This is a genomic window from Ensifer sp. 4252, from assembly GCF_050434565.1.
Classification (GTDB): domain Bacteria; phylum Pseudomonadota; class Alphaproteobacteria; order Rhizobiales; family Rhizobiaceae; genus Ensifer.
This window is the reverse complement of the sequence record NZ_JBNDIU010000020.1, coordinates 56,941-113,224: the sequence shown is the minus strand read 5'-3', so window position 1 is coordinate 113,224 and position 56,284 is coordinate 56,941. Positions and strand designations below refer to the sequence as shown.

Here is a 56,284-nt window from a genome sequence, read left to right as displayed (position 1 = left end):
CGGTCGCGAGCCGGAAGACACGCATATCGAAAAATCGGTGAGCCGCATCACGCTGCGGCAGATCCTCCTGTCCGGGCTCGAAGGTATTTTCCATACGGGCAAACGCTTCGAGCGCTACGAAGAACTCCCGGACAGAACGGTTGTCGCCCATTTCTCCGCCGGCTCGACTGTCCGCGCCAACCTGCTGGTGGGTGCCGACGGAGCGGGATCCGCAGTCCGTCGGCAGTTGCTGCCGGATCTCAGGAGCATCGATACCGGCGTGCGGCGGCTCGCGGGCAAGATCAGCCTTGACGTGGCTGCGCACCATGGCGTCTCGCCGCTTCTGACCGAGTTCAACACCAATATTCGCCCGCAGGACGGGCGTGGCCTGATGATCACCAGCCACCGGGTCGATCTGTCAACCTATGCCCGGCACGATTTCATCAACGCCGAAGACCCCGGCCATCGCGATATCCCGGGCTTCCATTTCAACAACACCACCAGCTACACCTGGTGGAACACTGCCTATGATACAGATGAGCTCGGCCCGGACGAGCTGCTCGAAACGCTCGACGGCGCAGCCCTGCTGCAAACGCTCCTCCAGCGTATCGGTCATTGGGACGAGCGCATCCTGAAGCTCATTCGCCACAGCGATCCGTCCACGGTCGCCTTCCTCAAGGTCAAAAGCTCCACCCCCGGCGCGAAATGGCAAACCGGCCCGGTCACGCTGCTCGGAGATGCAATCCATGCGATGACCTATTTCCGCGCGCTTGGCGGTAACACCGCCCTCTACGACACCGGCCTCCTGGTTCGCCAGCTCGTCGCCGCGCGACGCCATGGCAAACCGCTTCTGACGGCCGTTCACGACTATGAGAACGCCATGCGCGAGCACGGCTACGAGGCCGTCCGGTCCTCCCTCTCCGCCATGCAACGCAATGTCGGGGCCAACCGTCCGCTCAAATCAGTGCCCGCACTGTAACCCCAGGAAAGATCTGATCATGTCCATCGTCGTCTTCGGCGCCTCCGGAAATATCGGCAGCAATATCCACAAGGAAGCCTTGTCGCGCGGCCGACGCGTAACGGCCGTCACCCGGTCCACCGACATCGAGCCCGAAGAGGGCCTCACCTTGCGCAAGGCCGACATCGCCGACGTGGACCAGGTCGCAAAGATCGTCGCAGGACACGATGCCGTCATCAGCGCCTATAGCCCAGGTCTCCGCCGTCATTCCGCAGACGAAGCCGCGGAGTTGATCCGAGAGGCGCACGCGGCGCTGTTGGCAGGCGTCAAGCAGGCGGGCGTCCGCCGCATCATCATCGTCGGCGGGGTGGGCAGCCTGGAGGCAAGCCCCGGCGTCGACGTCGTCGATAGCGACTTCTACCCCGCCGAGCATAAGGCCCATACGCTGCGCAACCGCGAGATTCTGCGCAGCCTGAAGCGCGGGGAGTACGATCTCGACTGGACCTATGTTTCACCGCCACTGTCGATCAAGGCCGGCGAGAGAACCGGCACCTTCAGGCTTGGCGAAGATAGGCTCTTGCGCGACGAGGCGGGCGAAAGCCGCATTTCGGAGGCGGACTTCGCCATCGCCATTCTCGATGAACTCGACCAGGGACAGTTCATCGGCCGACGCTTCACCGCGGCCTATTGAAAGACGATGATCGGCATGTCCCGCAAGACGCGCAAACTCAACCTCAATGTCGGCATCAACACCACGGGCTATCTGCCGGCGGCCTGGAAATACCGCACCGGCAACCGGCACGATATCTACGATCCCGGTTACTACCGTCGCCTGAGCGAACTCGCCACAAGGGCCTGTTCGACGCAGTGTTTTTCTCCGATCATCCGGCGATGATGACCGACCCGAACAGCCGGCCGTTCCACACGATCGACCCGCTGATCCTTTGTACCGCGCTGGCAGCTCAAGTGCCCGACATCGGTTTCGTGGCGACGATGTCATCCACCTACAATTCGCCCTATAATCTGGCTCGGCGCACGCAGTCGACGGATATCATTTCCGGTGGCCGGCTGATCATCAACATCGTCTCGTCCTTCAACCCCGGTGTCGCCGCCAATTTCGGCTCGGCACCCCTGCCGCCGCGCAGCGAACGCTATGCCAAGGCTTCAGAGTTCCTCGACGTCGCCAAGAAACTCTGGGCGAGCTGGGATCCCGCCAGGGAAGGAAGCGTCCCGGACGATCGGTTCTGGGACGCGGCAAGCGCTCAGGCAATCGACCATGAAGGCGATCATTTCAGCGTCAGGGGACCGCTCAATGTGCCGCGTGGGCCTCAAGGTCATCCGGTGATCGCGCAGGCGGGCGCATCCGAGGGCGGCATCGATCTCGCCGCCCGCCACGGCGAGATCATCTACTGCAACATCCTCTCCCGCCCCGCCGGCCAGGCCTTTGGCGCAAAAGTCAAAGGTCGCGCCGCCGCCCTTGGCCGCGACCCGACCGGCATCCGCATCGTGCCGGGCCTCGTGGTGATCCTCGGCGAGACAAGAGAGGAGGCATTGCGCAAGCACGAGCTGTTCAGCGGCACCGGCTCCGAAGACGGGTTGATCGCAAGGTTCGCCAGGGAGAACGGGATTGATCCTGACGGCTTCGATCCGGATGCCGTGCTGGACGCGGAGCGCTTCATCCCCGACCCCAACCGGCTCCAGGCGGTCGGCATGGGTCTCGGGCTTTTGGATCTGCTAAGACACGAAAGGCTCACAGCCAGACAGGCCGTACGCCGTTCGGAGGGCCATCACCGCCTGCTGCTCGGCACGCCGGATGAGGTCGCCGACGCCATCATCGACCTTTGGTCAGACGGAACTGTAGACGGCTATACGCTACAGCCACCGCGCGCGCCTGATGATATCGAGGAATTCATCAACAAGGTCGTGCCAATCCTGCAGGATCGCGGCGTCTACCGCAGTCGATATGAAGAGCGAACGGTCCGCGAGCGTTATGGCCTGCCCTATCCGGGATAAAAGCGCTCGACGGACGACGAACGGGCTCCGATTTCTGCGAACTGACCGGTCGATGGCAAGCCCGGCAAGAACCACTTTATCAAAAGTGGTACAGGGGCTCCTTTCTCTTTAGGCATGCGCCGGAGAATTTGCTGCAAACGGCTCAAGACTTGCACCGCATATCAGCCGTGTCTCCCTGATAACGATTGAGACCGATATCCATCTGGGTCGCCCTGCGATGGATTTCCGCCATGACCGGCTCGAAAATCTTGTTGCGGCGCTCGAGATCGGCATGTTCGGCAAGATAGGCCGGCACCAGTTCGGCAATCTCGTCGAAGGCGGCTTGTTCGTCGATCGTGGTCAGACGCCCATTCTGCACTACGATCCGGCCGGCGACCATCACGGTCTCGATCGAGGAGCCGTTTTCCGAATAGACCAGATGCTTTGCAACGTCGTTGAGCGGCACGAAGGGGTAGCTGCGCAAATCAAGGATCAGAAGATCCGCCGCCTTGCCAACCTCGAGCGAGCCGGTCACCTGTTCCAGCAAGGCCGTCTTCGCGCCGCCGACGGTCGCCATGGCGAGAATCTCGTCCGCCGCCACCCATGTCTCTTGGTCAGGCCCGGCGGCGCTGTGCACGAGGCCGGCGACGCGCATGACATCGAAAATGCGCGCGGTGTCGTTCGAAGAAACGCCGTCTGTACCGAGGCCGATCGTCACCCCGGCATCGAGCAGGCGGCGGATCGGAGCGATGCCGGCGCCGAGCTTCAGGTTCGAGACGGCATTGTGGGCCACCGAAACCCCTGCCTCCCCCATCAGCCGCATGTCCTCGTCGCTGACCCAGACCGAATGCGCGATTGTCGTGTTGCGTTTCAAGAGACCGAGATCGTGCATGTAGGCGATCAGGGACTTGCCATGCAGCATGTGACCGGTCACGGCCTGGGTCTTGGTCTCCAGGATATGCGTGTGGAACGGCACGTGCTTTTCGACCGCAAGGTCCATGCAGGCCGCCATGAGTTCCGGTGAGCAGCGCTGCGGCGCGGAGGGGGCAATCATGAAATGCAGCCGGCCCGATTTGCCGTGCAGGCTGGAGAAAGCCGACCTGCAATAATCCATGTAACCATCGGCCGTCATCGGCGGGCCAAAATCGAGAAGGGCCTGCAACTCGGGCGGCATCACCTCGCGGGCGAAGGGCAGCGCATCGAGCGTATGGACGTTCATCACGGCGCTCGAGACATTGGCGCGAATGCCGGCATCGTCGTAGGCGCGAAAGACCGTCGCAAGGCGATCGAGTTCATGCCGGGGCGGATCGAAGAAATCGTCGCAGAAGGTGGTGACGCCGTTGCGCAGCGACTCCATCGCCAAGAGCAGGCTGCGCAGATAAAGCAGCCGTTCGCCGATCGGGTCGTTCATCAGCAGCGGATAGGCATAGAGCAGCCAGATTTCGAGCGGCATGCGCTCGTAGCGGCCCCGAAGGAAGGTCTCGCTGGAATGGGTGTGGGCGTTCACAAGCCCGGGCATCACCAGTTTGCCCCGTCCCTCGATGATATGGGCATCGGGGCCGGCCGATAGTGCTTCACCGATGGCCTTTATGGTCTCGCCCTCAATCAGGACGTCGCCGGCAAAAGGTGCTGCGCCGTGGCTGCTGTCCATCGCCACGATCGCCGCGTTGCGGATAAGGATTTCACTCATGGCAGGTTTTCCAGAGATGTCAGGAGAAGATCATAATAGGCGACGGGATCGCCGTCCGTGACATAGAAGACATTCTTCGGCCGGTCGGTGATCTGCCACCAGTCGGCAACCGTCATGCCTGAAGTCAGCGTGCCGTTGAGTTCGACGGAGACGTTGATCTGCTGCCCCGAAAACATCTCCGGCGCCAGGATGAAGGCCGGCACGCACGGCCCATGCAGTGGTGCACCCTCCCAGCCGTATTTCCTGAGGTCGAAGGCTTCGGAGAACTCCAGCATTTCAGCGGTCGCCACGCCGCAGCGGTTTCCAAGCGCCCGCATGGCGGTCAGACGCTCCGGCGTCGAGCGCATCCTATGCGTCACGTCGAGCGGCAGGAGCGTAGTCCTGATGCCGGCCCTCAGCACGATGTCGGCGGCGTCGGGATCGACATAGCAGTTGAATTCCGCCGTCGGCGTGATGTTGCCGACCTCGAAATAGGCGCCGAGCATCGCGACGACCTCGTGGATCTTGCCGGCAATGTCGGGGGCCTTGCGCAACGCCACGGCGAGATTGGTCACCGGCGACAGCGAGCATATGGTGACCTCGCCCGGATAGGCGCGGACGGTATCGATAATGAAATCGACGCCGTGCTTTCCCTGCGGCCCGATCTTCGGTTGCGGCAGGTCCGGGCCGTCAAGGCCGGTCGGGCCATGCACGTGCTCGGCCATGACCAAAGGGCGGATGATCGGATGCGGGCAACCGGCGAAGACGGGAATATCAGGCCGACCGGCCAGCTCCATCAGCTTCAGGCAGTTGGTGATCGTGTAATCGAGGTTGATGTTGCCGGCAGTTGCGACCAGCCCGAGAACGTCGAAGGCCTGCCGCTGACCGAGGATCATCAGGATGGCAGCCGCCTGATCCTGACCAGGATCGGTGAGGATGATAAGTTTGCGTGTCATACCGCCACCTTGCCGGGAGCTCCGCCATCGAGCCACGCATAAAGCTCCCAGGTCTCGCCATCAGGCCCGTGGAAATAGAGGCACCGGGCGTTCCACGGGTAGTCGGCCGGGGGATTGATGAAGGTTACGCCGTCTTTTTTGAGATCCGCATAAAGGGCATCGATCTCTGCGGGACTGTCGAGCCGCACCGCCACGAGCACGGCCGATGCCGACCCTTTGGTCACGCGCACATTGGCATGCCTCTCGATGTGCGATCGCTCCCATAGCGCGAGCGTCAGCCCGGCGCCGATGAAATCGGCAAAACCGGGGGCGCGGTGCTTGAGCTCGAAGCCGAGCTTCTGTGTATAGAAGCGGATCGACGCCTCGAGGTCGGTGACCAGGATGCAAACGTCTTGGATCGGATGGCGCTGCGCGAAGGTCATGGTGCCTCCTATTGATCCTTAAGTTCAGCAAACGAGCTGGCACTCTTCGCGCCGCCGCGGAGCTTGCCGGAAAGCCAGACGCCGAAAACGGTCGCGAGATAGGGCAATGCTTGAAGCAGGTCATGCGGGACCTTGTCGCCGAACATGAGCTGCGCCCGGATGCCGAGTGCTCCCACCACCGCAAAGAAGAGCGCGGCGAAGGTAGCCCCCACCGGATGCGAAGCGCCGAAGATGACCGCGGCAAAAGCCATGAAGCCACGGCCCGCCGTCATGCCCTGGGCGAAGAATTGCAGGCTGCCGGCGGCAAGTTCCGCCCCGCCGATGGCGCATAGCACTCCGCCGATCGCCAGTGCCACGAGACGCATGCGCGAGGGATTGGCCCCGACGCTGCGGGCAGCGAAGGGATGCTCGCCACAGGCGGCGAGCCGGAGGCCGAAGCGCGTGCGGCGCAGCAGCACCCACATGCCGAAGACGACGAACGGCATGGCGGCGACCGAGATCGACAGCACGCCATAGGCACCAAAGGCCGGCCCCAGCTTGGGAATGCCGAACGGTGCGGTCACGCTCGCCTGGCTTCCGAAGATCGACTGAACGGCGAGCGCCGTGCCACCGACGCCAAGGCCCGTCAGGCCGAGGCCGGCAATGATGGGATTGGCCTTGAGCCTGTCGATGACGAACCAGAGGAGGACGGAGGCAAGCACGCAGAGCAGAATGGCGATGAGGATCGCGGCGAGGATCGAATTGGTCAACATGATGCCGACGATTGTGGCGCAGGCACCGATGATCATCAGGCCCTCGAGGCCGAGGTTCCACACCCCTGCCCGCTGCGCAATGACGCCGGCGAGGGTGACGTAGATCAGCGGCGTGCCGGACCGCAGGATGGCGATGATGATCTCGTTCATGACGGCCGCCCTCCGAGACGCAGCACCTTGTCGACGAGCTTCGACCTTGCCGTGATGAACAGCGCGATCGCCGCATTGATGATGTCGATCGCAGCGGCCGGCAGTCCGGCCATGATCGGCAGATAGAGCGCCGCCGAGGCGAGGCCGCCGAAGAACACCGCAGCCGCCGCGGTGCCGACCACCGACAGATTGGCGACGAGCGCGATCAGGATTGCCGTGAAGCCATGGGCCGGCAGGAACCCGGAGGCGATGCGGCCGTTCGGCCCCATGAACTCGATGGTTCCGGCAAGACCCGCAAGTGCGCCCGAAATGACGAAGCTCGACAGACCCAGTTTCCAGAGCCGCGCGCCCTGCCACTCCACCATCGTGCCGTTGCGGCCGGCAAGGCTCGCCAGAACCCCGAAGGCCGTCCGGTTGACCAGGAGCCACATCAAAATGCCGACGGCGGCCGCGATGGCGATGATGGTCGGGGACAGGCCGAGCGAGTCCGAGATGCGATAGGCCGCGTCGAGCGGGCGGCTCGATGCCTGCTGGCCGGACCCCGAAGGATCCTTGAGCGGACCCGAGGTAACATAGACCAGAAGCAGGCCGGCCATGAAATTGCCCATCAGCGTGGTGATCACCTCGTCCGTGCCGGATCGTAGCCTGAGAAGCCCCGGCCAGAGGGCCCAGAGGGCGCCGCCCAGCATGCCGGCGATGATGAGCGCCGGGATGACGAGGAAGGCCGGCCCACCCTTGAACGCCTCGGCTGCGAAGGCAGCGCAGATCGCGCCGACATAGAACTGGCCCTGGGCACCGATGTTGAAGAAGCCTGCCCGGAAGGAAATCCCGACGCCAACAGCCGTGACGAACAGTGGCAGCGCCCATCTGAGGCTCTGCTCGATCGCGCCGCTGCGCAGGAAGGCGCCATCAGCCACCGCCCAGAGCATGACCGGCGCATTGTAGCCGGCGAACTGAAACACCAGCGCGCACAGGACGAGCGCGAAGGCGACGAAGACCAGGCTGCGGACAACCGTGATGAGACTGTCTTTCATGCGCTTGCCCTCACAGCCGCATCGGTCATCGCTGCCCCCACCGACGCGATGTCGAAGGGCGCGCGGAATTTGCCGTTCACACGCCCCGACAGCATCACCACGACGCGGTCGGAAATATCGAAGAGCTCGTCGAGATCAGAGGAGATCAGCAGGATGGCGGCGCCGCGATCGCGCGCCTGCCGGAGAGCCTGCCACACGAAGGCGGTGGCACCGATGTCGAGACCACGCGTCGGCTGGGCCGCAATGATCAGCCTGGCATCGCGGTCGACCTCGCGAGCAAGGATCACCTTCTGGGCGTTGCCGCCCGACAGAGACCCCGCCTTCTGTGCGGAGTTATGGTAGTGGACGCTCCAGTCCTTGAGTGACCGGTCACAGGCTTCGCGCACTGCCGAGGGGCGGATCAGCTTGAGCAACCTGCCTTGCAGCAGTTCCCTTGCGCTCCAGTTCTGCCAGAGCGAACTCGTGAGGCTGAGACCTTCGACGTTGCGCTCGAAGGGAATGATCCGGAGACCAATCGCGCGACGGACCGCGAGCGGTTGGCCACTCACGTCATGGCCTGCAAGCAGGATCGTTCCGCTTGCAAGATCGGCAAGGGCCGAAATCGCGCGCACCAGCGTCTTTTGTCCGTTGCCCTCCACGCCGGCTATGCCGACGATCTCGCCGGGGCGAATGTCCAGATCGACGCCATCGAGCGCGATGCCCTCACTGTCCGGCCGCGTCGAGACTGCCTTCATGGACAGCACGCTCGGACCTTTCGCATTTTCCGGATGACCTGCGCCGTCGCCCGCTGGCGATTTCGTTCCGACCAGCGCGTCGCGCTCATGCCGGTCGAGCGTCTTGGCAATCGCATCGCCGACGATCAGGTTGGCGAGCCGCTCCGCCGAAACCTCGGCGATCGGAAGCGGTCCCTCGACCTTTCGACCACCGCGCAACACCGTTACCGTGTCGGCGATGCCGAGCACCTCACGGATCTTGTGCAGGATGAGGATGACGGTAACGCCGCGTTCCCTAAGGCGACGGACACGAGCAAACAGCATGTCTATGCCGGAGGGCGAGAGCACCGCGGTCGGCTCGTCGAGGATGAGCACGCGCGCATCCATGACGAGCGCCCTTGCGATCTCGATACCCTGCTGGGTCTCAATCGGCAGGTCGCGGATCCGCCTGTTCAGGTCAACCTGAACGTCGAGGCCGGCGAGATGCGCCCGCCATTTTTCGGCGAGCCCCTTGCGGCTGTAGACGCCACCTTTGCCCGTAGCGCCGAACTCCATGGTCTCGGCGACGGTAAAGGATGGCGGCAGGGCGAAACTTTGATGAACCAGCTCCACGCCCGCAGCCCGGCTGTCGCTGACCTGGCCGGTGCGGATTTCGTGGCCCATCACATCGACGGCGCCGGCAGTCGGCTGAACGAGCCCTGCAGCGACGCGGGCGAAGGTTGTCTTGCCGGCACCGTTCTGGCCCACGACCGCGTGGATCTGGCCGGGGGCAAACGAAACGGCAACATCCGACAGCGCCGTCACGTCTCCGAATTTCACGGTGACGTTCCGGCACTCCAGCGCGGGTTTCGGAAGATCAGACATCATAAGGTTCCATCGAGAGCAAAGGTTCAGCGGCCATCAACAGGAACGAAGACGATCCGCGAACGTCCGGCAGTCCCCCGTGGGGAAGACCGATGCCGGTTTTCCGTCAAGGCTCCGCGCCGACCCGACGGGCCGGCGCTAGCACTTTGATTCTGGAGCATCTTATCCGCATCAAGTGATTCCACTTGAAAGCGGGATGCTCCAGAGGCTCAGAGCGTGGTGTTGAACGGAACCTTGATGGAGCCATCAAGAATACCGGCGCGCGCCTTTTCGACCTCGGCAAGCGCCTCCTTCGCCCTGGCGTTCAGCTCCGTCGGCCCCTGTTCGGCAAAGACCGGCGAGGCAATGAAGTCGATGACGCCGGTGCCAAGGCCCGTATGCTCGTGCGTGCCACCCTTCCAGTCAGCACCGACGGCCTTCGTTGCCTCGTTGTAGAGCGAGACGCCGAAATCCAGGCTGACGATGGAGATGAGCGACTTCGGGCCAAGTGCGTACTGTCCCGGCGCAAGGCAGCTCACCATGCGGCCTTCCTTTTCATTGGCTGCGGCAATAATGCCGCCGTCGGTGGCTGCTGCGTCCGTCTGAATGTAGTCGATGCCGTCATTGTACATCTGGGTGGCGATTTCCTGGCCCTTTGCGGGATCCTGGAACGAGCCGGCAAAAGCGGCAATGACGCTGGCGTCCGGTTTGACCGAGTGGACGCCGGCCTTGAAGGCGTTGAAATCTGCGTTGAGCGGCGGGATCGAAACGCCGCCGATGAAACCCGTCTTGCCCGTCGTCGTCATCTTGGCCGCAAAGACGCCGGAGAGATAGCAGCCGAGATAGTAGTCGTAAGACACCGTCACCACGTTCGGGATCGCCGGTTCGAAGGGGTCGGCGAACAGCTGGATCCACTTGGTCCCGGGATAGGAAGGCGCCAGCGCCTTGAAGGGCTCGGCCACTTCGTTGAAGGTGGAGATGATGATCTGAGCACCTGCGTCGCCGAGCGTGCGATAGATCGTCTCGTAGGTCGCGGGATCCTGCGCGTAGATGGCGCGGTACTCAAAACCCTTCTCTTCCGAAAGCTGCTTGAGCTTGGCAATCATCTGATCGACCGGGCCGTTGTCGCCGGCAGCCTGCGTATGGACCAGCGCGACCAGCCCGCCGGAAGCCCTGGCGAATTCGGGCACGATACTTGCGGCAAAACCGAGCACTGCCGCGCCCGCGCTCGCCTGCAGGAAAGTGCGGCGATGCATCGTGTGTTGTGAAGCCTTGTCAGTCATGATCGTTCCCTCTTTTGTTGGTTGTCTTGTGTCATGCGCATTCCGACGCGCGCCGGCAATGCCGGCGCGCGCCTGATCGTCTCAAAGCGGCGGTGAATAGGATGCGGGGTTCATGATCATCACCTCCTGTTTCTGGATCGCATCGAGCGCCCAGACTTCGGAGATGAACTTCTGCCAGTCCGGGTCGGCATACATGGCCGATCGGCGCGCTTCCCGATCTGCAAGGCTGTCGTAGGCCCACATCAGAACGGTGGTGTGAAGCGTCCCGAGCTCCGAGGCGTAAAGGCCGACGAACGTGTTGAGATGGCGTTTTTGCACCGGGAGACCGTCGGCCTCATACTTCTTCATCCACTTGTCGACCGTGCCGGGTTTGAAGGTATAGGTGCGGTGTTCGAGGATCATCGGATCACTCCCTCAGGTGTTCAGGATCAATTCGGCGCATTTCTCGCCGATCATGATAGCGGGTGCGTTGGTGTTGCCGCTCGATATGATCGGCATGATCGAGGCGTCGGCGACGCGCAGACCCTCGATGCCGTGCACCTTGAGCCGAGCATCCACCACAGCCATGGGATCGTTGCCCATCTTGGCAGTGCCGACCGGATGGAATGTGGTCATGGCTGTGGCGCGCAGCCAGCGGGTCAGCCCGGCGTCATCGTGTGCTTCCGGGCCGGGCGCCAGTTCCTTGCCGCGGTAACGGTCGAATGCCTTCTGGCCGACGATGTCGCGCGTCAACCGGATGCCGTCGATCATCGTGCGGATGTCGAAATCGGACTGGAGGTAGTTCGCCTGGATCTTCGGCTTGTCGGTAGGGTTCGCCGACCGCAGCGTGATCTCGCCGCGGCTCGCCGGATTGACGGGTCCAACCCGGATGGTGAAGCCGTGATCGGCCTCCACCGCCCGCTTCTTGGCGAAGGGGTTGGGGAAATGCAGGTTGGCGGTCTTTTCCAGCGCCGGCATGAAATGGAGCTGGATGTCGGGAGAGACCAGGCCGTCGTTCGAGCGAATGAAGGCACCCGCCTCGTAGGGGAATGTCGTCGTGACACCCTCGCCGAACAGCATGCCCTGGGCGACAGCGGGAATGAGCTTGTCGGCGCGCAGGTCACCGAACAGCGTGACCGGCTCCCGGCATTCCCAGCTCATGACGCAGTCGACGTGGTCCTGGAGGTTTTTGCCGACACCCGGAAGATCGAGCATCGGCTTGATACCGAGCGCGCGCAGCTCGTCTGCCGGTCCGATGCCGGAAAGCAGCAGCGCCTTGGGCGAATTGACCACGCCCGCAGACAGGATGACTTCCCGCCCAGCGCGCGCGATCCCCGGCTTGCCATCCTTCAGGTACCCGACGCCGCATGCCCGGCCACCCTCGATGATGAGACGCGTCGTTTCGGCGCCTGTCAGCACGGTCAGGTTCTCGCGGCCGAGCGCCGGGCGCAGGAACGCCCAGGAGGTGGACCAGCGCTTTCCCTTGCGGATTGTGAAATCGTAGCGGCCGAAACCTTCCTGCTGCGCACCGTTGAAGTCGTCGTTCTGCGGGTAGCCGGCCTCAAGACCTGCCTCGCAGAACACGTCCATCAGCGGATTGTGGCCGCGGGCACGGCAGACGGTAAGTTCACCATCCGCGCTGTGAAACGCGTCCTTGCGCTCGATGTGCGTCTCCGAGCGCCGGAAAGCCGGCAGGACGTCGTCATAGGACCAGCCGGGCAGGCCGAGCTGCGCCCAGCGGTCATAGTCGTGGCGATTGCCGCGAACGTAGATCATGCCGTTGATCGTCGAGGTGCCGCCCAGAACCTTGCCGCGTGGCCAATAAAGCGAACGGCCATTGAGATAGGGCTCGGGCTCCGTGTGATAGTGCCAATTGTAGATACCCGAATGGAAGAGCTTGCCCATCAGCATCGGCAGCCGGAACAGCGGATTGCGGTCCTTGCCGCCAGCCTCGATCAAAAGCACGCGGTTGGCCGGGTTCTTCGACAGGCGGTTCGCAAGAACGCAACCCGCCGAACCCGCGCCAACGATGATGAAATCATATTCCGGGGTAGACGCCATGGTTCACCATGCGATGGGACGGCCGCCCATCGCCTCCAGATAGAGATTGCAGAGAAGGAAGGGATTTTCCCGGCCAAGCACCTTGTCGGCGAAAGCGGGATGCTCGCGCTCAACGCAGGCGACATTGCCGGCGCGCCCCTCGCGAATGCCGGTTTCGGCGAAAACGTCGGCCGCGGCCGCACCGAAACCGAGAAAGACGATCGGCTCACCCCGCGAAAGCAGCATTTCGACCGCACGCAGCATCAAGGGCCGCCAGAACGGCAGATGTCCGCGCGACTGGTGCGGATCGATATCGACGCGAAAGCGCGAAAGCGTCAGGGAGGCGTTGAGCAAGAGCACGCCCTCGCCCACCCAGCGGTCGGCGATCGCGCCCGGCGCCTCGAACGAGCCGGTAGGATCGCACAAAAGGTGCCGCACATCGGGCCAGCGACCGAAGTCCTCGCTAAGGCTCTCGTCGCCGAGACGCGCGGCGGCGATGAGCTGCATATAGGCGCGGATGCTCTTCGAGAACATCTTGTCCAACTCGGCCCACGTGGCGAGATTGCCGGCCTCGAAGGCGCGGCCCGTTGCGAAACCCGGCTCCGGATACGGATCCTGGCCGAGGATCATGCAACGCACGCCGTCAGGCGCAATTCCATCGAAGGCCGCAAGAGCATGCGCGCCCTTCGGTTGGCCGGGAAATATCTTGCCGCGGCGCGCCGGGAAAATCGGCTCCCAGGATTCGAACTCGAGACCGGCATCAACCCGGTCGAAATCATCACCGATGGGTCCGAGCGCCTCCCGCCAGACCTGCGGCAGATCGGCCTCCCAGCCGGCCAGCGTTTCCGCCATCGCCTCTCTCAGTCGTGCCGGCATACCGCCGCCCCTCCAACTCGTTGAAAGGAGACTAGACAAAAGCTGACCAAAGTGTCAACTTTATAAAACGAAAAAAGTGACTAGATCGTCAGGTTTTTTTGACCAAGTCGTCAATTTTTTTTGAAAGGCGATGCGCTTGCATTTCGCCGGAAAACTCGGCAATTGCGGAAACGACCTCGCCGCCACGCATGATTGTCTGGTAGGAAGCGGCGGCGAGATGGAGGCGAGATCGCATGGCAAGGGCAGCAAGAGATCCGGAGGAGCGCATCCGCGAACGCAATATGCGCCTCATCATCAAGGCCGGGATCGAGGTATTCGCACGCAAGGGCTTCGACGGCACGCGCATCGCCGAGATCGCCGAGGCCTCGGGCCTGCCCAAGGCCAACGTCTATTACTATTTCTCCTCCAAGGAGGAGATCTACAAGGCCATCGTCGCCCACCTCATTGCCAGCTGGGACGACGCGCTGAAATACATCTCGCCCGAGCGCGAGCCGGCCGAGGCCTTCCGCCTCTACATCAAGGCCAAGCTCGATTACACCCGCAGGAACACTGCAGAATCCCGGCTCTTTGCCAGCGAGATCATCCAGGGCGCCCGGTTCCTGAAGAAGAAGGATCGCGAGCATATGCGCCAAGTCACGGACGCGCATGTAGCGGTCGTCGAGGGATGGATTGCGGCGGGAAAGATGCTGCCGGTCGATCCGCGTCACCTGTTCATCATGCTTTGGGCATCAACACAATTCTACGCGGATTTCGAGCCCATCGCCGCCGACGGCCTGAAGAAGGCACGCTTGAAGGCTGAGGATTATGACACAGCGGCGACGACGATTACCGAGACGATCCTGAAGGGCATTCTTCCCGGATCGATGCGAGGCTCGTAGATAGATCCTACGGATCCGCTTTCTAGGTCGTCTCGCCAATAGCAGGGCTCAAAGTTGATCGCGTTGAGCAGATTCGAACCGCAAACGCGGTCATCACGTCTGACGCCAGCGCCTGACCGCCGAAGCATTCAACCGGCGTGAGATGTTTCGCCGTCCGAGCCATAAATCCCGCAGCGTCGCGCATAGTTCTCCATCTCAGGCCCCAGCGCAGCGAAGGCCGAGAGCACGTGCATCTTCAATTGCAACGCAGCCGGACCTTGATCTCTCCGGCATGGCCCTCTTCGTCAAAATCGTGAAGTCGGCCCATTGCCCGCCTGCTCGGCCTTCCAAAGGCTACGAACAGCCGCCAATTTGCGCGGAAGGAGGCCGTTTCAAACACTTGCAAGCTTCTCCAAAATTCGTGCCACAGCTTCGGCTCCGGGATCCTTGATTCCTTCCAAGGATCGGGCGTCGAGGTAGGAGGAACGTCCCGCACCTGCTCGCAGCATCCTTGCCGTGGCGTCTGCACCAGTGCGCGCAGCGACGGACGCTGCTTTCAAGTCACCGCCTGCTGCGAGCGCATCGAGGGCAGGTCTAAGCGCATCGACCATCGTCCGGTCGCCGATGCGGGCGCCACCGTATTTCTGCATCGCTTCCACACCGGCTCCGAGAGCGCCGACCCAATCTTTTCTCTCTCCGTAGGCTTCCGCAGCACGGGCGAACAGGATAGCGAACAGCACACCACTCGAACCACCCATGGCCTTGCGCTTGATTTCGCCGAGTGCCGACAGGAGAGCGGCGCCCGATGCAAAGGGGAGCATCTCGATGTTGCGGCTTGCGGCACGAGCGGCAGTGGCAAAGGTGCTGCCAGTGTCGCCGTCACCTACCTTGGCATCGAGTTCGTTGATGTCGCTCTCCATCGCAAGGCAGGTCTCGATGATCGTCTCCACGACCTTGCGGACCGCGGCATCTGCGGACGGTGTCCACGCCTCCGTCTGGGATATGGCAGGAGCAGCGATCGATGCCGTCTTTCGCACTGAAACGAAGGGAGGCAACGCCGGGCATCCGGTCGGCGCCAGCAACATTTCCTCGAATTCTGGGGTAAGTTCAAGCAACGATAGCGAGAAACCGGGCATATCCAGCGCCGTCATCACGCTGGCCGGGCCGGCCACATAGGCGATCCGGTCCTTCAGCCGCGAGCTCATGACATCGGCCAGGAGCACCGAGCATTCGAGACCTGAGAGCCCACCGAGATTGTTGAACAACAGGGCGTATCGGGCACTGGGATTGAGCCGCGTCAGCAGCCGTGCAGAAAGCACTTCCACAAGCTCGGCCGAGGATTGCGGTCGGACCAATTCGACGCCCGCTTCGCCATGAATACCGAGGCCGATCTCCACCTCACCGGCAGCCATGCGCTCGTGTTTCGGGCTGCCAGGCACCGTACAGGTGTCGCGGGCCGCACCGATCGTCACAAGGTCGCGTTTGGCCCGTTCGACCGCCGCAACGATATCATCAAGGCTCTGCCCCGCGTCGGCCATGTAACCAGCGATCTTGTGCACAAAGATCGTACCGGCGACGCCACGCGGTTGGGCAGCATCGCCAATGGCGATGTCGTCGGCGACGATCACCATCTCGACTCTAAGGCCCAAAGCCTTGGCCTTTTCCGCCGCGAGCCCGAAATTCAGCCGGTCGCCCGTATAGTTCTTGACCACCAGCAAGCAGCCGGCCGGTCCGGTGACCGCAACGATCGCCGAGAGTACCGCGTCGACGCTCGGCGAGGCAAAAACATCCCCGCAGACCGCGGCCGTCAGCAAGCCCGGGCCAACGAGCCCTGCATGCGCCGGTTCATGCCCGGAACCGCCCCCAGATAGCACAGCGACTTTCGACTTGTCCCAACCGGCCCTGAGCACGACCCGGGCGTGGCTCTCCCGATCGAAGCGCACAACCTCACCGCCTCGCGCGGCGATCAGGCCGTCGAGCGCGTCCGAGACGATGTTGTCTCTGGTGTTGTAAAAACTGCGCATGTGTTGTCCTTTCGGCGGCGATGGTTTCTTGCGAGTTGGTGACAGCGGTCCGGTAGCCATCAGTTACATCTGAAGGCCGCAGTTGTAGCCGGCGCGTCCCAGAGTGGGAGTGTTTTTTCGTCGAGGCCGGTCAGCGATGCACCGGTATGTCGAGGGCGGTGCAGAAGCTGCCGGCAACGGCCGCGTTCCACGCGATAGCAGAGGCGGTCGAGATGCTGCCGGGCGGCGTGGTAAAAGGAATAGAGCTCGATGGGCGGGGTGACGCCGAGGCCGTTGCACATGAGGAGGAGCGGCTGGCTCCGTCTCGGTTGAATTCTGTGGAGAATGGCATTCAGGAAAATTTCGGCAAGTTCCGCGGTGGTCTTCATGGTTATGCACTCGCGTCCAGCTTCACCATGGATGCCAACACCGAGTTCGATCTCGCCCTCGCCGAGGAGGAATGTTGGGGCTCCCACGGCAGGTACGGTGCAGCCTCCGAGCGCCGCGGCCACCGAACCGGTTTTTGCGTTCACGTTTCGGCCGATCTCTTCGCAGACTTCGAGAGAAGCGCCCCGACGATCTAGCCCGCGAGCGCGTCCGATAGCAAGGTTTCCGGCGCGCTCATCAGCTTTTTCATGGCCGGTCTTTTCCCTTGCCAATCGCGAGCGCAATCAGGCTTTCCGCAGGAGCAAGTCCACCTGCCCAGCCTCCGAAGCCATATCGCCACACACGCTCCCGTCCATCCTTCTTCTCGCGGCCCGCCGCAACGACCATTTCGATCAGCCGCCCGACGGCGCGATTGCCCTCGGCGACGAGGGGATTGAGGCGGTGCTCGTCGCGTGCAGCGGCGAGCAGATATTGCGTCAGGTCATTGGTCCCATTGAAAAGAACGCGGCATCGAATTCCACCGCCATCAGAGCCGAGAGCACCGCCACCATCATGCCGACCGGCGGCAGCCGGCAGGCGACGCCCGCCGCCTCAAGCCCGGCAACTGCCTCGGCCATAGCCCGATTTCGCATCGACCCACGCCTTCCGGTGAGGCTGCAACCTCAACCGAGCAGGCAAACGTCTTGGCCAGTCGCGCGAGCTTGACGGCCGGACGGGCGTGAAGCCTGTCGGATCCAAGATAGTGGCGCTGCCGGTCGCATGTTCACGCGGGGGAATGAGATCTGCAGCAGATCCGCGCCGGAGATCATCGCCCTACCCCTTGCTGGTGAAAGTTGAGCGTTCCATGGCTGGCCTGCCGCGGTGCCTGGGTCGGCTCGGCTGCTTCCTCTTCCTCGGCCAGCTTGTGGTAACACGCCTCGATGTAATGCGTTGCAGGATCTCTCGCGCAATCTAGGACCTTAGCCCGACACGGGCCGGCAAAGGTCCTAGATGCATTGTCGAATCTCCGCCCCCATGCATACTCGGGCAGGCAAAGCGCCTACGGAACAACGGCCCGCCACCGCCGCCGTGAGCGCGAGTGGTCCCAGAGCGACGCCCCAAGCCCCAATCCCGCACCGCTCTGGGACCCGCCTACCGTTGGATCTGACCACGTTCGATACGCTGAAGATTTCTCGCATCACTTTCAGGTCGCCAACCTGCTGACTGAGCAGCGCCTGCAGATCCTTAGTCGCCGATGCCGTATTTGACGGCGACCGATCGAGCTGATTGCGCTCAAAAAGAGGCTGGAGGGAAAGAAGCGGGCATAATGGCCATCCGAAAAGCGTCAATGTGAAACGCCGCCTCTCTCAAATTGTCGCCTGGCTACTTTAGCTTTCGCAGGCGCTATGCACCTGCGATCCGCTGATCGCCGACCTGGGAGATCACTCCGTCAATGCGGACATGCGTGCTTAGGATTGATCGACTTGCCACGCCGTGTCGGGATCGGGGAGTGAAGTGCTCGGCGAGCCCTCTGAGTCAGAACGCCTGATTGACCTTCAGCTTTGCCTGCTCCAGAACCCAATACTCCATGTCGAACAAATCAGCTTCTCCAATTGGCGTGTAGCGTCCATAGGACTCGGCGGCAATGATCGCCCGTGTTGCCTGTTCGCACAGGTCCCCTGCGATCCGAGCAGCTTTGGTGTTTCCGCCGATTGCGAACATACCTTCGCCTCGCACGACCACAACGCGGGGATAGGCATCCAACATCGTCTTTGCATCAGGCGTTCGACCGGCATTCCGACGAAAGTATGCGCGATACTCATTGCCATAGAGTTCAACGGCTGCCGCGATCTCGTCCACATCCGCCTCTGGTTCGATTATCATCGGCCACGGCTTGATACGGATGACATGATCAGGCGTTACGGTTCCTCGTCGAGAAATGCTCTCCAGGTCACCCCGCGACGCATACGCACGGATAGCCGGCGTCGAGCGAAAATCGACCGACAGCGCATTCTCGAAGGGCGAGCCGGCGCCGGCCAGTGCCTCGGCCAGACGCGCATTTAGGCCGGCGTCAACCACTCGATCATTTGACTGAGGGCCGCTTAGGGCAACGCCCTTTCGAGCAAGCTCCTGTTCCGCGATGTCTACGAATTCGATCATCAGTTCGTAGGATGCCCGCGCCGTACCGGCGAATGTGAACAGGCCATGGTTTTCGAGCCAGAGACCCTCACAGCCAGGGTGGGCCCGAAAGACAAGAGCCGCTTCGATCGACAGATCAAAACCCGGCATCACATACGGCACGAAGGCAACGCGGCCGCGGTAGAGGCGCTCGACGGTATCCCGCATGTCAGGTTGATCCGCCAGCGCGAGGATCGCGGTTGCATGGGTATGATCGACGAAGTCGTGGGGGATGAAGGCGTGCAAAAGCGCCTCTACCGAAGGATTGGGGGCGCTGGCGTCCAGCAGGTTGGCGCGCAGTAAGGCGACCATGTCAGGGTCGGAGAGCCTCGGTCCGTCACGCGCGGCAAGAAGTTCCGGCAGCCGCACGGCCGGCAAGCCGGGTGCCTCGATAGTGTCGAGATCCCAGCCACTGCCTTTGATATGCATGCGCGCGCCGCCATCCTCGCCCGTCACTTTGACCGATGTATTGCCGCCGCCGTGCAGGACGAGGTCCGGATCGCCACCGATGATGCGCGACGTATAGATGCGCAGCCCCAACGCTTCGCTATGGCCGGCGGCCTTGGCGGCCTCCACGTAACGGTCGGCTTCGATGTCTTTCCAGCGGCTTTTCATGATGGTTCGTCCATTTTTCAGCAAATGAGAACGGACGGCCATTTTCTGGCCGCCCGGCATGGTGCTTCAAGATCAGAAGTCGAAATTTCCGATATTGTCCTTGGTGAAGACGGTACGTTCGGGTAGCAGCACGATACCGTTGCCTTCCGCCTCGTACTCGTAGCCCTGAACCTTGTTCGCTGAGACTTCGACCGTGCCGACGCCTGGGACTTCCAGCTTGTCACCGACCTTCATCGGGCCGTTCTTCAAGACATGGTCGGCGACAAAGACCGAGATCTTGCCCTGCTGGGTTACATCCCAGAGACCGAACCGCTTGATCGTGCCACGCTCGATGTAGGGGCGCATCACGTTGGGCGTCGAGAACCCGACGATGGTGACGCCATCGGCACGCGTCAGGTTTTCGGCGGCCTGGGCGGCGGCCGGCAGGGCGTTGGCGTCGGGCGCAATGATCGCGTCGAGATCTGGGTAAGTCTGCAGGATGCTTTCGGCCGTCTGCAGCGACTTCTGAGCATCGTTGTAGCCATATTGCGTGGTGACGATCTCCCAGCCGGGATGTTCCTTAGCGATCTTCGCCTTGGCAGCTTCCGCCCATGCGTTCTGGTCGGTGACGGTCGGGCTCGAGTAGAAGAAGGCAACCTTTGCCTTTTCCTTCTTCACGCCCTCGCTCGCCATGTCGACGAGCAGGCTGCCGAGCTGTTCGGGCGTGCCCTGGTTGATGTAGTAGCTCCGGCAATCCGGATTGACATCGCTGTCCCAGGTCATCACCAGCACGCCGCGCTCCATCGCACGCTTTAGTGCCGGGCAAAGTCCATCCGGCGAAACGGACGAAACGATGATGGCGTTGTAGCCCTGGTTGACATAATTGTTGATGAACTGGACCTGACCGGAAACGCTCGGCTCGGTGGGGCCGTCATAGGTGACCTTGGCGCCGACCTCTTCGCCGGCCTTCACCGCGCCGGCACCGCCACTGGTGAAAAAGCCGACCCCGACCAGTTTGGGGATGAAGGCGATCTGGGATTCGGCCTGTGCCGTGCCGGATGCCAGCACGGTGCCGGCAAAAAGGCTGGCCGCAAGGGCAGCGGTTTTGATGATTGTGTTGGTCATTTTCTTTCTCCTCCTGAAGTAACTGCCGCTCGGCCCTTCTGCTGCCTGGCAACGGCGACGAAATCGGCAAGCAAAGCGCTTCCGTGGCGCAATGCGACCGCTATAACCAGCAACCCTCCCGAAAGTGCGCTGGAAATCTGGCTTGAAACACCGCTCGCCTGCAGGCCCTGCTGCAGATAGCCGATGACGAATGTGGCAATCAGCGTTCCGAGAATGGAACCCTGTCCGCCGTAGATGGACGCGCCTCCGAGGACCGCCGCCGTAACAGCCGGAAGCAATGTCGCAGAACCGAGATCGACGCGGGCCGAGCCGAAATATGCGGACATCACAAGCCCCGCGATTGCAGCACATAGCCCGGTGACCACGTAGGTGATGGTCTGGATGGTGGCCACCGGTATGCCGGCAAATCGGGCCGCACTCTCCGATTGCCCGACAAGAAAGACGGCACGGCCGAAGCGCGTGAAATGCAGGAGCACGACAAGGACGAATGCAAGGCCGAGAAACACGGCAAGGGTCGCCGGCAATCCGAACAGTTGCGCGTAGCCGAACCCGTTGAAGGCTTCCGGGAAGTTGCCTATCCCCTCGTAACCGCCGGCCCCGACAAGGCCGGAAGCAACAGTCGCCGTTCCCTGAAACAGATACAGACTGCCCAGGGTAACGACGAGCGGCTGGATCTTCGACAAGTGAATAACGCTGGCGTTGAAGAGCCCGCAAAGCGCACCGGTCGCAAGCGCCAGCAGGATCGATAGCGGCAGAGGCACGGCGTAGAAGGTCGCGACCCCGAACACGATTGCCGCAAGGCCGATGGCCGATGCGAAGGACACATCGATGCCGCCGGCGATGATCACCAATGTCAGCGGCAAGGCGACGATGCCGATCTGGACGAAATCCGAAGTGCCGTAGATCAGGTTCGCAGGATTGAGGAAGCGCGGGTTGATGATGCCGAAGATTGCAAGTTCCGCCACCAGCATGGCGAGCAATGCGGTCTCCCAGCGGAAGATCAGCTTTTTCATCGGTTCGCCTCCGCGATCTTGGACGTTGAAGACATGGTGTCGTGCACGGGACCGCGATCGTGGACGGCGTAGCGGCGCGCACGAATGCGCCGCTCGATCAGTTGCCGGATGCGGCCATCGAGAAGGAGCACCGAGAGCAGCAGCGCACCGGCGATGAAATCATTCCAGTAGGCGGGGATCTTCAGAAAGACGAGCGCGCTGTCGATCGAGGTGACAAAGATCACGGCGGCGACAACGCCTGCGACCGAGCCGGTGCCTCCGAGAAGACTGACGCCGCCGAGAACGTTGACCGCGATCGCTTTGAGTTCGATGCCGTTGCCCGCCTGGTTCGGGATGAAGCCGATCTGCGCCGCAAAGACAATGCCGGCCAGTGCGGCGCAAGATCCCGCGGCGATGAAAGCCGCAAATTGGACGCGCCGCACCGGCACGCCGAGATGGTGCGCTGCCGCTTTGTTGTCGCCGACCGCATAGAAGAAGCGGCCGAAACGGGTCTTGCGCAGGAAAAGCCAGAGTGTGACGGTCAGCAGAACGACGACGACCGCGAGCGCCGAAAAGCCAAAGCCGAGATTAGCGGAAAGTGCCTTCAGGTTCTGCGGCAGGTCCTCGATCCAGCGTCCGCCGGTCATCACCAGCATGATGCCACGATAAAGACCAAGCGTGCCAAGCGTGGCGACGATCGACGGTATGCCGAGATAGGCGACCATCAGCCCGTTGAACGCGCCGGCCAGTGCGCCGGTGAGCAGGCATACGGCGATCGACAGCGGCAGGCTGAAGTCCGCATTCAGCGATAGGCCAAGCACGGCGGCGCTCAGACCGAGCACCGAGCCGCTGGACACATCGATGCTGCGCGTCAGGATGACGACCATGGTGCCGAGCGAAATCAGCATCAGTACCAGGCTGCTCGACAACACTGTCGAGAGCGTGGCTCCGGAGAGATAGCCCGGCGCCACTGAGCCGATCGCGGCGTAGGCAAGGGTCAGGATGAGGATGAGCGTGACAACGCGGTTGCGGGCAAAGAGATCAAGCATGTTGAGCCTCCGAAGCCCCGAAGGCCAGTCTGGCGATTGCATCGACGCTGATCGCGTCCGCAAGCTCGCCGCCGTGTCGGCCGAAGGTCATGACCTGCACGCGATCGGCCAATTGCTCGATCTCGTCGAAATCGGACGATATGAGGACGATGGCGACGCCTTCGCCGGCCAGCGTGCGGATCAGGGCATAAATATCATTGCGGGCAGCGACGTCGACCCCGCGCGTCGGCTCGTCGAGGATCAACACCTTCGGCCCCGCCGATAGGCATTTTGCCATGAGGACCTTCTGCTGGTTGCCCCCGGAAAGACCCCGGGCTGCCTGCCCGGCGCCGATGCATTTTATGCCCATGCTTTCGCGGAAGCCGTCGAAGATCAGGCGCTCCATTCCCGAGCGCAGGAAAAATGGCAGGCGATGGACAAGATAGGACGAGACATTCCAATAGAGCGGGGCTTCCAGGAACAGGCCGTTCTGCTGGCGGTCCTCGGGAAGATAGACGAGACCATGATCGATGCACGAGCGCGGCGACCGGTTCTTCAGCTCCTTGCCTTCGAGATGCACGCTGCCCATAGCCTGCTTGCGCAGGCCGAAAATTGTTTCGGCAAACTCCGTGCGCCCGGCACCGACGACACCGGCAAGACCGAGGATCTCCCCTGCCCTGACATCGAGGTCGATATCGCGAAAGCCCTCTCCCGACAGCCCGCGTATCACGAGCCTCGGTTGACCGATCTGCGCCACCTTGCGCCCGGTCCTGGCGGTTTCGCCACCGGCAGCAAGCTGGACCCGGCTCATTGCCTCCACGATCTCGGCGTCCGTATAGTCGTCGAGCGGCCCCGAGAGCACGATGACGCCGTCCCGCAGCACGCTGATCGCACTGCAGATCTCCCGGATTTCACGCAGCTTGTGGGAAATGAAGAAGATGCCGACGCCCTGCCTCTGGAGTTTACGCACGCGCTCAAAAAGCGCGCTCGTCTCGAAGGGTGTCAGAGCCGAGGTCGGCTCGTCGAGAATGAGGACGCGCGCGTCCCGCACCAGGCCACGCAGAATTTCAACGATCTGCCGCTCGGCGATCTCGAGCGAGGCTGCCTGCGCATCGAGATCCACGGCAACGGCCAGCTCGGCAACAAGCGTCTCGACGCGCGGCCGCAGCGAGCGTGGCGACAGCTTCAAGCCCAGACATATGTTTTCCAGCACCGTCTGGTTTGGCAGGATATGCGCTTCCTGCGGCACGAGATAGAGACCGAGATCCTGGGCGAGCGCCGGCGAGGCATGCGTCAGCACCCGGCCGTTGATTTCGATGCGGCCCGAATTGGCCGGAATAACTCCGGACATGATCTTCATCAGACTGGATTTGCCCGCGCCATTGCCTCCGAGAAGCGCGTGCACCTCTCCGGCTTCGAGCGCCAGCGAGACGCCCTTCAACACCGGCACCGCACCATAGGATTTCCAGATGTCCTCTAGAAGGGCGACCCTCCCGGCCGCTTGTTCCTTCGCCATTCCCCACCTGTTCAAATGTATATCACTGCCATCATGTGATCACATCAATCGATAACCGTCAATATGTTCGTGGCACCAGTGAAGAGCAGAAAAGCCCAGTGGAACTATTAATCAGCAATAAATGGGCAAAAACAAACGGCTGCGGATCGATGGGTCTTTTCGCACCGCGTGCCGTTGACGTATCAAATGTTTTTGAGATAATCAAATGATCACGACAAACCCAAAGGAATGGGCCGCATGGCTTCGGACAATGGCGAGTGGAGTTATGCGGATGCGGACGAGGAGACCCTCACCCGCATTGCCTGGTACTACTACAATGATGGACTGACCCAGAACGAGATCGGCGAACGGCTGAACATGTCGCGCATCAAGGTGTCGCGTCTTCTGGAAAGTGGCCGGCGTTCGGGCATTATCCAAGTGCGCATCAATTCGCGCTACCAGGGATGCCTGGCACTCGAACGGGAGATCAAGGAACGCTACGGGCTGCTGGAGGCCTATGTCGTGCCGCAGCTACCCGACCAGGATCCGAGCGACCGTCTGGGCCAGGCAGCAGCCCAATTCCTCATGCAGCGCCTGCAGCACGGCGACCTCTTGGCGGTTGGCTGGGGCGCCACCGTCAGCAACACGATCCAACGGCTCGGCCATCTTGCCAATGAACGCAACATCGGCCTCGTCAGCCTCACCGGCGGCGTCGGAACCTATGTAGACGGCATGCGCACAGCCAATTGGGGCAGCAGCGTTCATCTTGTCCCCGCCCCTCTTGTCGTCAGGGACCCGCAGGTTGCAAGCAACCTCTCCTCTGAGCCGGCCGTCGCCAACCTGCTCGATATGGCGCTCAATGCATCCTTTCAGCTCGTAGGCATCGGCGAGCTTTCGCCAGCCTCGACGGTCGTGCGCTCCGGTTATGTCACTCCTGATGAAGTGGAGCCGCTGCGCCGTAAGGGCGCCGTCGGCGACATCCTTTGCCAGTTCTACAATGAACAGGGTAAGGTGCTCGACCTGCCGTTGCACGATCGCGTGATCGGGGTGAAGCTCGCGACCCTGTCACGCGCCGAAAAGGTCGTGGCTGCGGCAGGCGGTCTGCAAAAGGTACAGGCGATCCATTCCGCTTTGCGGGGAAAATTCGTCGGCATCCTCATCACCGATGAAACCACGGCAGCCGGCCTGCTCGAGATCAAGGACTAGGCATCACGATGAACGCAAGATATCTCCTGGCCGTCGACGCCGGCACGGGCAGCGGCCGGGCCGTCATCTTCGATCACGACGGCAATCAGATCGCCAGCGCCCAGCATGAGTGGTGGCACAAGCCTGATCCGCGCTTTGCCGGCTCGATGGATTTCGATGTTGCGGGCAACTGGACACTTTTGGCGCGGGCGATCCGTCGTGCCATTGCCGATGCGGGGATCCAGGCAGGCGATATTGCAGCCGTCAGCGCCACCAGCATGCGCGAGGCCATTGTCGCCTATGATCGCGACGGACAGGAAATCTGGGCTTGCGCCAATGTCGACAGCCGCGCCAACAATGAGGTTCGCGACCTAAAGCAAGGCTTCCCGCGGCTTGAGGGGGAACTCTATGCCCAATCCGGACAGACCTTTGCGCTGGGCGCTCTACCCCGCCTGCTCTGGCTGAAGCGCAACCTTCCTGATGTCTATGATCGTATGAATCGCGTCAGCATGCTTTCAGACTGGGTGCTCGCCCGGCTTTCGGGAGTGATAGCCAGCGATCCGTCGAACGCTGGCACGACCGGTCTTTACAGCCTTGCCGCGCGCAACTGGCTTCCAGAGGCCATGTCCAAGGTCGGTATGCGCGACGATATCTTCCCGCCGAGTGCCGAGCCGGGCACCGTGATCGGCCGCGTTACTTCACAGGCATCCGAAGAAACCGGTCTTGCCGCCGGAACTCAGGTGGTGATGGGTGGCGGTGATTGCCAGATCGGCGCGGCCGGTCTCGGGGTCGTCAACGAAGGTGATTGCGCCGTGCTTGGCGGCACCTTCTGGCAGCAGGTGGTCAATGTCGCGCCATCCGTCACTGATTCGTCGATGGACCTGCGTATCAATCCCCATGTCGTGACGGGTCTCAACCAGGCCGAGGCCATCAGCTTCTTCGTCGGCATCGTGATGCGCTGGTTCCGCGACAGCTTCGGCGCCGAGGAAATTGCCGCCGCTGGCCCTGGTGGCGACGCATATCGTTTGTTGGAGCAGAAGGCTGCCCTCGTTCCTCCAGGTGCCCATGGCATCATCCCGGTGTTCTCCGACGTGATGCATTATGGAAAATGGTATCACGCTGCCCCGTCGCTGTTGAACCTCTCCATCGACCCGGAGAAATCCGGCAAGGCGGCAATCTTTCGCGCCCTGCAGGAAAATGCGGCCATTGTTGCGGCGCGCAACCTTGACGCCATTTTCAAGCTTTCCGGCAAGAGACCTGAAAAGATCGTCTTTGCGGCGGGCGCCTCCAAGTCCTCCCATTGGTCGCAAATCCTCTCGGACGCAACCGGCCTCCCGGTGGTAACGCCGGTCGTCAAGGAGGCGACCGCTCTGGGCTGTGCGGCTGCAGCGGCGATCGGCGTTGGGCTCCACCGCCACTTCATCGAGGCGGCCGAAAGCTGGGTTCGTTGGGACCGGCATTTCGAGCCCAATCACGAACACAAGGCGATCTACGACAACGCCGGCGAGCGTTGGGCCCGAGCCTACGCACTTCAACGTCAGTTGGTCGATGAAGGCGTCACCACCGCCATGTGGAAGGCCCCCGGTCTCTAAACCCTTTCTTCGCACGCACAAACGTGCAGTTCTAACGTTACCAAGGAAAACGATATGCTCATTCAGATGGTCAGCATTAATGTCAAGGAAGGCTGCGCGGCCGAATTTCTCGAAGCCTTTCGCATCAACTATGAGGGCACGCGCCGGGAACCGGGCAATCTGCGTTTCGACGTCCTTCGTGATCCGCAGGACGAAAACACCTTCCTGATCTACGAAGTCTTTCAATCGGCAGAAGCTTTGGAGGATCACCGGAAGACCGAGCACTACAAGGAATGCGTCCGTATTATCGACCCCATTCTGGCTGGTCCGCGGACCAAGATTTATTACAACGCCGAGATGGCAGACTTTCTCTAGACGATTCTGAAAGAAGCGCGAAGCACGCTAAGCCCCAGGGGGTAGAGCCCGTGGCGTTCTGCCCGCCCGATATTTGCGCACGCAGGAACGCTCTGCCGACCCTGGCCTGCCCCGTGTTAGCGGCTGATCGTAATTCCCGGCATCGGGCCGCTGACGGCGATCGCTTTCATCACCGCGATCGATGATCCGGCCAGGTTTGCGAAATCGAGCAGCGTCGGGCCCATCTGGGCTTAACACCCGGGCGCTATCAATCGGGCGAGGCCGACCACAATGGCAGGGTCTCCCAGTGTGGCGATCCGGTCGTTCGCGCCTACCTGTTCGAGACCGTCACCCGGTACGGGCAGAGCACCTCGAACTGGTCCAGGGCGCCATCGTAGCCGGACGCTCGAGCCATCACGCGTTGCGCCGCAGCGCCATCGACGATGACCTTGAACGCCGGTGCATTCTGGCGGCTGCTTGGATAATAGAGGTGGTAGCCCGCGAACTTCGGTGACCAGTCGTCGAGGGTGACAAGCTGGCCGTCGGGTCCCGAGGATGAGTTAGCGATGACGTCCCCGGTTCACGCTGGGGCTCACTTGTTCCCATGTAGCTGTATGTCGGCCGGAGACCATCGAACGGTGCGAGGACACCGCGACCGTGTGGCCTGACGCTGATCTGCCTCGGCCATGCAGTGCGTTCATCGACGGACTGGCTAAACGGTGCCAGCGGCGGCTTTGGGCGACTTTGACAACGATAGGGTCGCGCCACCAGCGGGCCTTTGACAGTGCCGATTGCGTTCGCAACTATCCCTAGACGAAGCGTAATCCACCGAACTCGATTCGGTATCGGCACCCTGCCCTCCAATGGCCTCGGCATTTGCCTGCTTTGTCCGGTTCGGACAGCGAAAAGCCCTTACGGGACTTCACGTTTTGAAATGAACGGACACTTAAAATGACTTCCTATTACGGGTCAGTTCGGTCATGTCACTATTGAAGCTCGTCTGAGTCATTGCTCGACGACCAACGGACCAAAGAGTTGACAGCATGGAAAACCCGCTCGCAGTGAATCGCATTGCCCAAAACAACGTCTTTCGCAAAGGCGATGTTTTCGTCCTTTTTGGCGAACTGTTTGGTCGCGGATATGCGACTGGCTTGCTCGACGAAGCCCGGCGGGCCGGCATGGAGATCGTGGGCATCACGGTCGGGCGGCGCGACGAGAACAATGCACTGCGACCTCTGGACGCCGAGGAGCTCTCTGCCGCCGAGGGTCGACTGGGCGGCAAAATTATCAACATACCTCTTATGGCTGGCTTCGATCTCGACGCGCCGGCAGGAGGTCCCACTCCGACTGACCTCCTCGCGACGATGACACTGGAGAGCTGGGAACATGACACGCTCGATTGGGACTACGTTGAGCAGTGCCGGGACATCGCCACCTCGCGGTTCACGAATTCGCTTTCACAGGTCATGGCCGTTCTCGACGGAATGATTGCCGACGGCCGCAATGTCTTCTTCGCCCACACAATGGCGGGGGGCATCCCGAAGGCGAAGGTATTCCTGGTCCTCGCCAACCGGATCTACAAGGGGCGTGGTCCCCGCCACATGTCGTCGCAAGCCCTTCTCGACAGCGATATGGGCAAGCTCATCCTGCAGAATTTCGACGAAGTCTCCGCAATCACCTTTCGACATCTCATCGACTTCAGCGCGGCGATCCGTGAGCGCATAGAGGCATCGGGTGGCCAGGTCCGGTATACGGCTTACGGCTACCACGGAACGGCAGTCCTGATTGACGGAAGTTACCGTTGGCAGACCTACACCAATTACACCCAGGGTTACGCCAAGATGCGGCTCGAAGGCATCGCGGAGCAAGCCTGGGCTGCGGGTATCAAGGCAACCGTCTATAACTGTCCCGAAATCCGGACCAATTCGTCCGACGTATTTACGGGTATCGAGCTTCCCCTGATACCGCTGCTGCTTGCCTTGAAGAAAGAGAATGGTGGCCAATGGGCCGAGGAGCAATGGCAGGCTTGCCAGCAGCTTCTGGCCGACGGCTTCACGATGGAGGACGTGGTCCAAAAAATTACCGACATGCAGGCCAACGAGGTCATGCGTCCGTTTTACGACTTCTCCGCATGGCCGATGGCAAACAGCCAGGCACAGTCCGATCTGACCATCGGCACGTCCAACGAGATCACGCAAATGCATCGGGACAGCAAGGCGATGATCAGCGACCTTCTGAGTGCTCTCGTGGTGGAGGCGACCGGGCAACTCATTTTTGGCGAGTCCTCGGATCCCTCCGGTCCCATCCAGTGGCTCAACCACGATATCGTGGCGCGCCGACTTAACGCCTCCCACATGCAAGGGAAATCTCCCGCGCCGTTGATCGCGCAAGGGGCGGAAGGTCCTCACCTCGAGGTGGCCTGACGGCTTGCCAATCTAGCTTGGAAGCTGATTTTCTCTGGGGCCAGAAGGATACGAAGGTCCGGCAGGAGCGCGCCAATTGCGGTATTTGCCGCAGTCTAGGCCTGCGGAAATGTCCAGCTTCTGTTGTCGCCGGCGGCGGAGACGAACGGTGTGGTTCCAGCACCCTTGGTCCATTCCCGGGAGAAGCCAATGGTGTTGTCGGCCGAAACAAGCGATGCCAGCGAGAAGGCGCCGTTGCAGCTATAGACAGCGTCGCCTGTCAGATCATGTTTCTGGAGCGCCTAGGTGGCCCTGCCCCGACGACACGTTCCCGACGATACATCATGCGATCCTTTTAGCAGCGAAGGTCCATTCTATTCCCAATTGAGCACCGCATGGCTCGCGAACACAAAGGCGTGGCCCGCGGCAGCTATTGAGAACTTCGCTGAAGTCCGAGCGTGTGGACCAACAGGGAAAGATCGACCGACTACGCTGTTGGCTCGGAGGCGGCGGCGCTCAACGATGCTTTCAATCACCACTACACAATGATGCTCCGCCAGTTCGACAAGGCCGCGTAGGGCGCTCTAACCAGTCACCACGAATGGCATGCATGGGTTAACCATGGGTCGCATCAGCATACTGCAGGCCCACTCCCGAGGAATTCAAGAAGCACGGCGTTGAACAAAGGGGCGGACTCCATGTTGACGATATGCCGTCCCGGCAACGACACGTGGAGGCCGCGCCGCGCGCCGGCTGCGATATTTTCCAGATCCGACGGTGGGCAGACAGGATCGTCTTGCCCGGAGATCGCAAGCAGGGGATTGCCGATCCGCTCAAGCTCTTTTCGCAGGTCCGCCGTCGCCAGCGCCGCACAACACCCCACATACCCATCGGGCGATATTGCGCCGAAGGCGTCGAGCACGCTGGCGACAGCTTGAGCTTCGGAAGCGTGGAATTGCGATGTGAACCAGCGCTCGGCCGTCGCGGGCACCAGCGCGCCTAGCCCTCCTGTTCGCACAGCCTCGATACGGGCTGCCCAGCCTTCCGCAGTGCCGATCTTTGCAGCGGTCGCACATAGGACGACGTTGCCCAAGCGCTTGCCGGCATGAACGCCCAACCACTGCCCCGTAAGACCGCCGATCGACAGGCCGCAGAAATGCGTCTGCTCGATATCCAGCGCGTCGAGCAGCGCAAGGACATCTCCCCCGAGGTCGTCGAGAGAATAGGGCGGAAGCGGCGCAGACGACCGACCGTGCCCCCGGCGATCGTAACGCAATATGCGGTACTGCGCCGACAGGGCGTCCACCTGAGCATCCCACATATGCATGTCGGTGCCGAGCGAGTTGCAGAACATGAGCCAAGGCTTGTCGTCACTCGTGCCTCCGTCGATGCGGTAGTGAAGGCGATGACTGGGAAGTTCAAGATAAGCCACGGTTCAAAATACTCCGGTTGTCGGAGGCCAGCGATTGGTGCTCCGATCGCGAATTGTCCCGCCACCCGCTCGGCACCGGCCAGACTGGGGGACGGGACCATCCGCGATGAGGTATCAGCCTTTCCGATCCTCGTTCTGTTACCTCAGGCGGCAGCAAGCCGAGCGACGTCGGATCGGCGGGCATTGCTGATCGCAAACACCAGCATGGCGAGCGCAGCGACCGCCGCCGGGATCGAGAAGATCAGGAAGTTCTGTTGAAGCGGAAATTCCTGTGCAAGCAACACGCCACCGAGCGTCGGGCCGACGATGGCGCCGATACGGCCTATCCCCGAAGCCCACCCGAGCCCGGTGGAACGGATCGAGAGATTGTAGAGTTGCGCCACGCTGGCATAGAGCAGGATCTGTGTGCCGATGGTGGTGGCGCCCGCGACGAAGACCGTCAGGAACAGTATCCCCGTCGGCGGGTTGAGGCCGATCAAGGCGATGGACGCGGTGGCCGCGATAAAGAAGCCGACCACCACCTTCGGCAGACCGAAGCGGTCCCCCAGCCGGCCGCCAACGATCGCGCCGGCCATACCCCCGAAGTTGAGCGAGAAGAGGCTGAGCAGGCTTGCCTTCTCGGCATAACCGGCTTCCTGCAGCACCTTCGGCAACCAGGACGACAGCAGGTAGACGAGCAGCAGGCAGCAGAAGAAGGCAGTCCACAGCATGAGCGTGCGCAACGTGCGCTGGTGACGGAACAGCTCCGCGATCGATGCAGACGCACCCTTGGTTTCGGAAAAGACCAGCCTGTCGTCGCGGCCAAGGGCTGCTGCAGGGGCGAGCTTCGCATAGATCTGTTTCGCCTTCTCCTGTTCGCCCTGACGAATGAGGAAACCGAGCGATTCCGGCAGCTTCCACAGAACGACCGGCAAAAGCAGCAATGGCAGCGCCGCGACGAAGAACATCGGCTTCCAACCGAATTGCCGAATGAGGCCAATGCCAAGGCCCGCTGCGACCATGCCGCCGACCGAGTAGCCGGAAAACATGATGGCGACCATGGTGCCGCGGAGGCGCTTGGGTGCATATTCGTTCATGAGCGCCACCGCATTCGGCATCAGCCCACCACAACCAAGACCGGCGATGAAGCGAAAGATCTTGAACTGCTCCGGTGAATTCGCAAAGCCGGTGAGCAGTGTCGACACGGTGAACAGCAGGAAGCTGATCGCTATGCCCTTCTTCCGGCCGATCCTGTCGGCCAACGGCCCGAAGAAAAGGGCGCCGAACATCATGCCAAACAATGCCCAGGCCTGGAGCACGCCGGCCTGCGGCTTGGTCAAACCCCACTCGGCAATCAGCGTCGGCAGCACGGTGCCGGCGACGAAGACATCGTAACCGTCAACGATCAGCAGCAGGGCGCAAAGCGCGACCACCAACCACTGAAATCCCCCGAACGGATTGTTGTCTATCGCTTCATTCACATCGATGGTGCGCATAATCACTCCTCCCCGAGTCCGTTACGCATTCATGTCTCAAGTCGTCAGCCGAGATCGCCCCCGGCAACCGGCAGCACGCTGCCGGTGATGTAGGCCGCCTCATCCGAGGCCAGGAACAGGATGGGCGCCACCTGCTCATCGATGGTCCCGTACCGCTTCATGAAGGTGGATTGCTTCACCTGCTGCACGACCTCGCCCATCCAGGCCTTTTCGGCTTCGCTGTCGCCATCGGCATTGCGCGGAATACGACGCGGTGGCGCCTCGGTGCCACCCGGCGCAGTGGCGACAACGCGGATGTTGCGATCGGCGAGTTCCATGGCGAGCGATTGGGTGAGGGCGTTCACGCCGCCCTTTGCCGCCGAATAGGGCACGCGATAAATCCCCCGCGTCGCATTCGACGAGACGTTGACAATCGCGCCGCCACCGCGCGCCATCAGATGCGGCAGAACCGCGTGGCAGCAGTAGAGCGTCGGCATCAGCGAGCGACGGATCTCCGCATCGATCTGCTGCGGCTCGAATTCGCCGTAAGGGCGCATGCGGATCGCCCCACCGACCGTGTTGATCAGGACGTCGATGCCGCCAAAAGTGTCCGCACCAAAGCGCATGGCGGCGGCCGCACCTTCATAGGTTTCCAGATCGGCATTGAAAGCCGCGGTTTCCGCATCCGAGACCTCGGCTGCGGCATCGGCGACAAGGTCGGCGCGGTCGACGAACACCACCCGTCCGCCCTCCTCTGCCGCGCGGACCGCCACCGCGCGACCGATACCCTGCGCCGCGCCTGTTACCATCAGCACCTTGCCGGCGAAACGACCTTTAAAGCGCGACGCACTCATGCGGCCTCCTTCACGACCGCATTGGGCGTAAACTTCTCGTAGTGGAAGCTGGCCGGCTTCACGCCGTGGTCGTCGAAATGCCTGCGGACGGCATCGACCATTGGAGGCGGACCGCAGAGATAGACGTCGACGTCACCGCCATTCAGCACTTCGGCCGGCATGTGCTGGGTGACCCAGCCCTTGCGCTGATGGTTGGAGGCTTCCTCAGCGACAACGGTCGCGAAGCTGAAGTTGGCAAGCCGCTTTGTGTAGGCCTCGATCTCATCGACGAGAACCAGATCAAGGTCGCGCGTCACGCCATAGATCAGGTGGATGCGTTGCGTGGCATTTTCGCGGGCGAGCACTTCCAGCATCGACAGGAACGGCGCGAGCCCCGTGCCGCCGGCAAGAAACAGCAGCGGCCTTTGGACGTCGCGGAGGTAGAAACTACCGAGCGGCCCGGTCAGTTGCAGCGTCGTTCCAACCTCGGCGCGCTCCAACCAACTGCTCATCAGCCCGCCGGGTATCTTCTTGATGAGAAAGCCGATGCCCCCTTCCCCTGGCGCCGTGCTAAACGAGTAGGAACGGTTCTGGCCGCTGCCCGGCACGTCGATGTTGGCGTATTGACCAGGCAGGAAGGCGGGTGCTGCGTCGACATCGAGCTCGAGCACAATCGCCGCGTCATTGTGCGGGCTGACCCGCGCAACCGTCGCGGCGAAACTCTGCTGCCCGGTCTTGCAAGCCGCTGATGTCGTTGGAACTGCGACCACGCAGTCCGACGTCGGCTTCATCTGGCAGGTCAGCACGAGGCCGCTCTCCACCTCGTCGTCCGTCAGGGCATCGTCGATGAAGTCGTCGCCGAGGTCATAGCTGCCGCTCTCGGCCCGGCACTTGCAGGTGCCGCACACGCCGTCGGAACAGTCCATCGGCAGGTTGATCTTGTTGCGGAAGGCGGCGTCGAGCACTTTCTCGCCGTCCTTGCACTCGATGAAACGGGTCACGCCGTCTTCGAAATTCAATGCGATCTTGTAACAGCTCATCGAACCCTCCTTTCAGTCCTGTGCTAGCCGCCGACGCTCGTCAGAGGTGATAGACGTCGACGACCTGGCGGATGTAATCGTTCTTCAGCACGATCTTCTTGTTGGCGATCAGAAGCTTGTCGCTGCGCTTTTGCAGCGTGACGAACATGGTTCCGAAGAACTGGTCGGTGACCTTGTAACGATGGTTCAAGGTCTGGAAGTTGTAGCGCACGTCGACCTCATCACCCCGGTCCTCCAACACCTCGACATTCGTCACGTTGTGACTGGTGCGCGGTTCGGGCGTGGAAGCGCCGGAACGCTCGGTCTTGATGCGAAACACCCGATCCTCGAGCCCGTCGCGGCTTGGGTAATAGATCAGCGAGATCTCAGAGTGTGGGTCTTCAGTGAGTTGATCGTCGTCGTCCCAGGCCGGCATCCAGTAGGTGACGTCGGGGGCGTAGCAGGTCAGCCATTCGTCCCATTCGCGATCGTCCAGAAGGCGGGCCTCCCGGTAGAGGAAGGTGCAGATGGTGTCGTAGGAAATGCTCATGCGACCACTCCGCTCTTCTCGGCGACGAGCGCATCACGCATCACCTTGGCCCAGTATTCGTGCTGGCGGACGAAAAGACCCTCGTCCTCGCTGCGCTCCCCGGACAGGAGCGGCTCGATGCCCATGCGTTTGGCGTTTTCGTCGGGGCCGTCGATCCACAACGGCGCGCCGCGCGACAGGTCGTTCCAGAGCGCGGTGGTTCCCGCATAGCCCTGTTGGCAGGCGCGAAACTCCTCCAGGTCGTCGGATGTGCCCATGCCCGATACGTTGAAGAAATCCTCGTATTGCCGGATGCGCAGCGCGCGGTCTGCAGCGCTTTCGCCTTTCGGCCCAAAGCAGAAGATGCTGATCTCGGTCTTGTCGACGCTGATCGGCCGTGTGACGCGGATCTGCGTGCTGAACTGGTCCATCAGGAAGACGTTCGGATAGAGGCAGAGATTGCGGGTCTGGTTGACGATGAAATCCGCCTTGTCCTCACCGACGCGCGCCGTGATCTCGTGCCGGCGGCTGTAGACCGGCCGGACCTCGGGGTTCATCGTATTGGTCCACAACAGGATGTGGCCGTTTTCGAACCCGTAGACGCCTGCGACCGAGCGGCTCCAGCTGTTCGCATCGACCGCCTTCGTGCCCTCCTCGTTGCGCCGGCCCATGGTGGCGGCGTAGTTCCAGTGCACGGAGCTGACGTGATAGCCGTCGCAGCCGTTCTCCATCTGCAGTTTCCAGTTGCCGTCATAGATGTAAGACGAATTGCCCCGCAGCACTTCAAGTCCCTCCGGCGCCTGGTCGACGATCTGATCGATGATGACTTTCGTCTCGCCGAGGTAGTCTTCGAGTGCAGGCACGTCCGCCTTGAGACTGCCGAACAGGAAGCCGCGATAGCTTTCGAACCGCGCGACGCGCTTCAGATCGTGCGAGCCATCCTTGGCAAACTGCGGCGGATACTGCGTGGATTTCTCGTCCTTGACCTTGAGCAGTTTGCCGCTGTTGGAAAAGGTCCAGCCATGGAAGGGACAGGTGAAGCTGCCCTTGTTGCCATGCTTGCGGCGGCACAGCATCGCGCCGCGATGCGCGCAGGCATTGATGACCGCATGCAGTTGACCTTGCTTGTCGCGCGTGACGACCACCGGCTGACGGCCGATATAGGTCGTGTAGTAGTCGTTATTTTCCGGGATCTGGCTCTCATGAGCCAGATAGACCCAGTTGCTTTCGAAGATGTGCTTCATCTCCAGCTCGAACAGGTCTTCGTTGGTGAAGATATCGCGGCGGCAACGGAATATGCCGGCTTCCTTGTCGTCCTGCACGGCGGTAGCCAGCAAATGATTGAGGTCCCGGGCTTTGTCGATGATCGCAGACATGATCTATCTCCCGCAAAGCGCGCACCTTCGGGCGCAGCCTTTGCAACACAGTCGTTATGACGATGATTGTTGGGGGTGGCGGCCCGTCCGGGCCGCCGGTTTGCCGCTCAGGCGGCCGCGCGCTTGCGCTGCTCGTTGATCTGGTTGTCGACGCCGTCCACCAGGGCCGTGAGGTGAATGTCGAACCTGATCTCCGCAAAGGGCCCGGTCAGGCCATTGGCCTTGATGTCGGCTTCGTCGGTCCGCTCGATGACGGACGGAACCAGGCCGTCCCGCGTCGCATAGGCGAAATCGTCGTCGACCAGCGGATCGCCTTCAATGTTGATCTGTGTCGTCAGCTTGCGGTGGTCCCCGGCGCTGATGAACAGGTGGATATGCGCCGGGCGCTGGCCGTGACGACCGAGTGCCGACAACAGCCGCTCCGTCGGGCTGCCGGGCGGCACCCCATAACCGTGCGGCACGATGCTCTGGAACTTGTAACAGCCCTTTTCGTCCGCGACGATCGTGCGGCGCATGTTGAACGGCGCCTGCTTTCCCGTCGGGTCGAAATGCGAATAGAAGCCGCGGGTGTCGCAGTGCCAGACTTCGACGGTGGCGCCCGGCAACGGCTTGCCGTTTGCGCCAAAGACGGTGCCATGCATGATCAGGGTGTGGCCGTTTTCGTCGGTACCGTCGTCGAGACGGGCAAATCCGTGCGATACCGGCGCACCTGCCACATAAAGCGGGCCTTCGATGGTGCGTGGGGTGGGGTTTTCGATACCGAGAGCCTCATCGATCGCGTCGAGGCGCTCGTCGAGGAAATGGTCGAGGCCAAGGCCGGGCGAGATCAAGCCGGCCTGGCCGGTGGCGCCGATCTCGTTCAGCCAGGCGATGCCGGTCCAGTATTCATCAGGCGTGATGTCGAGATCGTCGATCGCCTTGAACAGGTCCGACATGATCCGATGGACGATCTGCTTGACACGCGGACTGCCGCCGTTGTTGTCGAGGCCGCTCAGGACCTTGAGAAAGTCCTGTGTCTCCGGCCTGTCGAAGATCTGCACGTTCATTTTTCATCCTCCTCTTGGATTGCTCGGAAACTGGCGCGGTTCGCGTCCTCCCGGGCCAGCGCAAAATGGTCTAGCTATCGTCCTCACGAACCGACGAGGGATGCCGCACCAGCGGCGTCACCTCGATATCCATGAATTTGAACAGCGGAAGGCCGGAGAGTATCTCGTGCAGTTCCGCATTGTCCTTCACGTCAAAGACGCTGTAATTCGCGTACTGGCCGACAATGCGCCAGATGTGTCGCCACTTGCCGCTCTTCTGCAGGTCCTGCGAATAGGCCTTTTCCCGGGCAAGGATGTCGGCGGCCTCGGCCTGCGGCAGATCGTTTGGAATGTTCACGTTCATGCGCACATGAAAGAGCATATTCAGCCTCCCTGCCCGGCAATGCTGATGGTCTTGCGCAGCCCGTCGCGCGTGAAGAAGGCCAGACGCTCTTCGTCCAGCTCGATGCCGAGCCCGGGTCCTGAGGGAACCGTCAGCTCAAACTCGCTGTAGGTGAGCGGTGTCGCCAAAATCTCTTCCGTCAGCAGCAGCGGCCCGAACAGCTCGGTCCCCCATTGAAGGTTGGCGAAGGTGGCAAATACCTGCGCCGACGCCACCGTGCCAACGGCGCCTTCAAGCATCGTGCCACCATAAAGACCGATGCCGGCTGCGTCCGCGATGGTCGCGACCCGCTGGGCATTGAAGAGCCCGGCGCTTTGCTCGATCTTGACGGCGAACACGTCCGCCCCGCTGACTTTCGCAAGTTCGAAGGCGCTCTCGGGGCCGTGCAGCGATTCATCGGCCATCAGCGCGACGGGAAAGCGACGCACGAGCCGCGCCAGTGCTGCAGCCGAGGCGACCGGTTGTTCGACCAGGTCGCAACCGGCGTCCGCCAGGGCTGCCATGCCATAGGCGGCGTCCGTCTCGCTCCAGGCCATGTTCACATCGACCCGCACCGAGCCACGCTCGCCCAGCGCCCGTTTGATCGCGGCAACATGGGCGATGTCCTGGCGCAGGGGCCTTGCTCCGATCTTCAACTTGAAAATCCGGTGCCGGCGCAGGTCGAGCATCTTCTCGGCCTCGGCTATGTCAGTCTTCGTATCACCGGACGCCAGCGTCCACGCGACGGGCAGCCGGCTTCGCATGCGACCGCCCAGCAACTCGCTGACGGGCAGGCCGAGGCGCTTGCCATGCGCATCGAGCAGTGCGGTTTCAACCGCACATTTGGCGAAGCGGTTCTCCTTGACCATCTTCCCGATGCGCGCCATCAGCGCCCTTACGGCGGTCGCGTCCTGACCGACCATGACGGGCCTGAAATAGGTATCGACCGCGACCTTCATGCTCTCCGGGCTTTCGCCGCCATAGGCCAGCCCCGCGATCGTGGTGCCCTCGCCAATGCCGACGATGCCATCGCTGCAATGAACTTTGACCAGCATCAAGGTCTGGCCGTTCATGGTCGCAACCGAGAGCTTGTGCGGCCGGATGGTCGGCAGGTCGACGAGCAGGGTCTCGATGCGCTCCACCAGAGGGAACGATGCTGCGGTCGGGCCAACAGATGTCAGGGTCGTGTTCATGGACCGACTCTGCGCCAGGCATGACGTCTCGTCCAACATCAATTGCGTCTACTATGATACCTTTCTGGTATCGTAGTAGAAAAAATGTCACCTTATAGGCACTTCCCGCAGCGCAACATATCGTCGACACGCGGGAAATCGGCATAAGGGATGTGAGCAAATGATGGATCTTCGCCAGCTTCGCTATTTCGTAGCCGTCGCGCGTGAGCGAAACTTTACCCGCGCAGCTCAGATGCTGCACATCGCCCAACCGCCCTTGAGCCGGCAGATCCAGTTGCTCGAGGAGGACCTGGGCGTCCCGCTCATCATCCGCAAAAGCCGCCCCGTCCGGCTGACGGAGGCAGGGCGTCTGTTTTATGAACAGGCCTTGCAGGTTCTCGGCCGGGTCGAACAGATGCAGGCGGCGACCCGTCGGGTCGGCTTGAACCAGAACAGCGTCGTGTCCATCGGCTTCGTTGCCTCGACCCTCTACGGCGGGTTGCCCTCACTGGTGCGAAAACTGCGCCAGTACGCCCCGGAAGTGGATATCCAGCTGTTGGAAATGGTCTCCGTCCAGCAAATTCCCGCACTCAAGGAGGGCCGGATCGACATGGGGTTTGGCCGCCTGCGCCATAGCGATCCGAACGTAGTTGGCACGGTGTTGCGTGAAGAACGCCTGGTCGTGGCAATACCGAAAGATACGCCGCTCGCCGAGGACGCTTCGCCGCTACCGGTCGCCGCGCTTGCCGGTCAGAAGATCATCGTCTACCCGAAGGAGCCACGCCCCGGCTATGCCGATCACGTGCTGAACCTCATGCAGAGCCATGACGCGCGCCCGGCCGAAGTTCAAGAAGTGCGCGAGATTCAGACGGCCCTCGGGCTGGTGGCCGCCGAAGCCGGTCTGTGCATCATCCCCTCTTCCGCCCGCCAGATGCGTTCGGACGTGCACTATCGGCTGCTTGAGGGAGAGGGCGCGACCTCACCGGTCATCCTCAGCCATCGGGTCGGCGACAATTCACGCTATATCGAACTCGTCAAACGGCTGATTGAGGATATGTACGCGGAAAACCCGCCCTGGCTGGACCCGGAATACAACTTTGTCCCCACCCACGGCTTGACGGGGCGGCCCAACCGCGCGCCCTGAGAAATTCCATCGAAGGTCGGATGTGCTCAAACAAGAAGGTCAAACACGGCCGATACCGTATTTCGTTCTGGCGACCCGAGGTGCGCCCGTAACCACGAACGAACACGGCGGCAGCGAGACGCTGGACTTCCCCTCGCCTCACTGCCGCTCTCAGGGGCAGGCCTTGCCCGATACCTTCGCTAACGCTCAATCGATCTTGGCGCCGGTGTCACTCACGACCTTGGCCCAGCGCAACGATCCGTCGTTGATATAGGCCTCGGAGTCGTTAGCGCTCATCAGCTGCGGTTCCGCACCCTCACGGGCGAAGATGCCTTGGTGTCGTCCGCTGCCATCAATTCGGCGACCGCGACATTAGGCTGTGTCACGATCCGACGTTCCCTTCGGTGCAAGGATACCGTTCCACGAGTTCACCTCCCGCCGTATGAGCTGCTGCATGCCTTCGTCTTGAGGACTTCCCACAGCTTGACGAGCGCAATGCCCGCCGCGTTGATGCGTCGGTTCAAAGTCATGTTGCTACTTTCATTTTGGTGGAGGACAATCTTCTGAGCCGGCAGATTTAGGAGCAGGTGATGGATTTCGAAAAGGTCGGGCGAAGCCGAATGATGATGCGGCTGCCACGGCACCGGAAACAGATTTCCGATGCCAACTTCCTTGCGATCAACGACTTGCTGGAGGCCTACGGCCTTGCAGCTATGAAGCGCGATGAGTTGCGCGAACAACTGACGCCAGACCCCAGGAGCATGGAAGAGTATGAAGATCTCTGCCAGAAACTGGAGGACGACATTATCAAGATGCTGGCTAGTGTGAGCCCGCGAATGGTTCGCTAACTTCCACTTTATTCCCAGTAGATTCTCAGAGGCGAAAACGCGCAACTCGGCGGCAATCTTCACTTAACGAGTGAAGGGCATGCTCTCGTTAGTTGCCGTCGCCCCCTGACCCCCGCCGGCAATTCAGAACCGCAATCCAACTCTCCGGATTGCGGTTTTTCCCGTGACGGAGCAGCAGATGGGCTATGACTGGGATGGCGCCCGCCGGCGCCGGATGAAGGTGGCGAGATACGGAACTGCCGTGGCTTTGGCGGGTCTACTGGTCGCGGTTGCGGCACAGGTTGTGACGAGGGCGCTATAGAGACCGCGCAGAGCCACGTCCGGCACGACAGTCGAGTGGCAGCGTCGTCGCCGGAATCAACACCAGTTGCTCACATACCCGCCCTGAGCCGTCTAGGGCGACACACCGGCTACTTAAGCAAAATGGGCTGCTGTCACCGGCAGCGCGCTTCGAATCGGCGCCCATAGCGATCACGATAGATACAATAGCCTTCGCGCTCCCGGGAACGGCCTATCAGGTTGCCCATAATTCCACCCGCCACAGCGCCGATAGCCGCACCGCCCCAGCTATCACTCACAACACCTCCGATGATTGCGCCAGTTCCTGCACCGATTGCCGTCCCTCGCTCGGTCTGAGTGCAGGACGCGAGGATACCAACCATTCCAACCGCAATGATAAGCTTTCTCATGCTTTCACCCCTTTGCTCGATATCAACCTGGGCATTTCACCGTTGCATCTTCGGCATGAGGTAGCATCTACGCAACGCGTGCAATTGTCGAGAGTGCCGATTCTTATAGGCGGAGGCGATTATCCTTGGCGATTGCGCAGCCGAACGCCAGGGCGGTTGCCGTTTCCGGGACCTTCGGCAAGGCATCATCGAACGCACTGACTGTTTCGCGGCTGGCTTCTCGCAACGTTGCGAAGGCAATCGCCGAGACTGCTAAGCCCAATTTTGCGGCGTCGAAGTTGGCTCTGTAGTCAGTGCTCACACCTTCTCACGCCGAAAGCAGGACCCGCGTCAACGGATGTCTGGCGTCGGCAAGACCGTCGATGACGTTGAAGTGATGCCTGTCCGGTTCCACGACGGTAGCCGTGGTTGCGCCCACGCCCGTCCAGATATTGGCGAGCAACGCGTTCTGGCGCAGGAATTCCGCGCGCTCGCCGCCACCGACCCAACAGGTGATGCGGGCATTGCGCATCGGGCGCAGCAAGGCCGGGCTCTGCGAAAGCGCCTCGGCCTCGTCGATCGCCAGCCTCTCATTCATCGCTGTCGACATGATCGGACGCAGGTCATGCACGCCTGAGATCGAGACGACGTTGCGGATCCGCTCCTGGGCGTGCGGCGAGAGCGGCGCGGTCGCCGTGATCATCCGGCTGACGAGATGGCCGCCCGCCGAATGGCCGGTCAGCATCAATGGGCCCTCGACCAGTTTCGAGGCCTCGCTGATTGCGGCGGCGACTTCCTCGACGATCCCCGCAATGCGGATCTCCGGGCAGAGCGTGTAGGACGGCATGGCAACGGCATAACCACTGGCGATGGCCCCTTCGGCCAGATGCGACCAAAAGCTCTTGTCGAGCTGCAACCAGAATCCGCCATGCACGAAGACGACCAAACCTTTGGCTGGGCCATCGGGAAAAAACAGGTCCATGCGGTTTCTGGGTCGCTCGCCATAGGCAAGGTCAAGTTTCGCAAGCCCTGATGCCGAGAGAGCGTTGCGGAATACCTCGGCTGGACCAACCCACGCCTGCGGCCACCGGTCGCCGCGTGCGATGTTCACACCGTTAGCATAGGCGTCGTCCCAGTCCGAAACACGGTGTTCCACCATCGACAAAATCCTCCAGTTGATGTCTCCCCAAGCATAGAAATCACCCGCCCCATCGACAAACGCAATGCCGACCCTCAAAAAAAACTTTAGGCTTGAAATAATTTTGGACTGGTGCGATGCTGCCCCATGTTCAGCCGAGAAGTGGAGGTCTCGCTGTGCCCATCACGATCATTGGAACCGTCGCAGCGACGGCGCAGCCCATCGGCAACGATGCGGCGAGGCTTGGCGCCTGTTCGCACGGCAGGTCTCCGCACGACCGCATGAACTTTAGCCGGCTTTGAAAAATGCCTGAGCAACAGGCAGGAACTGAACAGGGGAACAGCCGCCATATGCTTGGACCGACCTCGCACGTCGATACTTTCACACGCGATCATCTGCCGCCACCGGAAGAATGGCCTGAATTCCTTCTCGAGGGTTTCGACTATCCGGACCATCTCAACGCTGCCGTCGAACTGACGGACGCCGTCGTTGCAAAGGGTTTTGGCGACCACACTGCACTGATCGGCAACGGGCGCCGCCGAACCTACAAGGAACTGTCCGACTGGACGAACCGGCTGGCGCATGCGCTGGTCGAGAACTACGGCGTAAAGCCCGGCAATCGCGTCCTGATCCGCTCCGCCAACAATCCGGCCATGGTCGCCTGCTGGCTGGCGGCCACGAAGGCCGGCGCCGTCGTCGTCAATACCATGCCGATGCTTAGAGCCGGCGAACTGACCAAGATCGTCGACAAGGCGGAGATCAGCCTGGCTCTCTGCGACACGCGTCTGATGGACGAGATGATCGCCTGCGCCAAAGACAGCCGCTTCCTGAAACAGGTCATCGGCTTCGACGGGACCGCGAACCATGACGCCGAGCTCGACCGGATTGCGCTCGACAAGCCGGTCCTCTTCGAGGCTGTGAACACGGGTCGGGATGACGTGGCGCTTCTCGGCTTCACCTCCGGAACGACCGGCATCCCGAAAGCGACGATGCATTTTCACCGCGATCTAATGATGATCGCCGACGGCTATGCCAGAGAGGTTCTCGGGGTCACGCCCGATGACGTGTTCGTCGGCTCGCCGCCACTCGCCTTCACCTTCGGTCTCGGCGGCCTCGCTATCTTCCCCTTGCGCTTCGGGGCGGCGGCAACACTGCTCGAGCACGCGACGCCCGCAAACATGGTGGAGATCATCGAGAGATACAAAGCGACGATCTCGTTCACCGCCCCCACCGCCTATCGGGCCATGATAAAGGCGATGGACAACGGCGCGGATCTTTCATCCCTGCGGGTCGCGATCTCGGCCGGGGAAACGCTTCCGGGCCCCGTCTTCGAGGAATGGACCGCGAAAACCGGCAAACCGATCCTCGACGGGATTGGCGCGACCGAAATGCTGCATATCTTCATTTCCAATCGCTTCGAGGATCGCAAGGCCGCCTCGACAGGCAAACCCGTCGGTGGCTACGAGGCACGGATTGTCGACGACGAGATGCGCGAAGTGCCGCGCGGCACGATCGGCAAGCTTGCCGTACGCGGTCCGACCGGCTGCCGCTACATGTCGGACGCCCGCCAGCGCAATTATGTGCGCGAAGGCTGGAATTTGACGGGTGACGCCTTCTATCAGGACGAAGAGGGTTTCTTCCATTTCGCCGCCCGTTCGGACGACATGATCATCACCGCCGGCTACAATATAGCCGGCCCCGAGGTTGAGGCGGCCCTGATCTCGCATCCTGAGGTCGCGGAGTGCGCTGTCGTCGGTGCGCCCGATACCGAGCGCGGCCAGATCGTCGAAGCCTATGTGGTGCTTTCTGCCGGAGTATCCGCAGACGATGCGACGATCAAGCGCCTGCAGGATCATGTCAAGGCAACGATCGCGCCTTACAAATATCCGCGATCGGTAAAATTCCTGGACAGCCTGCCGAAGACAGCCACGGGCAAGATCCAGCGGTTCCGATTGCGCTCGGAGAACTGAAACATGAGCAATTCATACGATCCTTCGAAAGAAGGCGCCCAGATGTCGTTCAAAGGACGCATGTCCTACAGCGACTACCTGATGTTGGAAAAAGTGCTCGATGCACAGGAGCCGCTCTCAAAAGCGCATGACGAGATGCTGTTCATCATTCAGCATCAGACGTCAGAGCTTTGGATGAAGCTCGCACTTCACGAGATCAACGCGGCGGTGCGCTCGATCCGTGCAGACCGGCTGGAGCCGGCCTTCAAGATGCTGACGCGCGTGGCGCGCATCTTCGAACAGCTGAACAGCGCCTGGGACGTGCTTCGCACGATGACCCCGAGCGAATACACGCAATTCCGCGAATCCCTTGGGCAATCCTCCGGCTTCCAGTCGTGGCAATACCGTGCGATCGAGTTTCTCGCCGGCAATCGCAACGTCGCGATGCTCGGGCCGCATGCTCATCGACCTGATATCATCGAAAAGCTGGAGGCGATCCTTGCCGCGCCATCGCTCTATGACGAAGCGATCCGGCTCCTGTCTCGCAAAGGGTTCGATGTCGGCGAGGAAGCGGACAAGACCGACTGGCGCGAAACGCGCACGGAGAGCGACAAGGTCTTTGCGGCCTGGCAGATCGTCTACCGCGATCCGGAGCGCTACTGGATGCTCTATGAGCTCGCCGAGAAGCTTGTCGATTTCGAAGACTATTTCCGCCGCTGGCGCTTCAACCATGTCACGACAGTCGAGCGCATCATCGGCATGAAACGCGGAACCGGGGGAACATCCGGCGCGTCCTATCTTAGAAAGATGCTCGAAGTCGAACTCTTCCCCGAGCTCTGGCATGTGCGCACCGGTCTCTGATAGAACACAATTTAAAAGGGAACCTACAAGGAGGAGAACAGCATGATCCGCATTTTGGCAGCGAGCCTTTTTGGCCTCTCGCTTGCGACGTCGAGCCTTGCCTACGCCGAGCCGGTGAAAATCGGCGTCATCACCACGCTTTCGGGCGGCGGCGCCGGTCTCGGCATCGACATGCGCGACGCATTCACGCTTGCGATCAAGCAATCGGGCAACAAGGACGTGGAGCTGGTGATCGAGGACGATGCCCAGAAGCCGGAACTTGCGGTGCAGATCGCCGAGAAGATGATCCAGGGCGACAAGGTCGACCTCATGACCGGGATCATCTGGTCGAACCTCGCAATGGCCGTCGTTCCGAACGCGGTCGCGCAGGATGTGATCTATCTCTCGCCCAATGCCGGTCCCTCGGCGCTTGCCGGTGCGAACTGCAATCCGAACTATTTCAACGTCGCCTATCAGAACGACAATTTCCATGAGGCTATGGGGCAATACGCCAACAAGGACTACAAGAACGCCTTTATCCTGGCGCCGAACTATCCGGCCGGAAAGGATGCGCTGACCGGCTTCAAGCGCTACTACAAGGGCGACCTTGCCGGCGAGATGTACACGCAGGTCGGCCAGACCGACTATGCGGCTGAGATCGCCCAGATCCGCGCCTCCGGCGCCGATAGCGTCTATTTCTTCCTGCCCGGCGGCATGGGCATCGCATTCATGAAGCAATATGCCCAGTCGGGCGTCAGCATCCCGGTCACGGGGCCCGGCTTCTCCTTCAGCCAGGACGTTCTGCCGGCGATCGGCGATGCGGCGCTTGGCGTCAAGAACTCCGCGACCTGGTCCAAGGATCTCGACAACGAGACCAACAAGAAGTTCGTCGAAGCCTTCAAGGCCGAGTACAAGCGCCTGCCTTCGATCTATGCGGCGCAAAGCTGGGATACGGCAAACCTGATCCTTGCGGCCCTGTCGAAGGCGAGCGTCAAGGATAAGGACGCCTTCCGCGCCGCGCTCAAGGCGGCGGATTTCAAGTCCGTTCGCGGCGAGTTCGCATTCAACAACAACAACCACCCGATCCAGAACATCTATGTCCGCGAGGTGGTGAAAGAAGGCGACGGCGTCCTGACCAACAAGATCATTGCGACAGCCTTTGAAGATCACAAGGATGCCTACGCCGAGAAGTGCGGGATGTAACGCTTGCACCTGTTGCCGCCCAGGCGATCGGCATCGTTGCCGGCGCCTGGGCGATGGCAAACGCGATCTCAAAGCGATTCCAGGAAAAGTGTGAAGCGGTGTTCCGTCAGGAATTGCGTAGTTGCAAAGAGTTAGATCGATGCACTGCCTCGATGAATTGCTCTAATATCAAGCTTGGACCGGTCTCTTGTTCACCACACTCTTGATCGAACAACTGCTCAACGGGCTCCAGCTCGGTGTGATGCTGTTTCTGATGGCCGCAGGTCTGACCCTGATTTTCGGGGTTATGGGGCTGATCAATCTTGCCCACGGCTCCCTCTACATGATCGGCGCCTTCGCCTGCGCCACCGTCGCTGCCGCCACCGGTTCCTTCTGGATCGGGCTGATCGCCAGCCTCGCGGCCGCCGCGGGCGTCGGAGCGATCATCGAGGTTGCCGTGATCCGCAGGCTCTACGACCGCGACCATCTCGATCAGGTACTCGCTACCTTCGCGCTCATCCTGGTGCTTTCGGAAGGCGCGCGCTGGCTCTTCGGCTCGTTCCCGCTCTATCTCGACATACCGCCCCAGCTTCAGGGCGCGGTCGCGCTGCCCGGCGGCGGGCAATACCAGCTCTACCGGCTGGCGATAATTGGCGTCGGTGTCGCCGTGGCTGCAGGCCTCTATCTGCTGATTTCCAGGACCCGGCTTGGTATGCGCATTCGTGCAGGCGAGTCCGACCGCGAAATGATCGGGGCGCTCGGCGTCGACATCGGCACGCTTTATACGGTGGTCTTTGCGCTCGGCGCAGCGCTTGCGGGCCTTGCCGGGGCCCTGGTCGGCGCACTGCAGTCGGTTCAGGTCGGAATGGGCGAGCCGGTTCTCATCCTTGCCTTCGTCGTCATCGTCATCGGCGGCATTGGCTCTATCAAAGGCGCCCTCGTCGGTGCAGTGATCGTCGGCGTCGTCGACACAATGGGGCGCTTCCTGATTCCCTCCTTGCTCGCATTGACCATGCCCGCGTCGCAGGCGACCACGATCGGCGCGGCGCTCGCCTCGATGTTGATCTATATCGTCATGGCCCTCATCCTCGCCTTCCGGCCGAGCGGCCTGTTTTCGGCGCAGTCGTGAGATGCCTATGAGCCGCGAGACCACAGTCAATCTCCTCCTCGCCCTTCTGCTTCTCGGCGCGCCGCTTGTTGCCGCCGGCATGGGCGAACCCTTCTACGTCACGCTTGCGACCCGCGTCGTTGTCCTGGCGCTCGCCGCCGTCGGCCTCAACCTGGCGCTCGGGCTTGGCGGCCTCTTGTCCTTTGGGCACGCTGCCTTCTTCGGCCTCGGCGGCTATGTCGCCGGCATTCTGGCGACCCACGCCTTCAACGCCGAACCGCTGTTTGCCGATATTTCCGCCACGACATCGATGCCGCTCATCTGGATAACGGCCGTGATGGTCGCCGGCCTCGTCGCACTGCCGATCGGAGCGATCAGCCTGCGCACGAGCGGTGTCTATTTCATCATGATCACGCTCGCCTTCGCGCAGATGATCTATTACTTCGCCATCTCCTGGCCGGCCTATGGCGGCGAGGACGGCCTGTCGATGTCGGTGCGCAACGCGTTTCCCGGCGTCAATACTGCCAAGCCACTGCCCTATTTCCTCATCTGTTATGCAGCACTCATGACAACGCTTCTGCTGTTCCGCCTCGCCGAAGGCTCACGCTTCGGCAGTGCGTTGCAGGCGGCGAGGCAGAACGGAACGCGCCTTGCCGCCGTCGGCATCGAGCCCTTCAATATTCGCCTCGTCGCCTTCGCCGTCTCCGCCATGATCACCGGATTTGCCGGTGCGCTCTATGCCGACCTCAATCGCTTCGTCGGCCCCTCGATGCTGTCCTGGCACATGTCGGGCGAACTGATCGTGCTCATCATCCTCGGCGGCAAGGGACGGCTGTTTGGGCCCGTCGCCGGCGCGATGATCTTCGTCTTCTTCGAATACGTGCTCGGCGGCATCACCGAGCGCTGGCAATTCTTCCTTGGCCTCATACTGCTCGGCATCGTGCTCTTTGCGCGCGGCGGATTGCTCGGCCTGCTCTCGGGAAAGCCGCGTCATGTCTGAGCCAGTTCTTGAAATCCGCAATCTCAGAAAATCCTTCGGCGCACTCAAGGCGACCGACGGGGTCAGCCTCGAGCTTCGGCCGGGACAGATCCATGCACTGATCGGCCCGAACGGCGCCGGAAAGAGTACCCTTATCCACCAGATCGCCGGCTCACTCAAAGCCGACAGCGGCACGATCCGGTTTCTCGGCCAAGAGATCGGTGGGTTGGGCATGGCCGCCCGCGCCCGGCTCGGCCTTGCCCGCAGCTTCCAGATCTCCTCGCTGGCACAGGAATTCTCGGCACTACGCAATGTGATGCTGGCGGTGCAGGCAAGGCAAGGGAGCAGCTTCCGCTTCTTCCGCCAGGTCACCGATGACAAGGCTCTGACCGAGCCGGCGATGGCGATGCTGGAGCGCGTCGATCTTGCAGCGCGCGCCCACGTGCCGGCAGCGGAACTCTCGCACGGCGAACGCCGGCAGCTCGAGATCGCCATAGCGCTGGCGCTTTCGCCCAATGCCTTCCTCTTCGATGAGCCGATGGCCGGCATGGGACCGGAGGGTTCCAAGCGGCTGACGTCGTTCCTCGACAGCCTGCGCCACGAAGCCCCAATGCTGCTCGTAGAACACGACATGGATGCGGTCTTTGCGCTCGCGGATCGCATATCCGTTCTCGTCTACGGGCGCATCATCGCAACGGGTACGGTCGACGAAATACGCAGCGACCCCGACGTTCGCCGGGCATATCTCGGAGAAGCCGCGTGACCCTGCTCGAACTGAAAGGCCTCGAGACGTTCTACGGCGCTTCCCAGGCGCTCTTCGGCGTCGATCTCGATGTGCGGGAGGGCGAGGTGGTCGCCCTTATGGGCCGCAACGGTATGGGCAAGACGACGACGATCAATTCGATCCTCGGTCTCGTTCGCCCGCGCGCTGGCGCGGTCACCTTCGCGGGCAAGGCGATCTTCGGCATGCGGTCGCATCGCATTGCGAGACTCGGTCTTGGCCTTGTACCCGAAGGACGGCGCTGCTTTCCCAATCTGACGGTCATGGAGAACCTCGTTGCCACCGCCCGCGGCAACGAGTGGACCTTGGAGAAGGTCGTCGCGCTTTTCCCCCGCCTCGGAGAGCGCCGCGATCAATATGCCAACACGCTTTCCGGCGGTGAGCAGCAGATGCTGGCCATCGGCCGGGCGCTGATGACCAATCCCAGCCTGCTCATTCTTGATGAGGCAACGGAGGGATTGGCGCCGGTCATCCGACAGGACATCTGGTCGGCGATCCGCACGCTGAAAGCGGCAGGCCAGTCGATCCTCGTTGTCGACAAGACGCTTTCGGAACTGCTGCCGGTGGCGGACCGCTGCTTCGTCCTGGAAAAGGGCGCGACGGTGTTTAAGGGACCGCCGGCAGCACTGACGCCGGCGCTCCAGGACCGCTATCTCGGGGTCTGAGTTCGTCGCTCAGGCGGGGGGAATGCCGCCAGCAAGCACGACGGAATAGGCCGCAGCGTCGATGTTGCCGCCCGAGATCACGCAGACGATGTTTCCTTTAAGGTCGGGCCGCGCCATCGCGGCGGCGAGCGAGGCCGCGCCTGCTCCCTCGGCGACGATCTTGGCCTTCCTGAATAGCAGCCGGATCGCATCGGCCACCTGGGCAGGGCTGACGGCGATGGCCCCGTCAATCAGCTCCCGTGCGACCGGCCAAAGCTGCGGCACCAGCGATGGCGCGCCGATGCTCTTGATAAACGACGGGCGGGTTTCCACCGTCACGATCCGCCCTGCCTCGAGCGCAGCGCAAACCGGGGCGGCACACTCATCCTCGACCGCGAAAACGCGTGCCGGCCGGGAACCGGTTTTGATCGCGCTGGCGACCCCGGTGGTCATGCTGCCGCCGCCATATGGGGTCAGCACCACATCGACGTTTGGCAAATCCTCGACAATTTCCATGCCGATGGAGCCATTGCCGGCCAGCACCGCCCGATCGGTCACCGGATTGATCAGCAATTCCGGCGCATCAGGTCGGTCCGCGCCGATAATGTAGTCCCACCAGGTCTCGTCAGTGACGAAGCGCACCTCGCCGCCAAGCTCGCGCACCCCGTCGATCTTGGTCTGCGGCGCGCCGCTATACATGTAGGCAACCATGGGAACGCCGATGAGGCGCGCGGCCCAGGCCATGCCATAGGCCATATTGCCGGAACTGGTGACCGCGACGCCATTTCGCAAAACAGCGGGGTCGCGCGACAATACGGCGTTCAGCGCGGGGCGCAGTTTGAAGGCCCCGATCGGAGAGAGCGTCTCCAGCTTCAGGAAGATCTGCCGGTCCGGAAAGCCGAGGTCGAGCCTGACCAACGGCGTGCGCGCGATGTGAGGAGCGACGCGGCCGCGAGCTTCGGCGATTTCATCCAGCGTCGGGCGGCGTGCTACAGTGGTCATCGCGAAAATCCCCCGATTTCACCCTCCGCGGAGCACCGAGGGCTGATCCGCAGCAGCGCGGCGCGATCTTTCTCTGCGTCTTCGTGTAAGGCTGCGGCCGACGTCCCGGCCGCGGCCTGTCGATGTTATCCGCTCAAGTCACGGCCGCCCGGACGGCAAAGCGCGCATCCTGCCACGCACCTGTGCTGAGGATCTCTTCCAGGATCTCAACGGCGCGCCACACGTCGGCATAGCTCACATAGAGCGGCGTGAAGCCGAAGCGCATCGTCGTGGGCGCACGGAAATCGCCGATGACGCCGCGGGCAATGAGCGCTTGCATGATCTCGTAGCTGTTCGGATGGCTGAACGAAACCTGGCTTCCGCGCTTTACACCGTCGCGCGGACTTTCAAGCTCGAGGCCATAGGCACCGCATTTCGCCTCGACGAGCGCAATGAAGAGGTCCGTGAGCCGGATGCTCTTCTCGCGCAATTGCGCCATGTCGACTTCGTCCCAGATGTCGAGCGCGCCCTTCAGCGCCCGAAGCGATAGGATGGGCTGCGTACCGCAGAGGAAGCGGCGGATGCCCTCACCCGCCGCATAATGCTTTTCGAAGGCGAAGGGGCGGGCATGACCCCACCAGCCGGTGAGCGGCTGGCGGATATTGCCGTGGTGCCGGGTCGCCGCGTAGATGAAGGCGGGCGCTCCGGGGCCGCCGTTCAAATACTTGTAGGTGCAGCCGACGGCAAAATCGACATTCGCACCGTCGAGGTCGACGGGCAGTGCGCCGGCCGTATGGCAGAGGTCCCAGATGATCAGCGCCCCATGCTCGTGCGCCTTGCGGGTCAACGCCGCCATGTCGCGCAATTCGCCGGACTTGTAGTTCACGTGATTCACGAGAACCACCGCAACCTCGCTGTTGATCAGGTCCTCGATTTTGGGCGCATCCACCCCTTCGAGACGGAGCGAAGCACCGGCACGCGTCGAGACCACGCCTTCGGCCATGTAGAGATCGGTCGGGAAACTTCCGCCTTCGCTGACGATCACCGAACGATCCGGCCTCAAGGCCATGGCCGCATGCAGGGCCTTGTAGATGTTGATCGACGTGGTGTCGCAAACGACGGTCTGGCCGGCGGCCGCTCCGATCAGCCGCCCAACCCTATCACCGAGCGAAAGCGGCATGTCGAACCAGCCGGCCGTGTTCCAGCTGCGAATGAGATCCTGCCCCCATTCCTCGGTCGCGGCCTTGCGGAGTTCGTCGAAGGCCGCGGTCGAAGCAACGCCGAGCGAGTTGCCGTCGAGATAGATGAGGCTTGGTGGCAGGATAAAACGGTCGCGCATCGGACGCAGTACGTCGGCCGCATCCATGGCCTCGATCGCGGCAAAATCAGGAACTGAAGTCATGAAGATGGTCCTTGGTTATTCACGAACGGTTTCGCGGGCAGGTGCCGGCCCGCGGCTTCGCTTGAGGCTCGGCAGAGCCAGCATGGCCAGAACGAACAGGCCGGTAGCAAGCTTCAGATCCGGCGGTGGCATGCCGGCCGCCAGGCAGAGCGAGACGAGCTGATAGTAGACGACCGCGCCGACGAAGGGTGCCGCGAGCTGGCGCAGCACGCTCTGCTTGCCGACGATCGCCTCGCCGATCATCAGCGCCGCGAGCCCGTTGATCAGGATGCCAAGCCCCATGTTGACGTCGGCAAAGCCCTGCGACTGCACCATCAGTGCGCCGCCTGCCGCCGAAAACGCGCCCGCGAGCCCCACGCCGCCGATGGTCGCCTTCCAAACATTGATGCCCTGGGCTTCCGCCATATCAGGATTGGCGCCGACGGCCCGGACTGCCGTTCCCTTCTCCGTCCTGAAGAAATGATAAAGCAGGAGGAAGACGGCGAGCGCGATGAGACCCGCCACAACGATCTTGCTTGCCGGAAAGCCCGGTTGCAGTCCTGGCACCCAGTCGAACACCGTCGGCGCTCCGAAGACCGAGATGTTCGAGCGACCCATGATGCGCAGGTTGATCGAATAGAGCATCGTCATCATCAGGATGCCGGCGAGCAGCGTGTGGATGCGGAAGCGCAGGTGAATGAACGCCGTGCAGCAGCCGGCGACGAAGCCCGCCACCAAGGCAATGGCGATCGCGGGCAATGGCGACATGCCGGCCGCCATCAGAACGCCGCAGACGCAGCCGCCGAGAGGGAACGCGCCTTCGCTGGTCAGATCCGGGAAGCTCAGCATGCGGAACGGGATCATGATCCCCAGCACCACAAAGGCGAGGATCAGGCTTTGCGCCAGGGTGACGGGAACGAGCGAGACGAAGCTCGAGACGATGTTTTGAAGAATATCCATGATCGTCAGCTCGCCAGGAACATGCGGTCGGTTTTGACGGAGAAATGGCCGATCAGGTCCGGCACCGTCGTCTGGGCCTTATCCTTGCCGCCGATCTCAAGGCGAACGCGCCCGGCATCGAGCATGACGACCTTGTGGCCGAAATCCACGGCGTGCTGCATGTTGTGCGTGACCATCAGCGTGGTCAGCTTCAAGGCTTCGACCGCTCGGATCGTCGCCTGCATGACGATATCGGCAGTGCGGGGGTCGAGGGCCGCGGTGTGTTCGTCAAGCAGCAGCAGTTCCGGCGAACCGCCGACCGCCATGATCAACGACAGGGATTGCCGCTGGCCCCCCGACAGCAATTCCACCCGGGTGTCGAGACGGTTTTCCAGGCCGAGCCCAAGCAGAGACAGCCGCTCTTTGTAGGACGCGAGCCGCGTCGCGTTGAGGCCGCGGCGCAGGGTGCGCCTGTTGCTGCGCAGGTCGGCAAGCAGCATGTTTTCGGCCACCGTCATGCTTGCGGCGGTGCCGCGCATCGGGTCCTGGAATACGCGCGCAAGCCGCATGGCGCGCTTGTGGACGGGCATCGCCGTCACGTCGTCGCCATTGATGACGATCTGGCCGGAGTCGAGCACGAGTGCGCCAGAGACGGCGTTGAGCATGCTGCTCTTGCCGGCACCGTTCGAGCCGATGACCACGCCGAATTCGCCCGTTGTAAGGCGCAGGCTGAGGCCGTCGAGCGCGACTTTTTCGTCTGCCTGACCCTTATAGAAAACCTTGCGGGCCGATCTGATTTCCAGCATTGGCTCCCCCCCAATCCCATGACGTGACGGCGTTCCGACGCCGTCACTTAGATGATCAAACCGAAGATCAGTCGACTACGCAGCCGCAGTCGGCGAGCGATGCCGGCGCCTCGATGCCAAAGGCGGCCATTGCCTTTTTCGAGACCAAAGGGGCATGGTCTTCATAGCTCGGACGCGACGGCGCGATCGTCTTCGGGTCCTTGCCCCCAAGAATTTCGGCTGCGATCTTGCCGGCATTCATGCCGACCTGCTCGTAGTTGACGGCAAAGCTTGCCGGCACGACGCCGTCGCGCACAGCACCGTCGTCGGAATTGACGATCGGGATCTGCGCTTGACGTGCAGCCGCCGAGACGGCGCCGATCGCCGGCTGGAGCAGATTGGATGCGGGGGTGTAAATCACGTCGGCCTTGCCGGCGAAGGAGGCGATACGCTGCTGGATGTCGTTGACGTTGTCGACGCCGACGGCCACGACCTCGAATCCGGCAGCCGGTGCGGCCTCCTTGATCTTGTCAAGCAGCGCCGTGTCATTTGCCTCCCCCGGATTGTAGGGCACGCCGAAACGCTTGGCTTCCGGCAGGAGCTTGCGGGTAAAGGCCATCACCGCGGCCACATCCTGAAGGTCGGTCGCGCCGGTCATGCCGTCATCTCCCGCTTCCCAGGACGGAACCAGCTTTGCGGCCACCGGATCGGTGACGGCGGAAAAGACGACCGGGATCCCGGATCCGGCGAGCGCTTTCTTGGCTATCTGCGAGACAGGCGTGGTGATCGTATAGATCAGTTTCGGCTGTTCTGCCTGCAGCTTGGCAATCATCTGCGGCACGAGCGAGGCGTCGAAGTTCGTGTGGCTTTCCGTGTAGACGACATCGGTGCCCTCCACGAAGCCGTTTTCAGCCAGCGCCTTCTTGAAGCCGGCGATCGATGCGCTCAATTGCGGATGTTCGCCGAAATTGGCGATGCCAATACGGATCGGATCAGCAGCGGCCGTTCCCGCTCCCCATGCCAGCGCGCCGGCGACAACCAACCCCGAAAGCCAAGTCCTCTTGCTCATACATCCCTCCCAGAATCTGACGAGCGTTACCGCCCTCCTCGGCGGCGTGCGTGGATGATGGAGACGGTCAGACTTCTTGTCAAACAAATATATATATTTTCAACGAAGCTCTAGAACTATATATATGTGTCGATCCGATGCGGGCGTTAAGGGAACTTGATGCAAGACCACGAACAGTCGACCAAAACAGAATCGGCCTACCGGTTGCTGCGCCGCGACATCCTGGCGACACGGCTCAAGCCGGGTGCGCCGATGAAGCTGAGTGATTTACGCGAAAGTTACGGGATCGGCTGGACGCCTCTCAGGGAGGCCTTGTCGCGACTGGAAGCCGAAGGGCTGGTCACGGCGATCAGCAACCGCGGCTTCGCCGTTGCACCGGTTTCACGCGAGGAGCTCGACGACCTCACCCGAGCACGCTCGGTCGTCGAAATACCGCTGCTCATCGAGTCGATCGAAAAGGGCGACAGCGCATGGGAGTCCGCCGTCGTCACGGCACACTACCGGCTGTCGCGCTGCAAGCTTGCCGTCGAAAACCTCTCCGAAAGCGAGATCGACGAGTGGGACGAGAAGCACGCCGCCTTCCACGCTGCCTTGATCGGCGCGGCAAGCTCGAGCTGGCTTTCCCGTTTTCAGGGGACGATTTCCGACCAGCTTCGCCGCCACCATCGCTTCCTCAGTCTCGCCCCGACATTGAGGGCGGCGGCAGGCATGAGCGAGGGCTACGAAGAAGCGGTCGCCGCCTTGCAGGACGCCATGGCGATCGAACATCATACCGAACTGATGGAGGCAGCACTCGACCGCAACGTCGAACGCGCCCGACAGCTCATGGCCGACCACATCGGCTTTACGGT

56 protein-coding genes (2 of these 56 running past the window's edge) are annotated in these 56,284 nt (G+C 61.9%); 20 read left to right on the top strand and 36 right to left on the bottom strand.

Annotation, left to right across the window (positions count from 1 at the left end; translation table 11 throughout):
* The 3 genes in view from ABIE33_RS27855 to ABIE33_RS27845 are tightly spaced (at most 19 nt apart) and all read left to right on the top strand, a layout consistent with a single transcriptional unit that may run on beyond the window.
* Nucleotides 1-958, top strand: the 3' portion of a protein-coding gene (locus ABIE33_RS27855; RefSeq protein WP_429131065.1) for an FAD-dependent oxidoreductase. 293 nt of this gene lie to the left of the window's left edge; 958 of the gene's 1,251 nt are visible here — the last part of the coding sequence; its start codon lies off the left edge, out of view; it ends in the stop codon at nt 956-958.
* Between the two features lie 19 nt (nt 959-977).
* Entirely contained in the window at nt 978-1,628 is a 651-nt protein-coding gene (locus ABIE33_RS27850; RefSeq protein WP_429131063.1) for an NAD(P)-dependent oxidoreductase, read from the top strand.
* A complete protein-coding gene (locus tag ABIE33_RS27845; RefSeq protein WP_429131062.1) occupies nt 1,625-2,950 on the top strand; it encodes an NtaA/DmoA family FMN-dependent monooxygenase in 1,326 nt (441 codons plus the stop codon). The genes ABIE33_RS27850 and ABIE33_RS27845 overlap by 4 nt, the downstream gene beginning before the upstream one ends.
* A 142-nt stretch (nt 2,951-3,092) precedes the next feature.
* On the opposite strand, the gene ABIE33_RS27840 is transcribed toward ABIE33_RS27845, so the two are convergent.
* From ABIE33_RS27840 to ABIE33_RS27795, 10 genes are all read right to left on the bottom strand, one after another.
* Entirely contained in the window at nt 3,093-4,619 is a 1,527-nt protein-coding gene (locus ABIE33_RS27840; RefSeq protein WP_429131060.1) for an amidohydrolase family protein, read from the bottom strand.
* Complete coding sequence (locus ABIE33_RS27835; RefSeq protein WP_429131058.1) at nt 4,616-5,554, bottom strand: nucleoside hydrolase; 939 nt, start codon at nt 5,552-5,554, stop codon at nt 4,616-4,618. Before ABIE33_RS27835 ends, ABIE33_RS27840 begins: the two co-directional genes overlap by 4 nt.
* Nucleotides 5,551-5,976 carry a VOC family protein gene (locus ABIE33_RS27830; RefSeq protein ID WP_429131056.1) on the bottom strand — a complete coding sequence of 142 codons (426 nt, stop codon included), beginning with the start codon at nt 5,974-5,976 and terminating at the stop codon, nt 5,551-5,553. Before ABIE33_RS27830 ends, ABIE33_RS27835 begins: the two co-directional genes overlap by 4 nt.
* Before the next feature lie 8 nt (nt 5,977-5,984).
* The gene (locus tag ABIE33_RS27825; RefSeq protein WP_429131054.1) at nt 5,985-6,878 is read right to left on the bottom strand and encodes an ABC transporter permease; all 894 of its coding nucleotides are present in this window, start codon (nt 6,876-6,878) and stop codon (nt 5,985-5,987) included.
* Nucleotides 6,875-7,912, bottom strand: coding sequence for an ABC transporter permease (locus ABIE33_RS27820; RefSeq protein WP_429131052.1), 1,038 nt, complete (start codon nt 7,910-7,912; stop codon nt 6,875-6,877). Before ABIE33_RS27820 ends, ABIE33_RS27825 begins: the two co-directional genes overlap by 4 nt.
* A complete protein-coding gene (locus ABIE33_RS27815; RefSeq protein ID WP_429131051.1) occupies nt 7,909-9,489 on the bottom strand; it encodes an ABC transporter ATP-binding protein in 1,581 nt (526 codons plus the stop codon). The genes ABIE33_RS27820 and ABIE33_RS27815 overlap by 4 nt, the downstream gene beginning before the upstream one ends.
* Before the next feature lie 209 nt (nt 9,490-9,698).
* Nucleotides 9,699-10,724: a BMP family ABC transporter substrate-binding protein gene (locus tag ABIE33_RS27810; RefSeq protein WP_429131109.1), complete on the bottom strand. Its 1,026-nt coding sequence runs from the start codon at nt 10,722-10,724 to the stop codon at nt 9,699-9,701.
* A gap of 108 nt (nt 10,725-10,832) precedes the next feature.
* A complete protein-coding gene (locus ABIE33_RS27805) occupies nt 10,833-11,153 on the bottom strand; it encodes an NIPSNAP family protein (RefSeq protein ID WP_429131049.1) in 321 nt (106 codons plus the stop codon).
* A gap of 12 nt (nt 11,154-11,165) precedes the next feature.
* Nucleotides 11,166-12,791: a GMC family oxidoreductase gene (locus tag ABIE33_RS27800; RefSeq protein WP_429131047.1), complete on the bottom strand. Its 1,626-nt coding sequence runs from the start codon at nt 12,789-12,791 to the stop codon at nt 11,166-11,168.
* Nucleotides 12,792-12,794: 3 nt separating this feature from the next.
* On the bottom strand, nt 12,795-13,622 hold the full coding sequence (locus ABIE33_RS27795; RefSeq protein ID WP_429131108.1) for a uracil-DNA glycosylase: 828 nt from the start codon (nt 13,620-13,622) through the stop codon (nt 12,795-12,797).
* A 257-nt stretch (nt 13,623-13,879) separates the two neighbouring features.
* Between ABIE33_RS27795 and ABIE33_RS27790 the strand changes: the two genes are divergently transcribed.
* Nucleotides 13,880-14,524 carry a TetR family transcriptional regulator C-terminal domain-containing protein gene (locus ABIE33_RS27790; protein ID WP_429131045.1) on the top strand — a complete coding sequence of 215 codons (645 nt, stop codon included), beginning with the start codon at nt 13,880-13,882 and terminating at the stop codon, nt 14,522-14,524.
* Between the two features lie 371 nt (nt 14,525-14,895).
* Here the strand turns inward: ABIE33_RS27790 and ABIE33_RS27785 are convergent, their stop codons facing one another.
* The 9 genes from ABIE33_RS27785 to lsrA form a co-directional block, all read right to left on the bottom strand.
* On the bottom strand, nt 14,896-16,527 hold the full coding sequence (locus ABIE33_RS27785; protein WP_429131043.1) for a dihydroxyacetone kinase subunit DhaK: 1,632 nt from the start codon (nt 16,525-16,527) through the stop codon (nt 14,896-14,898).
* 59 nt (nt 16,528-16,586) lie between these two features.
* Nucleotides 16,587-17,039, bottom strand: a complete 453-nt coding sequence (locus tag ABIE33_RS27780; RefSeq protein ID WP_429131105.1) for a dihydroxyacetone kinase subunit DhaK — start codon at nt 17,037-17,039, stop codon at nt 16,587-16,589.
* Between the two features lie 100 nt (nt 17,040-17,139).
* Nucleotides 17,140-17,361 carry a hypothetical protein gene (locus ABIE33_RS27775; protein WP_429131103.1) on the bottom strand — a complete coding sequence of 74 codons (222 nt, stop codon included), beginning with the start codon at nt 17,359-17,361 and terminating at the stop codon, nt 17,140-17,142.
* 8 nt (nt 17,362-17,369) lie between these two features.
* Nucleotides 17,370-17,525 (bottom strand): hypothetical protein, encoded by a 156-nt coding sequence (locus ABIE33_RS27770; RefSeq protein ID WP_429131041.1) that lies wholly within the window; start codon nt 17,523-17,525, stop codon nt 17,370-17,372.
* A gap of 883 nt (nt 17,526-18,408) precedes the next feature.
* Nucleotides 18,409-19,665, bottom strand: coding sequence for a class II aldolase/adducin family protein (locus ABIE33_RS27765; protein WP_429131100.1), 1,257 nt, complete (start codon nt 19,663-19,665; stop codon nt 18,409-18,411).
* A 72-nt stretch (nt 19,666-19,737) separates the two neighbouring features.
* Nucleotides 19,738-20,769 (bottom strand): autoinducer 2 ABC transporter substrate-binding protein LsrB, encoded by a 1,032-nt coding sequence (gene lsrB / locus ABIE33_RS27760; RefSeq protein ID WP_429131039.1) that lies wholly within the window; start codon nt 20,767-20,769, stop codon nt 19,738-19,740.
* The gene (locus ABIE33_RS27755) at nt 20,766-21,782 is read right to left on the bottom strand and encodes an ABC transporter permease subunit (protein WP_429131038.1); all 1,017 of its coding nucleotides are present in this window, start codon (nt 21,780-21,782) and stop codon (nt 20,766-20,768) included. The genes lsrB and ABIE33_RS27755 overlap by 4 nt, the downstream gene beginning before the upstream one ends.
* Complete coding sequence (gene lsrC, locus ABIE33_RS27750; protein ID WP_429131036.1) at nt 21,779-22,810, bottom strand: autoinducer 2 ABC transporter permease LsrC; 1,032 nt, start codon at nt 22,808-22,810, stop codon at nt 21,779-21,781. Before lsrC ends, ABIE33_RS27755 begins: the two co-directional genes overlap by 4 nt.
* Nucleotides 22,803-24,305: an autoinducer 2 ABC transporter ATP-binding protein LsrA gene (lsrA, locus tag ABIE33_RS27745; protein WP_429131035.1), complete on the bottom strand. Its 1,503-nt coding sequence runs from the start codon at nt 24,303-24,305 to the stop codon at nt 22,803-22,805. Before lsrA ends, lsrC begins: the two co-directional genes overlap by 8 nt.
* A 237-nt stretch (nt 24,306-24,542) precedes the next feature.
* On the opposite strand from lsrA, the gene ABIE33_RS27740 reads away from it, so the two are divergent.
* The 6 genes from ABIE33_RS27740 to ABIE33_RS27715 all read left to right on the top strand — a co-directional run bounded on the left by ABIE33_RS27740 (nt 24,543) and on the right by ABIE33_RS27715 (nt 29,817).
* Nucleotides 24,543-25,490: a sugar-binding transcriptional regulator gene (locus tag ABIE33_RS27740; RefSeq protein ID WP_429131033.1), complete on the top strand. Its 948-nt coding sequence runs from the start codon at nt 24,543-24,545 to the stop codon at nt 25,488-25,490.
* Nucleotides 25,491-25,498: 8 nt separating this feature from the next.
* Entirely contained in the window at nt 25,499-27,061 is a 1,563-nt protein-coding gene (gene lsrK / locus ABIE33_RS27735) for an autoinducer-2 kinase (RefSeq protein ID WP_429131031.1), read from the top strand.
* 54 nt (nt 27,062-27,115) lie between these two features.
* A complete protein-coding gene (locus ABIE33_RS27730; protein ID WP_429131029.1) occupies nt 27,116-27,415 on the top strand; it encodes an antibiotic biosynthesis monooxygenase in 300 nt (99 codons plus the stop codon).
* Nucleotides 27,416-27,538: 123 nt separating this feature from the next.
* Nucleotides 27,539-27,649 carry a transposase gene (locus ABIE33_RS27725; protein ID WP_429131097.1) on the top strand — a complete coding sequence of 37 codons (111 nt, stop codon included), beginning with the start codon at nt 27,539-27,541 and terminating at the stop codon, nt 27,647-27,649.
* Complete coding sequence (locus tag ABIE33_RS27720; protein ID WP_429131094.1) at nt 27,619-27,792, top strand: transposase; 174 nt, start codon at nt 27,619-27,621, stop codon at nt 27,790-27,792. Before ABIE33_RS27725 ends, ABIE33_RS27720 begins: the two co-directional genes overlap by 31 nt.
* Nucleotides 27,793-28,437: 645 nt before the next feature.
* Nucleotides 28,438-29,817, top strand: coding sequence for an enoyl ACP reductase FabMG family protein (locus tag ABIE33_RS27715; protein ID WP_429131027.1), 1,380 nt, complete (start codon nt 28,438-28,440; stop codon nt 29,815-29,817).
* A 610-nt stretch (nt 29,818-30,427) separates the two neighbouring features.
* Here ABIE33_RS27715 and pcaD read toward each other — a convergent pair.
* The 9 genes from pcaD to ABIE33_RS27670 form a co-directional block, all read right to left on the bottom strand.
* The gene (gene pcaD / locus ABIE33_RS27710; RefSeq protein WP_429131025.1) at nt 30,428-31,228 is read right to left on the bottom strand and encodes a 3-oxoadipate enol-lactonase; all 801 of its coding nucleotides are present in this window, start codon (nt 31,226-31,228) and stop codon (nt 30,428-30,430) included.
* Nucleotides 31,229-31,371: 143 nt separating this feature from the next.
* Entirely contained in the window at nt 31,372-32,703 is a 1,332-nt protein-coding gene (locus ABIE33_RS27705; protein WP_429131023.1) for an MFS transporter, read from the bottom strand.
* A gap of 44 nt (nt 32,704-32,747) precedes the next feature.
* Nucleotides 32,748-33,536 (bottom strand): benzoate diol dehydrogenase BenD, encoded by a 789-nt coding sequence (benD, locus tag ABIE33_RS27700; protein WP_429131021.1) that lies wholly within the window; start codon nt 33,534-33,536, stop codon nt 32,748-32,750.
* Nucleotides 33,533-34,555: a benzoate 1,2-dioxygenase electron transfer component BenC gene (benC, locus tag ABIE33_RS27695; RefSeq protein WP_429131019.1), complete on the bottom strand. Its 1,023-nt coding sequence runs from the start codon at nt 34,553-34,555 to the stop codon at nt 33,533-33,535. Before benC ends, benD begins: the two co-directional genes overlap by 4 nt.
* A gap of 40 nt (nt 34,556-34,595) precedes the next feature.
* Nucleotides 34,596-35,084, bottom strand: a complete 489-nt coding sequence (benB, locus tag ABIE33_RS27690) for a benzoate 1,2-dioxygenase small subunit (RefSeq protein ID WP_429131017.1) — start codon at nt 35,082-35,084, stop codon at nt 34,596-34,598.
* Nucleotides 35,081-36,439: a Rieske 2Fe-2S domain-containing protein gene (locus tag ABIE33_RS27685; RefSeq protein WP_429131015.1), complete on the bottom strand. Its 1,359-nt coding sequence runs from the start codon at nt 36,437-36,439 to the stop codon at nt 35,081-35,083. Before ABIE33_RS27685 ends, benB begins: the two co-directional genes overlap by 4 nt.
* 107 nt (nt 36,440-36,546) lie before the next feature.
* Nucleotides 36,547-37,485 (bottom strand): catechol 1,2-dioxygenase, encoded by a 939-nt coding sequence (gene catA / locus ABIE33_RS27680; RefSeq protein WP_429131013.1) that lies wholly within the window; start codon nt 37,483-37,485, stop codon nt 36,547-36,549.
* 70 nt (nt 37,486-37,555) lie between these two features.
* The gene (gene catC / locus ABIE33_RS27675; RefSeq protein WP_429131012.1) at nt 37,556-37,846 is read right to left on the bottom strand and encodes a muconolactone Delta-isomerase; all 291 of its coding nucleotides are present in this window, start codon (nt 37,844-37,846) and stop codon (nt 37,556-37,558) included.
* Nucleotides 37,847-37,848: 2 nt separating this feature from the next.
* Nucleotides 37,849-39,039: a muconate/chloromuconate family cycloisomerase gene (locus ABIE33_RS27670; protein WP_429131010.1), complete on the bottom strand. Its 1,191-nt coding sequence runs from the start codon at nt 39,037-39,039 to the stop codon at nt 37,849-37,851.
* A 163-nt stretch (nt 39,040-39,202) separates the two neighbouring features.
* On the opposite strand from ABIE33_RS27670, the gene ABIE33_RS27665 reads away from it, so the two are divergent.
* Together ABIE33_RS27665 and ABIE33_RS27660 are read left to right on the top strand one after the other, a co-directional pair.
* Nucleotides 39,203-40,162, top strand: coding sequence for a LysR family transcriptional regulator (locus ABIE33_RS27665; protein ID WP_429131092.1), 960 nt, complete (start codon nt 39,203-39,205; stop codon nt 40,160-40,162).
* 569 nt (nt 40,163-40,731) lie between these two features.
* Nucleotides 40,732-40,989: a hypothetical protein gene (locus tag ABIE33_RS27660; RefSeq protein ID WP_429131008.1), complete on the top strand. Its 258-nt coding sequence runs from the start codon at nt 40,732-40,734 to the stop codon at nt 40,987-40,989.
* A 434-nt stretch (nt 40,990-41,423) separates the two neighbouring features.
* Here the strand turns inward: ABIE33_RS27660 and ABIE33_RS27655 are convergent, their stop codons facing one another.
* The 3 genes from ABIE33_RS27655 to ABIE33_RS27645 all read right to left on the bottom strand — a co-directional run bounded on the left by ABIE33_RS27655 (nt 41,424) and on the right by ABIE33_RS27645 (nt 42,816).
* A complete protein-coding gene (locus ABIE33_RS27655) occupies nt 41,424-41,678 on the bottom strand; it encodes a YMGG-like glycine zipper-containing protein (RefSeq protein ID WP_429131006.1) in 255 nt (84 codons plus the stop codon).
* Between the two features lie 103 nt (nt 41,679-41,781).
* Nucleotides 41,782-41,979, bottom strand: coding sequence for a hypothetical protein (locus ABIE33_RS27650; RefSeq protein ID WP_429131004.1), 198 nt, complete (start codon nt 41,977-41,979; stop codon nt 41,782-41,784).
* 6 nt (nt 41,980-41,985) lie between these two features.
* Nucleotides 41,986-42,816 carry an alpha/beta hydrolase gene (locus tag ABIE33_RS27645; RefSeq protein ID WP_429131001.1) on the bottom strand — a complete coding sequence of 277 codons (831 nt, stop codon included), beginning with the start codon at nt 42,814-42,816 and terminating at the stop codon, nt 41,986-41,988.
* Between the two features lie 329 nt (nt 42,817-43,145).
* On the opposite strand from ABIE33_RS27645, the gene ABIE33_RS27640 reads away from it, so the two are divergent.
* The 7 genes from ABIE33_RS27640 to ABIE33_RS27610 all read left to right on the top strand — a co-directional run bounded on the left by ABIE33_RS27640 (nt 43,146) and on the right by ABIE33_RS27610 (nt 50,299).
* A complete protein-coding gene (locus ABIE33_RS27640) occupies nt 43,146-44,765 on the top strand; it encodes a benzoate-CoA ligase family protein (RefSeq protein ID WP_429130998.1) in 1,620 nt (539 codons plus the stop codon).
* 3 nt (nt 44,766-44,768) lie between these two features.
* Nucleotides 44,769-45,605 (top strand): tryptophan 2,3-dioxygenase, encoded by an 837-nt coding sequence (gene kynA / locus ABIE33_RS27635; protein WP_429130996.1) that lies wholly within the window; start codon nt 44,769-44,771, stop codon nt 45,603-45,605.
* A 42-nt stretch (nt 45,606-45,647) separates the two neighbouring features.
* Nucleotides 45,648-46,787: an ABC transporter substrate-binding protein gene (locus ABIE33_RS27630; protein WP_429130994.1), complete on the top strand. Its 1,140-nt coding sequence runs from the start codon at nt 45,648-45,650 to the stop codon at nt 46,785-46,787.
* Between the two features lie 187 nt (nt 46,788-46,974).
* Nucleotides 46,975-47,895 carry a branched-chain amino acid ABC transporter permease gene (locus ABIE33_RS27625; RefSeq protein WP_429130993.1) on the top strand — a complete coding sequence of 307 codons (921 nt, stop codon included), beginning with the start codon at nt 46,975-46,977 and terminating at the stop codon, nt 47,893-47,895.
* Nucleotides 47,896-47,902: 7 nt separating this feature from the next.
* Entirely contained in the window at nt 47,903-48,874 is a 972-nt protein-coding gene (locus ABIE33_RS27620; protein WP_429130991.1) for a branched-chain amino acid ABC transporter permease, read from the top strand.
* A complete protein-coding gene (locus tag ABIE33_RS27615; RefSeq protein WP_429130990.1) occupies nt 48,867-49,616 on the top strand; it encodes an ABC transporter ATP-binding protein in 750 nt (249 codons plus the stop codon). Before ABIE33_RS27620 ends, ABIE33_RS27615 begins: the two co-directional genes overlap by 8 nt.
* Nucleotides 49,613-50,299, top strand: a complete 687-nt coding sequence (locus tag ABIE33_RS27610) for an ABC transporter ATP-binding protein (protein ID WP_429130989.1) — start codon at nt 49,613-49,615, stop codon at nt 50,297-50,299. Before ABIE33_RS27615 ends, ABIE33_RS27610 begins: the two co-directional genes overlap by 4 nt.
* Nucleotides 50,300-50,308: 9 nt before the next feature.
* Here ABIE33_RS27610 and ABIE33_RS27605 read toward each other — a convergent pair whose 3' ends face one another.
* The 5 genes from ABIE33_RS27605 to ABIE33_RS27585 form a co-directional block, all read right to left on the bottom strand.
* Nucleotides 50,309-51,280 carry a threonine ammonia-lyase gene (locus tag ABIE33_RS27605; RefSeq protein WP_429130988.1) on the bottom strand — a complete coding sequence of 324 codons (972 nt, stop codon included), beginning with the start codon at nt 51,278-51,280 and terminating at the stop codon, nt 50,309-50,311.
* A 133-nt stretch (nt 51,281-51,413) separates the two neighbouring features.
* Nucleotides 51,414-52,661, bottom strand: coding sequence for a kynureninase (gene kynU, locus ABIE33_RS27600; RefSeq protein WP_429130987.1), 1,248 nt, complete (start codon nt 52,659-52,661; stop codon nt 51,414-51,416).
* A gap of 15 nt (nt 52,662-52,676) precedes the next feature.
* Entirely contained in the window at nt 52,677-53,600 is a 924-nt protein-coding gene (locus ABIE33_RS27595; protein WP_429130986.1) for an ABC transporter permease, read from the bottom strand.
* 5 nt (nt 53,601-53,605) lie between these two features.
* Nucleotides 53,606-54,385, bottom strand: a complete 780-nt coding sequence (locus tag ABIE33_RS27590) for an ABC transporter ATP-binding protein (protein WP_429130985.1) — start codon at nt 54,383-54,385, stop codon at nt 53,606-53,608.
* A 67-nt stretch (nt 54,386-54,452) separates the two neighbouring features.
* Nucleotides 54,453-55,433, bottom strand: coding sequence for an ABC transporter substrate-binding protein (locus tag ABIE33_RS27585; RefSeq protein ID WP_429130984.1), 981 nt, complete (start codon nt 55,431-55,433; stop codon nt 54,453-54,455).
* Between the two features lie 159 nt (nt 55,434-55,592).
* Between ABIE33_RS27585 and ABIE33_RS27580 the strand changes: the two genes are divergently transcribed.
* Nucleotides 55,593-56,284, top strand: the 5' portion of a protein-coding gene (locus ABIE33_RS27580) for a GntR family transcriptional regulator (protein WP_429130983.1). The gene runs 82 nt beyond the window's last position; 692 of the gene's 774 nt are visible here — the first part of the coding sequence; its start codon is at nt 55,593-55,595; its stop codon lies beyond the right edge, outside the window.

What these genes read in the sequence shown, in the direction of transcription:
- ABIE33_RS27850 (WP_429131063.1), top strand. Translation starts at nt 978, where the DNA reads ATGTCCATCGTCGTCTTCGGCGCCTCCGGAAATATCGGCAGCAATATC.
- ABIE33_RS27840 (WP_429131060.1), bottom strand. Translation starts at nt 4,619, where the DNA reads ATGAGTGAAATCCTTATCCGCAACGCGGCGATCGTGGCGATGGACAGC.
- ABIE33_RS27835 (WP_429131058.1), bottom strand. Translation starts at nt 5,554, where the DNA reads ATGACACGCAAACTTATCATCCTCACCGATCCTGGTCAGGATCAGGCG.
- ABIE33_RS27830 (WP_429131056.1), bottom strand. Translation starts at nt 5,976, where the DNA reads ATGACCTTCGCGCAGCGCCATCCGATCCAAGACGTTTGCATCCTGGTC.
- ABIE33_RS27825 (WP_429131054.1), bottom strand. Translation starts at nt 6,878, where the DNA reads ATGAACGAGATCATCATCGCCATCCTGCGGTCCGGCACGCCGCTGATC.
- ABIE33_RS27820 (WP_429131052.1), bottom strand. Translation starts at nt 7,912, where the DNA reads ATGAAAGACAGTCTCATCACGGTTGTCCGCAGCCTGGTCTTCGTCGCC.
- ABIE33_RS27815 (WP_429131051.1), bottom strand. Translation starts at nt 9,489, where the DNA reads ATGTCTGATCTTCCGAAACCCGCGCTGGAGTGCCGGAACGTCACCGTG.
- ABIE33_RS27810 (WP_429131109.1), bottom strand. Translation starts at nt 10,724, where the DNA reads ATGCATCGCCGCACTTTCCTGCAGGCGAGCGCGGGCGCGGCAGTGCTC.
- ABIE33_RS27805 (WP_429131049.1), bottom strand. Translation starts at nt 11,153, where the DNA reads ATGATCCTCGAACACCGCACCTATACCTTCAAACCCGGCACGGTCGAC.
- ABIE33_RS27800 (WP_429131047.1), bottom strand. Translation starts at nt 12,791, where the DNA reads ATGGCGTCTACCCCGGAATATGATTTCATCATCGTTGGCGCGGGTTCG.
- ABIE33_RS27795 (WP_429131108.1), bottom strand. Translation starts at nt 13,622, where the DNA reads ATGGCGGAAACGCTGGCCGGCTGGGAGGCCGATCTGCCGCAGGTCTGG.
- ABIE33_RS27790 (WP_429131045.1), top strand. Translation starts at nt 13,880, where the DNA reads ATGGCAAGGGCAGCAAGAGATCCGGAGGAGCGCATCCGCGAACGCAAT.
- ABIE33_RS27785 (WP_429131043.1), bottom strand. Translation starts at nt 16,527, where the DNA reads ATGCGCAGTTTTTACAACACCAGAGACAACATCGTCTCGGACGCGCTC.
- ABIE33_RS27770 (WP_429131041.1), bottom strand. Translation starts at nt 17,525, where the DNA reads ATGCGAAATCGGGCTATGGCCGAGGCAGTTGCCGGGCTTGAGGCGGCG.
- ABIE33_RS27765 (WP_429131100.1), bottom strand. Translation starts at nt 19,665, where the DNA reads ATGAAAAGCCGCTGGAAAGACATCGAAGCCGACCGTTACGTGGAGGCC.
- lsrB (WP_429131039.1), bottom strand. Translation starts at nt 20,769, where the DNA reads ATGACCAACACAATCATCAAAACCGCTGCCCTTGCGGCCAGCCTTTTT.
- ABIE33_RS27755 (WP_429131038.1), bottom strand. Translation starts at nt 21,782, where the DNA reads ATGAAAAAGCTGATCTTCCGCTGGGAGACCGCATTGCTCGCCATGCTG.
- lsrC (WP_429131036.1), bottom strand. Translation starts at nt 22,810, where the DNA reads ATGCTTGATCTCTTTGCCCGCAACCGCGTTGTCACGCTCATCCTCATC.
- lsrA (WP_429131035.1), bottom strand. Translation starts at nt 24,305, where the DNA reads ATGGCGAAGGAACAAGCGGCCGGGAGGGTCGCCCTTCTAGAGGACATC.
- ABIE33_RS27740 (WP_429131033.1), top strand. Translation starts at nt 24,543, where the DNA reads ATGGCTTCGGACAATGGCGAGTGGAGTTATGCGGATGCGGACGAGGAG.
- lsrK (WP_429131031.1), top strand. Translation starts at nt 25,499, where the DNA reads ATGAACGCAAGATATCTCCTGGCCGTCGACGCCGGCACGGGCAGCGGC.
- ABIE33_RS27730 (WP_429131029.1), top strand. Translation starts at nt 27,116, where the DNA reads ATGCTCATTCAGATGGTCAGCATTAATGTCAAGGAAGGCTGCGCGGCC.
- ABIE33_RS27715 (WP_429131027.1), top strand. Translation starts at nt 28,438, where the DNA reads ATGGAAAACCCGCTCGCAGTGAATCGCATTGCCCAAAACAACGTCTTT.
- ABIE33_RS27705 (WP_429131023.1), bottom strand. Translation starts at nt 32,703, where the DNA reads ATGCGCACCATCGATGTGAATGAAGCGATAGACAACAATCCGTTCGGG.
- benD (WP_429131021.1), bottom strand. Translation starts at nt 33,536, where the DNA reads ATGAGTGCGTCGCGCTTTAAAGGTCGTTTCGCCGGCAAGGTGCTGATG.
- benC (WP_429131019.1), bottom strand. Translation starts at nt 34,555, where the DNA reads ATGAGCTGTTACAAGATCGCATTGAATTTCGAAGACGGCGTGACCCGT.
- benB (WP_429131017.1), bottom strand. Translation starts at nt 35,084, where the DNA reads ATGAGCATTTCCTACGACACCATCTGCACCTTCCTCTACCGGGAGGCC.
- ABIE33_RS27685 (WP_429131015.1), bottom strand. Translation starts at nt 36,439, where the DNA reads ATGTCTGCGATCATCGACAAAGCCCGGGACCTCAATCATTTGCTGGCT.
- catA (WP_429131013.1), bottom strand. Translation starts at nt 37,485, where the DNA reads ATGAACGTGCAGATCTTCGACAGGCCGGAGACACAGGACTTTCTCAAG.
- catC (WP_429131012.1), bottom strand. Translation starts at nt 37,846, where the DNA reads ATGCTCTTTCATGTGCGCATGAACGTGAACATTCCAAACGATCTGCCG.
- ABIE33_RS27670 (WP_429131010.1), bottom strand. Translation starts at nt 39,039, where the DNA reads ATGAACACGACCCTGACATCTGTTGGCCCGACCGCAGCATCGTTCCCT.
- ABIE33_RS27665 (WP_429131092.1), top strand. Translation starts at nt 39,203, where the DNA reads ATGGATCTTCGCCAGCTTCGCTATTTCGTAGCCGTCGCGCGTGAGCGA.
- ABIE33_RS27660 (WP_429131008.1), top strand. Translation starts at nt 40,732, where the DNA reads ATGGATTTCGAAAAGGTCGGGCGAAGCCGAATGATGATGCGGCTGCCA.
- ABIE33_RS27655 (WP_429131006.1), bottom strand. Translation starts at nt 41,678, where the DNA reads ATGAGAAAGCTTATCATTGCGGTTGGAATGGTTGGTATCCTCGCGTCC.
- ABIE33_RS27645 (WP_429131001.1), bottom strand. Translation starts at nt 42,816, where the DNA reads ATGGTGGAACACCGTGTTTCGGACTGGGACGACGCCTATGCTAACGGT.
- ABIE33_RS27640 (WP_429130998.1), top strand. Translation starts at nt 43,146, where the DNA reads ATGCTTGGACCGACCTCGCACGTCGATACTTTCACACGCGATCATCTG.
- kynA (WP_429130996.1), top strand. Translation starts at nt 44,769, where the DNA reads ATGAGCAATTCATACGATCCTTCGAAAGAAGGCGCCCAGATGTCGTTC.
- ABIE33_RS27630 (WP_429130994.1), top strand. Translation starts at nt 45,648, where the DNA reads ATGATCCGCATTTTGGCAGCGAGCCTTTTTGGCCTCTCGCTTGCGACG.
- ABIE33_RS27620 (WP_429130991.1), top strand. Translation starts at nt 47,903, where the DNA reads ATGAGCCGCGAGACCACAGTCAATCTCCTCCTCGCCCTTCTGCTTCTC.
- ABIE33_RS27615 (WP_429130990.1), top strand. Translation starts at nt 48,867, where the DNA reads ATGTCTGAGCCAGTTCTTGAAATCCGCAATCTCAGAAAATCCTTCGGC.
- ABIE33_RS27605 (WP_429130988.1), bottom strand. Translation starts at nt 51,280, where the DNA reads ATGACCACTGTAGCACGCCGCCCGACGCTGGATGAAATCGCCGAAGCT.
- kynU (WP_429130987.1), bottom strand. Translation starts at nt 52,661, where the DNA reads ATGACTTCAGTTCCTGATTTTGCCGCGATCGAGGCCATGGATGCGGCC.
- ABIE33_RS27595 (WP_429130986.1), bottom strand. Translation starts at nt 53,600, where the DNA reads ATGGATATTCTTCAAAACATCGTCTCGAGCTTCGTCTCGCTCGTTCCC.
- ABIE33_RS27590 (WP_429130985.1), bottom strand. Translation starts at nt 54,385, where the DNA reads ATGCTGGAAATCAGATCGGCCCGCAAGGTTTTCTATAAGGGTCAGGCA.
- ABIE33_RS27585 (WP_429130984.1), bottom strand. Translation starts at nt 55,433, where the DNA reads ATGAGCAAGAGGACTTGGCTTTCGGGGTTGGTTGTCGCCGGCGCGCTG.